Origin of the sequence: Ensifer sp. ENS06 (assembly GCF_014852205.1) — a bacterium.
Classification (GTDB): domain Bacteria; phylum Pseudomonadota; class Alphaproteobacteria; order Rhizobiales; family Rhizobiaceae; genus Ensifer; species Ensifer adhaerens.
In genome coordinates this window covers 561,602-614,649 of record NZ_JACVBC010000001.1, presented here as the reverse complement: position 1 = coordinate 614,649, position 53,048 = coordinate 561,602, and the positions used below count along the sequence as shown (strand labels likewise).

67 protein-coding genes, 2 tRNA genes and 1 pseudogene (2 of these 70 running past the window's edge) are annotated in these 53,048 nt (G+C 61.4%); 14 read left to right on the top strand and 56 right to left on the bottom strand.

Annotated elements, in window-relative coordinates; genetic code table 11:
- The 5 genes from IB279_RS03100 to IB279_RS03080 form a co-directional block, all read right to left on the bottom strand.
- Positions 1-902, bottom strand: the 5' portion of a protein-coding gene (locus tag IB279_RS03100) for an acyltransferase (RefSeq protein ID WP_034796993.1). It extends 145 nt beyond the left edge of the window; 902 of the gene's 1,047 nt are visible here — the first part of the coding sequence; its start codon is at positions 900-902; its stop codon lies off the left edge, out of view.
- Between the two features lie 197 nt (positions 903-1,099).
- Positions 1,100-2,605, bottom strand: coding sequence for a tripartite tricarboxylate transporter permease (locus IB279_RS03095; RefSeq protein ID WP_034796995.1), 1,506 nt, complete (start codon positions 2,603-2,605; stop codon positions 1,100-1,102).
- Between the two features lies 1 nt (position 2,606).
- Positions 2,607-3,128: a tripartite tricarboxylate transporter TctB family protein gene (locus IB279_RS03090; RefSeq protein ID WP_082566601.1), complete on the bottom strand. Its 522-nt coding sequence runs from the start codon at positions 3,126-3,128 to the stop codon at positions 2,607-2,609.
- A 1-nt stretch (position 3,129) separates the two neighbouring features.
- Positions 3,130-4,110 carry a tripartite tricarboxylate transporter substrate binding protein gene (locus IB279_RS03085; protein WP_226020659.1) on the bottom strand — a complete coding sequence of 327 codons (981 nt, stop codon included), beginning with the start codon at positions 4,108-4,110 and terminating at the stop codon, positions 3,130-3,132.
- Between the two features lie 54 nt (positions 4,111-4,164).
- Complete coding sequence (locus IB279_RS03080; protein ID WP_113187622.1) at positions 4,165-5,235, bottom strand: 4-oxalomesaconate tautomerase; 1,071 nt, start codon at positions 5,233-5,235, stop codon at positions 4,165-4,167.
- Between the two features lie 98 nt (positions 5,236-5,333).
- On the opposite strand from IB279_RS03080, the gene IB279_RS03075 reads away from it, so the two are divergent.
- A complete protein-coding gene (locus tag IB279_RS03075) occupies positions 5,334-6,233 on the top strand; it encodes a LysR family transcriptional regulator (RefSeq protein ID WP_060522265.1) in 900 nt (299 codons plus the stop codon).
- A gap of 77 nt (positions 6,234-6,310) precedes the next feature.
- Here the strand turns inward: IB279_RS03075 and IB279_RS03070 are convergent.
- From IB279_RS03070 to IB279_RS03025, 10 genes are all read right to left on the bottom strand, one after another.
- Positions 6,311-6,386, bottom strand: a tRNA-Phe gene (locus IB279_RS03070).
- Between the two features lie 341 nt (positions 6,387-6,727).
- Positions 6,728-6,976, bottom strand: coding sequence for a DNA gyrase inhibitor YacG (gene yacG, locus IB279_RS03065; RefSeq protein ID WP_051659366.1), 249 nt, complete (start codon positions 6,974-6,976; stop codon positions 6,728-6,730).
- On the bottom strand, positions 6,945-7,565 hold the full coding sequence (locus IB279_RS03060) for a Maf-like protein (RefSeq protein ID WP_034797002.1): 621 nt from the start codon (positions 7,563-7,565) through the stop codon (positions 6,945-6,947). The genes yacG and IB279_RS03060 overlap by 32 nt, the downstream gene beginning before the upstream one ends.
- 147 nt (positions 7,566-7,712) lie before the next feature.
- Entirely contained in the window at positions 7,713-7,931 is a 219-nt protein-coding gene (gene infA / locus IB279_RS03055; RefSeq protein WP_004435948.1) for a translation initiation factor IF-1, read from the bottom strand.
- Positions 7,932-8,202: 271 nt separating this feature from the next.
- On the bottom strand, positions 8,203-8,670 hold the full coding sequence (locus tag IB279_RS03050; protein WP_034797006.1) for a low molecular weight phosphatase family protein: 468 nt from the start codon (positions 8,668-8,670) through the stop codon (positions 8,203-8,205).
- A 14-nt stretch (positions 8,671-8,684) separates the two neighbouring features.
- On the bottom strand, positions 8,685-9,161 hold the full coding sequence (locus IB279_RS03045; RefSeq protein ID WP_034797007.1) for a UPF0262 family protein: 477 nt from the start codon (positions 9,159-9,161) through the stop codon (positions 8,685-8,687).
- A complete protein-coding gene (gene hisD, locus IB279_RS03040) occupies positions 9,158-10,462 on the bottom strand; it encodes a histidinol dehydrogenase (protein WP_060522280.1) in 1,305 nt (434 codons plus the stop codon). The genes IB279_RS03045 and hisD overlap by 4 nt, the downstream gene beginning before the upstream one ends.
- A 43-nt stretch (positions 10,463-10,505) precedes the next feature.
- Positions 10,506-10,946 carry a DUF2948 family protein gene (locus tag IB279_RS03035; RefSeq protein ID WP_034797590.1) on the bottom strand — a complete coding sequence of 147 codons (441 nt, stop codon included), beginning with the start codon at positions 10,944-10,946 and terminating at the stop codon, positions 10,506-10,508.
- Positions 10,947-11,052: 106 nt separating this feature from the next.
- Positions 11,053-12,345, bottom strand: coding sequence for a UDP-N-acetylglucosamine 1-carboxyvinyltransferase (murA, locus tag IB279_RS03030; protein ID WP_060522281.1), 1,293 nt, complete (start codon positions 12,343-12,345; stop codon positions 11,053-11,055).
- A 260-nt stretch (positions 12,346-12,605) separates the two neighbouring features.
- Entirely contained in the window at positions 12,606-12,857 is a 252-nt protein-coding gene (locus IB279_RS03025; RefSeq protein WP_113187623.1) for a hypothetical protein, read from the bottom strand.
- A 151-nt stretch (positions 12,858-13,008) separates the two neighbouring features.
- Here IB279_RS03025 and IB279_RS03020 point away from each other — a divergent pair.
- A tRNA-Thr gene (locus IB279_RS03020) sits at positions 13,009-13,083 on the top strand.
- A 139-nt stretch (positions 13,084-13,222) separates the two neighbouring features.
- Here IB279_RS03020 and ligD read toward each other — a convergent pair.
- Entirely contained in the window at positions 13,223-14,206 is a 984-nt protein-coding gene (gene ligD, locus IB279_RS03015) for a non-homologous end-joining DNA ligase (protein WP_192339084.1), read from the bottom strand.
- A 128-nt stretch (positions 14,207-14,334) separates the two neighbouring features.
- Here ligD and IB279_RS03010 point away from each other — a divergent pair, with 128 nt between their 5' ends.
- The 6 genes from IB279_RS03010 (at position 14,335) to IB279_RS02985 (ending at position 16,795) form a co-directional block, all read left to right on the top strand.
- Positions 14,335-14,526, top strand: coding sequence for a hypothetical protein (locus tag IB279_RS03010; RefSeq protein ID WP_192339082.1), 192 nt, complete (start codon positions 14,335-14,337; stop codon positions 14,524-14,526).
- A gap of 133 nt (positions 14,527-14,659) precedes the next feature.
- Positions 14,660-14,884 carry a hypothetical protein gene (locus tag IB279_RS03005; RefSeq protein WP_192339080.1) on the top strand — a complete coding sequence of 75 codons (225 nt, stop codon included), beginning with the start codon at positions 14,660-14,662 and terminating at the stop codon, positions 14,882-14,884.
- Complete coding sequence (locus IB279_RS03000; protein WP_192339078.1) at positions 14,881-15,141, top strand: hypothetical protein; 261 nt, start codon at positions 14,881-14,883, stop codon at positions 15,139-15,141. The genes IB279_RS03005 and IB279_RS03000 overlap by 4 nt, the downstream gene beginning before the upstream one ends.
- 244 nt (positions 15,142-15,385) lie before the next feature.
- Positions 15,386-15,799, top strand: a complete 414-nt coding sequence (locus IB279_RS02995) for a hypothetical protein (protein WP_192339076.1) — start codon at positions 15,386-15,388, stop codon at positions 15,797-15,799.
- Positions 15,800-15,841: 42 nt separating this feature from the next.
- The gene (locus IB279_RS02990) at positions 15,842-16,123 is read left to right on the top strand and encodes a hypothetical protein (protein ID WP_246801847.1); all 282 of its coding nucleotides are present in this window, start codon (positions 15,842-15,844) and stop codon (positions 16,121-16,123) included.
- Between the two features lie 9 nt (positions 16,124-16,132).
- The gene (locus IB279_RS02985) at positions 16,133-16,795 is read left to right on the top strand and encodes an SOS response-associated peptidase (RefSeq protein WP_192339074.1); all 663 of its coding nucleotides are present in this window, start codon (positions 16,133-16,135) and stop codon (positions 16,793-16,795) included.
- Positions 16,796-16,849: 54 nt separating this feature from the next.
- On the opposite strand, the gene IB279_RS02980 is transcribed toward IB279_RS02985, so the two are convergent.
- The 4 genes from IB279_RS02980 to IB279_RS02970 all read right to left on the bottom strand — a co-directional run bounded on the left by IB279_RS02980 (position 16,850) and on the right by IB279_RS02970 (position 19,952).
- On the bottom strand, positions 16,850-18,229 hold the full coding sequence (locus IB279_RS02980; RefSeq protein ID WP_192339072.1) for a hypothetical protein: 1,380 nt from the start codon (positions 18,227-18,229) through the stop codon (positions 16,850-16,852).
- A 142-nt stretch (positions 18,230-18,371) separates the two neighbouring features.
- A complete protein-coding gene (locus tag IB279_RS02975) occupies positions 18,372-18,701 on the bottom strand; it encodes a phage holin family protein (protein ID WP_192339070.1) in 330 nt (109 codons plus the stop codon).
- A 1-nt stretch (position 18,702) separates the two neighbouring features.
- On the bottom strand, positions 18,703-18,936 hold the full coding sequence (locus IB279_RS37065; RefSeq protein WP_246801866.1) for a hypothetical protein: 234 nt from the start codon (positions 18,934-18,936) through the stop codon (positions 18,703-18,705).
- A gap of 128 nt (positions 18,937-19,064) precedes the next feature.
- Complete coding sequence (locus IB279_RS02970; protein WP_192339068.1) at positions 19,065-19,952, bottom strand: chitinase; 888 nt, start codon at positions 19,950-19,952, stop codon at positions 19,065-19,067.
- Positions 19,953-20,215: 263 nt separating this feature from the next.
- Between IB279_RS02970 and IB279_RS02965 the strand changes: the two genes are divergently transcribed.
- Positions 20,216-20,620 carry a hypothetical protein gene (locus IB279_RS02965; RefSeq protein WP_192339066.1) on the top strand — a complete coding sequence of 135 codons (405 nt, stop codon included), beginning with the start codon at positions 20,216-20,218 and terminating at the stop codon, positions 20,618-20,620.
- A 12-nt stretch (positions 20,621-20,632) separates the two neighbouring features.
- Here IB279_RS02965 and IB279_RS02960 read toward each other — a convergent pair.
- The 27 genes and pseudogenes from IB279_RS02960 to IB279_RS02825 form a co-directional block, all read right to left on the bottom strand.
- Positions 20,633-20,941 (bottom strand): annotated as a pseudogene (locus IB279_RS02960) (hypothetical protein); the annotation flags it as partial.
- A gap of 280 nt (positions 20,942-21,221) precedes the next feature.
- Positions 21,222-22,130: a hypothetical protein gene (locus IB279_RS02955; protein WP_192339064.1), complete on the bottom strand. Its 909-nt coding sequence runs from the start codon at positions 22,128-22,130 to the stop codon at positions 21,222-21,224.
- An 8-nt stretch (positions 22,131-22,138) separates the two neighbouring features.
- Positions 22,139-23,677: a hypothetical protein gene (locus IB279_RS02950; protein WP_192339062.1), complete on the bottom strand. Its 1,539-nt coding sequence runs from the start codon at positions 23,675-23,677 to the stop codon at positions 22,139-22,141.
- Positions 23,677-26,199, bottom strand: a complete 2,523-nt coding sequence (locus IB279_RS02945) for a phage tail protein (protein WP_192339060.1) — start codon at positions 26,197-26,199, stop codon at positions 23,677-23,679. Before IB279_RS02945 ends, IB279_RS02950 begins: the two co-directional genes overlap by 1 nt.
- 8 nt (positions 26,200-26,207) lie before the next feature.
- Positions 26,208-26,612, bottom strand: coding sequence for a DUF6950 family protein (locus tag IB279_RS02940; RefSeq protein WP_192339058.1), 405 nt, complete (start codon positions 26,610-26,612; stop codon positions 26,208-26,210).
- Positions 26,613-26,614: 2 nt separating this feature from the next.
- On the bottom strand, positions 26,615-27,208 hold the full coding sequence (locus tag IB279_RS02935) for a DUF2163 domain-containing protein (protein ID WP_192339056.1): 594 nt from the start codon (positions 27,206-27,208) through the stop codon (positions 26,615-26,617).
- A complete protein-coding gene (locus IB279_RS02930; protein ID WP_192339054.1) occupies positions 27,205-27,855 on the bottom strand; it encodes a hypothetical protein in 651 nt (216 codons plus the stop codon). The genes IB279_RS02935 and IB279_RS02930 overlap by 4 nt, the downstream gene beginning before the upstream one ends.
- On the bottom strand, positions 27,855-29,741 hold the full coding sequence (locus tag IB279_RS02925; RefSeq protein ID WP_192339052.1) for a tail tape measure protein: 1,887 nt from the start codon (positions 29,739-29,741) through the stop codon (positions 27,855-27,857). Before IB279_RS02925 ends, IB279_RS02930 begins: the two co-directional genes overlap by 1 nt.
- A 3-nt stretch (positions 29,742-29,744) precedes the next feature.
- The gene (locus tag IB279_RS38105; protein WP_192339156.1) at positions 29,745-29,981 is read right to left on the bottom strand and encodes a phage tail assembly chaperone; all 237 of its coding nucleotides are present in this window, start codon (positions 29,979-29,981) and stop codon (positions 29,745-29,747) included.
- Positions 29,982-29,992: 11 nt separating this feature from the next.
- Positions 29,993-30,394, bottom strand: a complete 402-nt coding sequence (locus IB279_RS02915) for a hypothetical protein (protein WP_192339050.1) — start codon at positions 30,392-30,394, stop codon at positions 29,993-29,995.
- A complete protein-coding gene (locus IB279_RS02910) occupies positions 30,394-30,804 on the bottom strand; it encodes a phage tail tube protein (RefSeq protein WP_192339048.1) in 411 nt (136 codons plus the stop codon). The genes IB279_RS02915 and IB279_RS02910 overlap by 1 nt, the downstream gene beginning before the upstream one ends.
- 34 nt (positions 30,805-30,838) lie before the next feature.
- Positions 30,839-31,303, bottom strand: coding sequence for a hypothetical protein (locus tag IB279_RS02905; RefSeq protein ID WP_192339046.1), 465 nt, complete (start codon positions 31,301-31,303; stop codon positions 30,839-30,841).
- A 1-nt stretch (position 31,304) separates the two neighbouring features.
- On the bottom strand, positions 31,305-31,598 hold the full coding sequence (locus tag IB279_RS02900) for a hypothetical protein (RefSeq protein ID WP_192339044.1): 294 nt from the start codon (positions 31,596-31,598) through the stop codon (positions 31,305-31,307).
- Between the two features lies 1 nt (position 31,599).
- Positions 31,600-31,929, bottom strand: a complete 330-nt coding sequence (locus tag IB279_RS02895; RefSeq protein ID WP_192339043.1) for a hypothetical protein — start codon at positions 31,927-31,929, stop codon at positions 31,600-31,602.
- Positions 31,926-32,372, bottom strand: a complete 447-nt coding sequence (locus IB279_RS02890) for a hypothetical protein (RefSeq protein WP_192339041.1) — start codon at positions 32,370-32,372, stop codon at positions 31,926-31,928. Before IB279_RS02890 ends, IB279_RS02895 begins: the two co-directional genes overlap by 4 nt.
- Positions 32,373-32,451: 79 nt before the next feature.
- Positions 32,452-33,480, bottom strand: coding sequence for a major capsid protein (locus tag IB279_RS02885; protein WP_192339039.1), 1,029 nt, complete (start codon positions 33,478-33,480; stop codon positions 32,452-32,454).
- 28 nt (positions 33,481-33,508) lie between these two features.
- Positions 33,509-33,865, bottom strand: coding sequence for a head decoration protein (locus tag IB279_RS02880; RefSeq protein ID WP_192339037.1), 357 nt, complete (start codon positions 33,863-33,865; stop codon positions 33,509-33,511).
- Between the two features lie 3 nt (positions 33,866-33,868).
- The gene (locus IB279_RS02875) at positions 33,869-34,420 is read right to left on the bottom strand and encodes a hypothetical protein (RefSeq protein ID WP_192339035.1); all 552 of its coding nucleotides are present in this window, start codon (positions 34,418-34,420) and stop codon (positions 33,869-33,871) included.
- A gap of 23 nt (positions 34,421-34,443) precedes the next feature.
- Complete coding sequence (locus IB279_RS02870) at positions 34,444-35,352, bottom strand: S49 family peptidase (RefSeq protein ID WP_192339033.1); 909 nt, start codon at positions 35,350-35,352, stop codon at positions 34,444-34,446.
- The gene (locus IB279_RS02865; RefSeq protein WP_192339031.1) at positions 35,349-37,064 is read right to left on the bottom strand and encodes a phage portal protein; all 1,716 of its coding nucleotides are present in this window, start codon (positions 37,062-37,064) and stop codon (positions 35,349-35,351) included. The genes IB279_RS02870 and IB279_RS02865 overlap by 4 nt, the downstream gene beginning before the upstream one ends.
- On the bottom strand, positions 37,061-37,297 hold the full coding sequence (gene gpW / locus IB279_RS02860) for a gpW family head-tail joining protein (protein WP_192339029.1): 237 nt from the start codon (positions 37,295-37,297) through the stop codon (positions 37,061-37,063). The genes IB279_RS02865 and gpW overlap by 4 nt, the downstream gene beginning before the upstream one ends.
- Positions 37,298-37,306: 9 nt before the next feature.
- A complete protein-coding gene (locus IB279_RS02855; protein ID WP_192339027.1) occupies positions 37,307-39,349 on the bottom strand; it encodes a terminase gpA endonuclease subunit in 2,043 nt (680 codons plus the stop codon).
- Positions 39,346-39,975 (bottom strand): hypothetical protein, encoded by a 630-nt coding sequence (locus IB279_RS02850; protein ID WP_192339025.1) that lies wholly within the window; start codon positions 39,973-39,975, stop codon positions 39,346-39,348. The genes IB279_RS02855 and IB279_RS02850 overlap by 4 nt, the downstream gene beginning before the upstream one ends.
- A 146-nt stretch (positions 39,976-40,121) precedes the next feature.
- Complete coding sequence (locus IB279_RS02845) at positions 40,122-40,868, bottom strand: hypothetical protein (protein WP_192339024.1); 747 nt, start codon at positions 40,866-40,868, stop codon at positions 40,122-40,124.
- Positions 40,869-41,037: 169 nt separating this feature from the next.
- On the bottom strand, positions 41,038-41,832 hold the full coding sequence (locus IB279_RS02840) for a hypothetical protein (RefSeq protein ID WP_192339022.1): 795 nt from the start codon (positions 41,830-41,832) through the stop codon (positions 41,038-41,040).
- 384 nt (positions 41,833-42,216) lie between these two features.
- Positions 42,217-43,941: a phage/plasmid primase, P4 family gene (locus IB279_RS02835; RefSeq protein ID WP_246801865.1), complete on the bottom strand. Its 1,725-nt coding sequence runs from the start codon at positions 43,939-43,941 to the stop codon at positions 42,217-42,219.
- A gap of 49 nt (positions 43,942-43,990) precedes the next feature.
- Positions 43,991-45,220: a primase-helicase zinc-binding domain-containing protein gene (locus IB279_RS02825; protein ID WP_192339016.1), complete on the bottom strand. Its 1,230-nt coding sequence runs from the start codon at positions 45,218-45,220 to the stop codon at positions 43,991-43,993.
- 63 nt (positions 45,221-45,283) lie between these two features.
- Here IB279_RS02825 and IB279_RS02820 point away from each other — a divergent pair, with 63 nt between their 5' ends.
- A complete protein-coding gene (locus tag IB279_RS02820) occupies positions 45,284-45,958 on the top strand; it encodes a hypothetical protein (protein WP_192339014.1) in 675 nt (224 codons plus the stop codon).
- On the opposite strand, the gene IB279_RS02815 is transcribed toward IB279_RS02820, so the two are convergent.
- From IB279_RS02815 to IB279_RS02780, 8 genes are all read right to left on the bottom strand, one after another.
- A complete protein-coding gene (locus tag IB279_RS02815; protein WP_246801846.1) occupies positions 45,952-46,299 on the bottom strand; it encodes a hypothetical protein in 348 nt (115 codons plus the stop codon). The two genes, IB279_RS02820 and IB279_RS02815, sit on opposite strands and share 7 nt — an antisense overlap.
- On the bottom strand, positions 46,299-46,811 hold the full coding sequence (locus IB279_RS02810) for a hypothetical protein (RefSeq protein ID WP_192339012.1): 513 nt from the start codon (positions 46,809-46,811) through the stop codon (positions 46,299-46,301). The genes IB279_RS02815 and IB279_RS02810 overlap by 1 nt, the downstream gene beginning before the upstream one ends.
- Positions 46,812-46,823: 12 nt before the next feature.
- Positions 46,824-47,195 carry a hypothetical protein gene (locus IB279_RS02805; protein WP_192339010.1) on the bottom strand — a complete coding sequence of 124 codons (372 nt, stop codon included), beginning with the start codon at positions 47,193-47,195 and terminating at the stop codon, positions 46,824-46,826.
- Complete coding sequence (locus IB279_RS02800) at positions 47,192-49,714, bottom strand: DNA methyltransferase (RefSeq protein ID WP_192339008.1); 2,523 nt, start codon at positions 49,712-49,714, stop codon at positions 47,192-47,194. Before IB279_RS02800 ends, IB279_RS02805 begins: the two co-directional genes overlap by 4 nt.
- Positions 49,714-49,893: a hypothetical protein gene (locus tag IB279_RS02795; RefSeq protein WP_192339006.1), complete on the bottom strand. Its 180-nt coding sequence runs from the start codon at positions 49,891-49,893 to the stop codon at positions 49,714-49,716. The genes IB279_RS02800 and IB279_RS02795 overlap by 1 nt, the downstream gene beginning before the upstream one ends.
- A complete protein-coding gene (locus tag IB279_RS02790; protein WP_192339169.1) occupies positions 49,890-50,168 on the bottom strand; it encodes a hypothetical protein in 279 nt (92 codons plus the stop codon). The genes IB279_RS02795 and IB279_RS02790 overlap by 4 nt, the downstream gene beginning before the upstream one ends.
- Complete coding sequence (locus tag IB279_RS37060) at positions 50,165-50,641, bottom strand: phage regulatory CII family protein (protein ID WP_246801845.1); 477 nt, start codon at positions 50,639-50,641, stop codon at positions 50,165-50,167. Before IB279_RS37060 ends, IB279_RS02790 begins: the two co-directional genes overlap by 4 nt.
- Before the next feature lie 119 nt (positions 50,642-50,760).
- Complete coding sequence (locus IB279_RS02780; RefSeq protein WP_192339004.1) at positions 50,761-50,976, bottom strand: hypothetical protein; 216 nt, start codon at positions 50,974-50,976, stop codon at positions 50,761-50,763.
- Between the two features lie 108 nt (positions 50,977-51,084).
- Between IB279_RS02780 and IB279_RS02775 the strand changes: the two genes are divergently transcribed.
- Complete coding sequence (locus tag IB279_RS02775; protein WP_246801844.1) at positions 51,085-51,744, top strand: LexA family transcriptional regulator; 660 nt, start codon at positions 51,085-51,087, stop codon at positions 51,742-51,744.
- 5 nt (positions 51,745-51,749) lie between these two features.
- Here IB279_RS02775 and IB279_RS02770 read toward each other — a convergent pair whose 3' ends face one another.
- Entirely contained in the window at positions 51,750-52,358 is a 609-nt protein-coding gene (locus IB279_RS02770) for a type VI secretion system-associated protein TagO (RefSeq protein WP_192339002.1), read from the bottom strand.
- A 229-nt stretch (positions 52,359-52,587) separates the two neighbouring features.
- Here IB279_RS02770 and IB279_RS02765 point away from each other — a divergent pair, with 229 nt between their 5' ends.
- The 3 genes in view from IB279_RS02765 to IB279_RS02755 are tightly spaced (at most 3 nt apart) and all read left to right on the top strand, a layout consistent with a single transcriptional unit that may run on beyond the window.
- Entirely contained in the window at positions 52,588-52,824 is a 237-nt protein-coding gene (locus IB279_RS02765; RefSeq protein ID WP_192339001.1) for a hypothetical protein, read from the top strand.
- A 1-nt stretch (position 52,825) separates the two neighbouring features.
- Positions 52,826-53,017, top strand: coding sequence for a hypothetical protein (locus tag IB279_RS02760; RefSeq protein WP_192338999.1), 192 nt, complete (start codon positions 52,826-52,828; stop codon positions 53,015-53,017).
- Between the two features lie 3 nt (positions 53,018-53,020).
- On the top strand, positions 53,021-53,048 hold the start of the coding sequence (locus IB279_RS02755; protein WP_192338997.1) for a hypothetical protein. 653 nt of this gene lie beyond the right edge of the window; only the first 28 of its 681 coding nucleotides appear in the window; its start codon is at positions 53,021-53,023; the stop codon falls past the right edge of the window.

Sequence of the window (53,048 nt, the reverse complement as noted above, 5' to 3'; positions counted from 1 at the left end):
GCCCTGTAGAGCGCCGGCCATTGTTCGGCGACCAGCCACCAGAGCGCCATGTGGTACACATAGGTCGCGTAACTGACGCGGCTGAGGAAGCGCGTGACGGGGTTTGCCAGGAGATAGGCCGACACGCCCTTGTATCCGATGTAGGAACTCAGAACGATCGAGGCCAGCGCGTAGATGCAAAGCAACTTATAGGTTTCCGAATGGCCGAACTTGAAACCGACGAAGAGAGGCGACGCGATGATCGCGACAGACGCGAGGTTGTTGAGCTTGCTCGTCAGAACCGCCCGCACATCGGCATTGTCCTTGACCAGCGCCAGGATCGCCCCTGCCGCCACCGGGTCAAAGGCAAGAACGATGTTTGACCAGGCGAGAAGACCGAGCTCGTCGCTATAGGTTCGGGCGATCACCGACATCGTGAAGATGAGCACATAAGCCACGAATATGTGCCGCCGGCTCAGGAAGATGATGATCAGCGGAGCGGTAAGGTAGAACTGCTCGACGATGTTGAGGCTCCAGAGATGCGCGGCAACCCAGGGCTCCCAGTCCTGGGTGATGGCGAAATACAGGCTCGACATCTGAAACGTGTGCCACGCCAGGCTGTTGCGTATGCCATCCATGTTGAACAGTGCCGCCACGAACAGCATCAGGAACAGCGCCGGAAGCAGGCGAAGCGAGCGGCGAATGTAGAAATTGGTGACGTTGATCGTTGCCTGGGTGTCTTTTGCCGACAGCAGGATCACCCCGATCAAGAAGCCGCTGATGATGAAGAAGAGTGAAACTCGAACAGATTCAAGTGTGGGATGCTCGTTCCAGTAATGAACGTACAGTACCCCCGTCATGGCGATCACGCGAAGCCCGTCAATTTGCTCCCGCCTGTCGCCGCGCGCTCCCGTCGCAGCCATTCCTTTGTCCCCGCAGGATCTATTACTTAAATTATTTCTACTTAAGAATATCCTTGGAGATTACGCCGCTTCCGCGCACTTGTGAAGAGGAGCGATGTTCTTGACCGATCGGCGACGATACCTCGCCCGCCAGCCCGAAAACAGAAAGGCCACGGGCGCGGCGTGCCCGTGGCCTTTCCAACGTTTAGAAGCAAACCTTAGGCTTCCTTGAAGACCTCGTCGCGGTTTCGCCGCATCGACGGCGAGATGGCGATCACAAGCGCCATGACGGCGATCGCCAGCAGAATTGCCGACAGCGGCGATTGCAGGAAGGTCAGCGGGCTGCCGCCGGAGATAATCAGCGACTGGCGCAGCTTCTCCTCTAGCAAGCGGCCCAGCACGAAGCCGAGCGCCAGCGGCGCAGGCTCGAATTCGAGCTTGTAGAGGGCGTAGCCGATGATCCCGAACAGGGCGGCCATCATTACCTGGGCCGCATCGTTGGCGATCGAGTAGAGGCCGATGCAGCAGAAGCAGACGATGGCCGGAAACAGGAGGCGATAGGGCACGCGCAGCAGCTTCACCCACAGACCGATCAGCGGAAGGTTGATGATGACCAGCATGAGGTTGCCGATCCACATCGAGGCGATGAGCCCCCAGAACAGTTCCGGATTGCGCTCGATCACCTGTGGCCCGGGCACGATGCCCTGGATCATCATCGCGCCCACCATCAGCGCCATCACCGCATTCGGCGGCAGGCCGAGGGTGAGAAGCGGGATGAACGAGGTCTGCGCGCCGGCATTGTTGGCGCTTTCCGGGCCGGCGACGGCCGCCGGTGCGCCATGGCCGAAGTCCTGCGGCCGCTTCGACATACGCTTTTCCACCGCATAGCTGGCAAAGGGGCCGAGGATCGCGCCGTTGCCCGGCAGAACGCCAAGGACAGAGCCGAGGAAGGTGCCGCGCAGGATCGGCGGGAAGTTATCCTTCAGCTCCTTCAGCGTCGGCCACAGGCGGCCGATGCGGCTGCGCACGACATCGCGGGATTCCGGATCGGCAAGGTTCTTGAAGATCTCGCCGAAGCCGAAGATGCCCATGGCCAGCACGACGAATTCGATGCCGTCCTGGAGCATTTCAAGGCCGAAGGTCATGCGCTCGCGACCCGTTTCCATATCGGCGCCGACACAGGAGAGCAGCACGCCGATGAGGATCATCGAAACCGCCTTCAGAAGCGAGCCGTGCGCCAGCACGACGGCAAAAACGAGGCCCATGATCATCAGCGAAAAATACTCGGTCGGGCCGAAGAGAAGGCCCATGCGCGTCATCGGAACGCCGAGAGCGGCAATCACGATGGTGGCAACCGTGCCGGCAAAGAACGAACCGATCGCCGCCAGGCCGAGCGCAAGCCCCGCCTGGCCCTTCTGGGCCATCTTGTGGCCGTCGATGGCGGTGACGACCGCGGTCGCCTCACCGGGAATATTGACGAGGATGGCCGTGGTCGAGCCGCCGTACTGGGCGCCGTAATAGATGCCGGCGAGCATGATCAACGAGCCGGTCGGATCGAGCGAGAGGGTGACCGGCAGCAGGATCGCGATTGTGGCAACCGGGCCGACGCCGGGCAACACGCCCACCAGCGTGCCGATGAGACAGCCGATGAAGCAGAGCGCGATGTTCTGCAGGGTGAACGCCACGGTCATGCCGAGGCCGAGATTGATAAAGACGTCCAGCATCTCAGTATCCTAGAAGCCAGGGCGCAACGGGAACCGAAAGCCCGAGCGCATAGCGAAAGAGGCCGATGCAGAAGGCTGTTAGCACGGCGGCAAAGACAAGAAGTTCGCCAAGGCGCGCATCGCGCGCGGCCAGGCCGGAAGCGACGACCGCCAGCGGACAGGCGATCGAGAGGCCGAGACCGGGAATGGTAACCGGACCGAGATGATAGCCACGCACCGTGACGGCAAAGAGAACGACGCCGAGGATGACGGGGATCGTCTCGCGGATCGCCCAGCGGCCGGTCGAAGGCCCCGGATCCTTTCGGCTCAGCACCAGTTGCAGGAGCCCGAGCCCCAAGATGACGAGGGAAAGCAGCCGCGGCATCAGCCCCGAGCCGACGCCTTCCGAGGTCATGAAGGGCAGATCGGAGCCGGCCCACAGGCCAAGCCCGCCGAGGCCGACCAGCACGATGCCGGCAAGCCTCTCCCGGCCGAGCCCTCCCGCAGAGGGCTCGGTTTCAGTGTTCGTGGACGTGGCTTCCATCTTACTCGACCTTGATGTCGGCCGCTTTCACCACGTCGCCCCAGCGCGCGCGCTCCTTGGCCATGAAATCGGCAAAGGCCTGGGGGCCCATGGAGGACGGCACGGCGCCGTCGTTCTTTAGCTTGTCGAGCACGTCGGCATCGCTGAGCGTCTCGGTCGTCGCCGCCTCGAGCTTAGACTTTACGTCCGCCGGCATGCCCTTCGGACCGACGAGGCCATACCAGGCCGAGGCCGTGTAGCCCGGAACGCCGGCTTCAATGGCGGTCGGCACATCCGGCAGGCTCGCAAAGCGCTTGTCGCCGGTGACGGCAAGCGCCTTCAGCGTGCCGCTCTCGATCAGCCCGATCGCCGAGGGAATGGTGGTGACCATGAAGTCAATGTGGCCGCCGACGAGATCGTTCACCGCCGGGCCTGCGCCCTTGTAAGGAACGTGCCTGACCTTGATGCCGGCGGTCTGGCCGAGCAGCAGCGCGCCGAGATGGCTGGCCGAGGCGTTGCCGGCCGAACCATAGACCAGCTCGCCGGACTTGGCCGCCTCGACCAGTTCGCCGAGCGTGTTGACCTTGAGCGATGGTCCGACAACGACGACGAGGGACGCATCCGCGATCATCGCGATCGGATCGAGGTCCGTGCCCGGATCGGCCTTCAGCTTGAAGATATGCGGGTTGACGACCATCGGGCCCTGATTGCCGATCAGCAGGGTGTAGCCGTCGGGATCAGCCGCAGCGGCGACTTCGGTTCCAAGGTTGGCGGCGGCACCAGGGCGGTTTTCGACGATGACGCGACCGCCGAGCGCCTTTTCAAGCCGTGCGGCAAAGACGCGGGCGATGGCATCCGTACCGCCGCCGGCGGCATAGGAAACCACCAGCGTGATCGGCTTGGACGGATAGGCATCCTGCGCCATCACAGGGGCTGCGACCGACATGGTCATGGCGGCCCCGCACAGGGCCAGGGCGACGCGACGGGTAAATTTCATGGGCATTTTGTTCTCCTCCCAGTTCGTTAATGCATTCGCGACACGTTGCTCTGCAAGACCCTAAGCGTCTTTGCGAACAAGAGCCGCACCTTCAAACAGCCGACGCGTGGTGCGCATCACAGACACTGTCGGGCTATTGTCTCCTATGGCCTTCTCGACCCTCACCCGCAGTTCACCGGTCGGGTGCTCGAAGGCGAGCGTCGCCGGCAGCGAAAGCTCCGGAAAACGCCGACCCACCAGGCCGGTCGGGATCGTTGCCGCCAAACCGAGGCTTACGGCACCGGTCGTTGCAAGCGCGGTGTGGCAATTGGCGGGCGTGAAATAGCGCACGGCCAGATCGCCGCCGTTCGCGGGCGCCCCGATCAGCACCGGCTTCGGCAGAACCGACTGGCTGACATCCCCCATCCCCATCAGCCTTCCGGCCTCCCGCCGGATTTCCTCGAGCCGGGCCATGAAAGCCGCATCGGCGTCGAAAGCTGCAGCGGGCTCCGAGCCGCTGTAGCCCATATCCTCGGCGGTAATGATCACCACCGGCGTTGCGCCGTCCAGCAGCGTCACTTCAAGACCGAGAATGACATCGGTCGCCTTGCCGCTCGGCAGCAGTCGGCCGGTCTTGGCGCCGATCGCATCGCGAAAGGCCAGATAGACAGGGGCGGCCTTGCCCGGCACGCCGTCGATGGCGGCCCCTCCCTGATAGGCGATCGCGCCGCCGGGGGTCTGAATGCGGGCGTCGATGATCTTGCCGGTGTTGACGTTGTGAACCTTGATGACCGTTTCGTCGCCGGTCGGCAGAACTAGGCCGGCCTCGATGGCGAAGGGGCCGACGGCCGAGAGCATGTTGCCGCAGTTCGGCGCCGTATCGACGCTGCGCTCCAGCACCTTCACCTGGGCGAAGAGATAATCGACATCAGCTTCCGGACGGCTCGACGGACCGACGATCGCGACCTTGCTCGTCAGCGAGTTGCCACCGCCGAGACCGTCGATCTGCAGCGGGTGGCCGGAGCCCATGATTTCGATCAGCAGGCGGTCGCGCTCGACGGGATCAGCCGGAAGATCGCGAGACAGAAAAAACGGTCCCTTCGACGTTCCGCCGCGCATCATCACGCAGGGTATCCTGATCAAGTCATCCATTCCGCATGCTCCTTCGGACCGGCCGCAACCGGCTGATCGGAGGGATCTCACGGATCAAATCTGTTGTGAAATGCAAAGAATGACGTAATTATTCCGATATGCGCAATAATTTCGAATTCCTCGACCTCAAGGCTTTTCTCGCCGTACTCGACCTCGGCTCGTTCAACGAAGCTGCCCGCCAGCTCAATCTTTCACAACCTGCGCTTTCACGGCGGATCAAGGGCTTTGAAGCCTCCGTCGGCGCGCAGTTGATCGAACGCACGACCCGGCACGTGGCGCCGACGCAGGTCGGGCGGGAGCTTCTGCCGCTGGTCCGGCGTCTGGTCGACGAATTCGAGGAATCGATCCTCTCGATCAGCGACCTGGGCGGGCGACACCGCGCCCAGGTCACCATCGCTTCGGTCCCGACCGCGGCCTTCTACTTTCTTCCCAGGGTTGTGCACTCCTTCAACGAGAAATTCCCGGGCATCCGCTTCCGCATCCTCGATCTCTCGGCCAATGAGGGGCTTGATGCGGTCGCAAACGGCGAGGTCGAATTCGGCATCAACATCACTGGGGCGGCGCGCCCTGATCTCAGCTTCACGCCGCTCGTCGACGACCCGTTCGTGCTCGCCTGCCGCCGCGATCATCCGCTGGCGACCTCGAAGCAACTGACCTGGGCGGATCTGACCGGCCACCCGCTGATCGGGGTCAGCAAGACCAGCGGCAACCGTGCCGTGCTCGACCGGGCGCTGACAACGGCCCAGGTGCAGCTCAACTGGTTCTACGAGGTCAACCACCTCTCGACCTCGCTCGGCCTCGTCGAGGCGGGCCTCGGCATCTCCGTGATGCCGCGGCTGGCCACACCCCAGGTCGAACACCCTGTTATCGCCACCGTGCCGCTGACCGCCCCCACCGTCAGCCGCACCATCGGCCTTGTCGAACGCCGCGGCGGCAGACTATCACCGGCCGCAATCCGCTTTCGCGAGATGCTGGTGCAGGAGTGGACGACGTATTGAGGGAGCGCAGCCGCATAGCGGACGCAAGGAAACGACACGGCAGCGCTTGAAGGAACCAAGATCTTCGAGAAGAAAGATGGTGCCCGGAGGCGGATTTGAACCACCGACACGCGGATTTTCAATCCGCTGCTCTACCAACTGAGCTATCCGGGCATCCTGCCGTTTCGGGCATCGGCTCCTCTCGGAACCATCGGGGCGCTTGTGTTTGCCCCGGGAACGAGCGGGGTTATAGCATCTTGTTCGGCGGTGTCCAGCGCCAAATGAAAGTTTTTTGACCGAAATCCTGTGGACAATCGAGAAGCCGAAAAAGCGAGAAGTTTCAGAGAGATCGCATTCTCTTCCTGGTCCATTTTTCGTGGAAAGTGGCTGTTGGAAGCCGAAAAAGATGATCACACGCATCCGGTGACGCGCGAGGATCTTCGAGGCGTCGTTCGCGGCAAAGAGGATGTGGGGAAGGAAAAGCCGGACCGGCGGGTCCGGCCGCAGCGGTACGCCTAGCGGTCGTCGCCGTCGTCGGCCTTCGCCTCGTCGTCGGCGACCGGAATAGCGTAGGAGCCGGAGAGCCAGCGATTGAGGTCGACGTTACGGCAGCGGTCGGAGCAGAAAGGATAGTGTTCCCGATGCGACGGCCGGCCACATTCCGGACATGGGCGCGGTGCGCGCAGGGGCGCAACGTTCGAAGCGCTTTTCTTCGTTTCGTCGGTCACTCGTTCAGCCTTCCAGCCAACGATTGTGCACGTCATAGCCTTCGCCGACAAGCAGGCTGACGGTTTCGTAGAGCGGCAGGCCAACGACGTTGCTGTAGGAGCCGACGAGCTTGACCACGAAGCTGCCGGCGATGCCCTGGATGCCGTAGCCGCCCGCCTTGCCGCGCCATTGGCCCGAGGCGAGATAGCTCTCGATATCGAAACCGGACAGGCGCTTGAAGCGCACCTTGGTGTCGACGACCTTCTGGCGCACGGTCTTGTCCGGGGTGATCAGGCAGACGCCGGTGTAGACGCGATGACTGCGGCCGGAAAGAAGATGCAGCGCGCTCGAGGCTTCGCTGACGAGTTCCGGTTTCGGCAGGATGCGGCGGCCAACGCAAACGACCGTATCGGCTGCCAGAATGTAGCTTCCGTCCCAGCCGGCCTCGCCCTTGACTGCAGCAAGCGCCGCTCGCGCCTTTTCGGCCGACAGGCGCCTTGCGAGCGAACGCGGATGTTCGGCACGCTTCGGCGTCTCATCGAGATCCATCGGCATCAGGCGCGCGGGCTCGATGCCGGCTTGCGCCAGAAGCTCGACGCGACGCGGCGAACCGGACGCAAGTATCAGTTTCTTGGCCACTGTCATCGGAACGAGCCGTCACTCCAGAGCAATTCCAGCAAAATGCGATAGGCGGTTTACGTCTGGAATTGCAATCCAACCAAAGGTTAGAGCGTTTTCGCGATTCGAAGTAGAAGCGGAAATGCTCCAGGAATTGCTAAGAGCCGGAGCGGCTTACTTGAAGCGGTAGGTGATACGGCCCTTGGTAAGGTCGTACGGGGTCATTTCAACGAGAACCTTGTCGCCGGCAAGCACGCGAATGCGGTTCTTGCGCATACGACCGGCAGTGTGAGCGATGATCTCATGCTCGTTTTCGAGCTTCACGCGGAAGGTCGCATTCGGAAGCAATTCGGTGACCACGCCCGGAAATTCAAGGACTTCTTCTTTCGCCATGTAGGACTGTTCTTTCTATCTTTGTTTAGGGAACCGTCAGGTATCCCGAAAAATTCGCCGGAAACTACACAATCGACGAGGATTTGTGAACCATCTAAGACCGGCTTTTGCGCTTTTGTGACGGGCTACTGTGCCGCGCGTCGGATCAGAAGCGCGAAGCCGCTATAGCACTTCGCACCGCTCCATGTCTCTAGTCTTAAATCGATCGAGATTTACGCCGGCATGGAAGCGACGGAGACTGCGGACCGCGCGGGGATTTTTCGCAACACTCTCAAGCGTCTTCCGACTTCCTGGAGCCGATCAACCGATGATTGATCAGCGTCGACAGGTGATCGCGCACGGCGCGGTAGGCATCGACGATCTGCTCGCGCGTGCCGGCAGCCACCGTCGGATCCGGCGTCGGCCAGTAGACCACGTCGACGGCCATGGAGCGCGTCAATTCGAGCGCCTTGTGATGCGCCTCCGGCGCCAGCGTGACGATAAGGTCGAAATAGTCATCCTCGAGTTCATCGAGCGTATGCGGCTGGTGGCGACCGAGGCTCAGGCCCACTTCGGCCATGACCACGTCGACGAAGGGGTCGCGTTCGCCATGCCGCACGCCGGCAGAGGCGACATAGGTTCCGGCCGGCAGCGCCGCCTTGGCGAGCGCTTCGGCCATCGGCGAGCGAATAGCGTTCATGCCGCACATGAAGAGGACCGAGCGGGGCATTTTCAAGCGCTGAGCCTCGGTTCCCGCCATGCCGGTCGCCGCCCTCACCCGCGCCAGTAGAGCACGCAGACGAGCGTGAACAGGCGGCGGGCGGTATCGAAGTCCAGCCGGATCTTGCCGGAGAGGCGATCCATCAGCGTCTGCGAACCCTCGTTGTGAATGCCGCGGCGCCCCATGTCGATCGCCTCGATCTGGCTCGGCGTCGCCGAGCGGATCGCTTCGTAGTAACTCTCGCAGATCATGAAGTAGTCCTTCACGATCCGGCGGAACGGCGTCAGCGACAGAATATGGGTGGCGACGTCGCTGCCCTTGTCGGTCGAGATCGCAAAGACGAGCTTGGCGTCGACGAGCGAGAGATTGAGCTTATAGGGGCCGCCTGGATGGCCGACCGGCTCGAACAGGTTTTCTTCGAGCAGGTCGAAGATCGCAACCGCGCGCTCATGCTCCACGTCAGGGGTCGAGCGGCCGATGGTCTCGTCCAGAACGACATCGCAGAGACGCTGGTTGCGGTCCGCCTTCATCCAGCGTCCCCGAGATTGAGGCGAATGGCGACGGAGCGCGCATGAGCCTCAAGGCCTTCGGATTTTGCCAGCACGATGGCCGCCGGTCCGAGGATCCGCAACTGTTCGGCATCAAGCCGCAGGATCGACGTGCGCTTCATGTAATCCAGCACGCCAAGGCCGGAGGAGAAGCGCGCGGAGCGGGCGGTCGGCAGCACGTGGTTGGAGCCGCCGACATAGTCGCCGATGACCTCGGGCGTGTGGCGACCGACGAAGATCGCGCCGGCATTGCGGATCTTGGCCACCATCGGTTCGGGGTCGGCAAGCGCCAGCTCCAAGTGTTCGGCAGCGATGCGGTTCGCGAGCGGCACGGCCTTCTCAAGATCGGGCACGAGGATGACGGCGCCGAAATCGCGCCAGCTTGCCGACGCCGTTTCGGCGCGTGGCAGCGTTTTCAGCTGCCGCTCGACCGCGCTCTCGACCGCCTGGCCGAAATCCGCATCGTCGGTGATCAGGATCGACTGGGCGCCGACATCGTGCTCGGCCTGGGCGAGAAGATCGGCAGCGATCCAGTCCGGATCGTTGTGCTTGTCGGCAATAACAAGCACTTCGGAGGGGCCGGCGATCATGTCGATGCCGACCGTGCCGAAGACCTGGCGCTTGGCCGCAGCCACATAGGCATTGCCCGGGCCGACGATCTTGGCAACCGGTGCAATCGTCTCGGTGCCATAGGCAAGGGCGGCCACAGCCTGCGCGCCGCCGATGCGGTAGATTTCCTCGACGCCGGCAAGGCGTGCAGCAGCCAGCACCGCCGGGTTGATCTTGCCGCCGGTTGCCGGCACCACCATGACGATGCGGGACACGCCGGCAACCTTTGCCGGCAGCGCGTTCATCAGCACCGAGCTCGGATAGCTCGCGGTGCCGCCGGGCACATAGAGGCCGACGGCATCGACCGCAGTCCAGCGCGAGCCGAGGCCGACGCCCATGGCGTCCTGGTAGATATCGTCCTTCGGGCGCTGGCGGGCATGGTGCGCCTCGATGCGGGTGGCGGCGACCTTTAGCGCGCCGAGAACTTCCGGCTCGACCGCCTGGATCGCCGCATCGATCTCGGCGGCGCTGACCGCCATCGGCGTCGTCTGGAAATCGACGCCATCAAAACGCTTGGAGTATTCGGCGAGCGCCGCGTCACCGTGTGCCCGCACGTCGTCGATGATCGCCTTGACCACCGCATTGACGTCCTCGGACACCTCTCGCTTGGTCGTCAGGAATGCCGCGAACTTTTGTTCGAAGTCACCGTCGAGAAAATTGAGCCTGATTGCCAAAGGGGACGTCCTTGTATGCCAGTGTCGGTCGGGTCGATCAGCGTCAAGCGCCTTCGGGATGCTTGGGCTTGAAAGCGGTTTCCCACGCCCCGCCGGTATCCGCAAGCTGCGTTTCGATGCATTCGACGTCAAGCGCGATCGAGGCGTCGCCAGCCAGAACCAACTCGAGCGTGCCTTCCGGCCCCTCGCCCTGCAGCGCGAACTTCAGCGTCAGCAGATCGAGCACCGCCTCGCCGTCACGCCGGTCGAAGCCGACGGAGCGCACCGCATTCACACGCTTGAAGAGGAGAGCCGCACGCCGGCGCTCAAAGGAGCGGCGCTTGCCATCGGCCGTCTCCCAGACGAAGCGGTTGACGATGAGCGAAAACTGCTTGCGACGCGCGTCGTATTCCAGGCCCGAAACCTTGAACACGGCATCCTGGACGTGGGCGGAGACGACAGCGAGATCCTCCTCGTCGAGCGCCAGCAGCTTCAATCCGGTCATGCCATCCATTCCTTTCGTTTCGCCGCACATCTTGCCGTGCCACAATTGAAATGGACATAGGATGTTGCGCCTGAAACCGCAACGGTATCAGGCGCAACCGTTCAAATCAGTCGCTGACGCGCTCGACGTGCGCGCCGCACCGGGTAAGCTTCTCTTCGAGCCGCTCGAAGCCGCGGTCGAGATGATAGACGCGCGAGACCATGGTCTCGCCTTCGGCGGCAAGGCCGGCGATGACGAGCGAGACCGAGGCGCGAAGGTCGGTCGCCATGACAGGCGCGCCCTTCAGGCGGCTGACGCCCTCGATTTTCGCCGTCTGGCCGGAAAGCGAGATCTTGGCGCCGAGACGGGCGAGTTCCTGCACGTGCATGAAGCGGTTCTCGAAGATCGTCTCGGTGATGTGCGAGGTGCCCTTCGCCATGGTCATCAGACCCATGAACTGCGCCTGCAGGTCGGTCGGGAAGCCCGGGAAGGGATCAGTGACGATATCGACCGGCTTAATGCCGGCGCCGTTGCGCACGACGCGGATGCCGCTGTTGGTCTCGGTGATCTCGGCGCCAGCGCGGCGGATCGCTTCCAGCGCCGTGTCGAGCAGCGCCATGTCGGTGTCTTCGAGGATGACGTCGCCACCGGTCATGGCAACGGCCATGGCGTAGGTGCCGGTCTCGATGCGATCGGGAAGAACGCGGTGACGGGCGCCGGAGAGCGAGCGAACGCCCTCGATGGTGATCGTCGAGGTTCCCTGGCCGGTAATCTTGGCGCCCATGGCGTTCAGGCAGTTGGCGAGGTCGACGACTTCAGGCTCGCGCGCGGCGTTGCCGAGCACCGTGGTGCCGTTGGCAAGCGTCGCTGCCATCATCAGCACATGGGTGGCGCCGACCGACACCTTCGGGAAGGTGTAGCGCGCGCCGATCAGGCCGCCAGCCGGCGCCGTCGCGTTGACGTAACCGCTGTCGATCTCGATGTTGGCGGAAAGCGCCTGCAGGCCTTCGATGAAGAGATCTACCGGACGCGTGCCGATGGCGCAACCGCCCGGCAGCGATACCCGCGCCTTGCCTTCACGGGCAAGCAACGGGCCGATAACCCAGAAGCTCGCGCGCATCTTCGAGACCAACTCGTAAGGGGCGGTCGTGTCGACGATGTTGCGGCAGGTGAAATGGATGGTGCGGGCGTAGCTCTCGCCCTGGCGCTCGCGGCGACCGTTGACGGAGATATCCGCGCCATGGTTGCCGAGGATACGGATCAGCTGCTCGACGTCGGCCAGATGCGGCACGTTTTCGAGCGTCAGCGTGTCGTCGGTCAGAAGCGACGCAATCATCAGCGGCAGGGCCGCATTCTTGGCGCCCGAAATCGGGATGACGCCGTTGAGCTTGTTGCCGCCTACAATCCTGATGCGATCCATGAGGCCTCTCGAACGGGCTTGGCCCGCCTTTCCAAAATAATCCGATGTTGTCTGAAGGCGCCTCTTTAGTGGAGACGCCGCGAAATTAGAAGTGCCTTGAACGCCGCGCATCCCTTCGGACGCCTGGCGCTGTAACATTTAGGTCGCTGCACGGCTTTCCCCCGCGATCGGTCCCGATTTACGGACCTGTGCAATCGAACGCCGATGGAGATGCCACCGGCAAATTGAGAACGAAGCGGCGATGCCGCTTCCTGTCCGTACTAATCTTGGGATTCGTCCGTTTTTGCGGCAGGAAGACCGCTGACGTCATCGGCAGCGCCAGATCGGCGCGCCCGCATCTGCTGCTTGCGGCGCGTGAGGTTGTCGCGCAAGTTCCTGGCAAGACGCGCCTTTTTCAGGTCCGCCTCGGTCGTATCCTTTATCTTTTTCTGGCGCACCTTGCCATCCGCCTGCCGTTCGTCAGGCGGAGGCACGGCTTTGCCGCCTTCTTCGTCGTCTGTTTGCATGCCCATGCCATAGCGCAAAACCAGGGTCTTCGGAAGCAGCGGTGACTTTTCTCACAGCTCTTCGCGAAAAACTTCGAATTGCGGCTTGCACTCGCCGCTGAGCTATGGCAATAGCCCCCTCGCTTGATGCGGCTGAGACACGAACCGGCCGCCAGATGCTGCTATAGCTCAGGGGTAGAGCACTCCCTTGGTAAGGGAGAGGCCGAGAGTTCAAATCTCTCTAGCAGCACCAGTTTTCCCAAACAAAAACAGATCGTTATGCTCAGATATCCCTTCGGGCGACTTGCACGAAACGACGCGAATGCACGGAACAAAACCCGAATTGCACAGGCGAACCGTGCAAAATCCGTGCAGCCTGTTCCGGTTTGTTCTCAAGGTTCGGATGTAATCTCGTAGACATCCGATGGTCCTTCCATCTCCCGCACGCCCTTGAACGAGGGGTGACGAAGCTTCCCGTCCTGCGTCCAAGCTCGATACTCGACATCAGCGACCAAGATCGGCCGCGCGAAAACCGCGCCCTTCCGCCTCAGCGACACCGCCGGCCGGTCGCTCGGTATCGCGTTGAGCAGCTCACGAAGCTTTACAGATTCCTGATGGCTCCAACCCGTGCCGCACCCTCCGACATAGACGAGATCGTCGCCCCGTCTCGCCGCGAGCAATAGGCGACCAATCGCGCCAGGCACCGTCGAAGGTTCGTAGCCGATGATGGCGAACGTATCGCGGCGCACGCATTTGATCTTCAACCACTCGGGTCGCCGTCCAGATCGATAAGGCTTATCACGCCGCTTGGCGATGATGCCCTCGAGCCCGAGCTCGCATGCGACCCGGAAGAACTCTTCCCCATCGGCCGGCACCTCCTCGGAGAAGCGTATCGTTCTCTCACGCCCGGCGACGATCGGCTCAAGCAATCGACGGCGCTCAGATAGCGGCAGATTTCGCAGGTCGCGCCCGTCGAGATAGAGAAGATCGAATGCGTAGAAGATAATCTCGTTCGCGTCGTGCGCACTCGGTCGTTTGCCCACGGCGCGCTGCAGTAGCCCAAAATCTGATCGCCCCTGATCATCGAGAACGACGGCCTCGCCGTCGATAACCATTGACACATGACCAAGCTCGCGCGCCTCGTCGACGATCGACCGGAATTTCTTGGTCCAGTCATAGCCGCCCCGCGTGATCGCCCTCGCCTCGCTAGCATCCACATGGACCGCGAGCCGATAACCATCCCACTTCACCTCGAAGGCCCAATCCACCCCCTTCGGCGGCACATCGACGAGCGTTGCGACGCACGGCTCGACACGGCGAGGTATCGGATCTGCCGGGGGCGCAGGAGACGGTTTCTTCCGTAGTGATTTAGCCATTCCGCATTAACGCACGAAACAGCAAAAACGTCTAAGCTGCCGCCAGGAGGACCGTCATGTCAAAGCAACCGATCTTCGCAGCCCCGAAGCGGGAAGGCTCCTATCCTGATCGTGACCTAGATTGTCAGATGGCGATCGAAAACGCATTCAGGACGGTGGCTGAAAGCGCCGGCGCAGCTGGCTGGACCGAACAAGAGATCGCGGACGCTCTAATCGAACTGGCCCATAACCATTGGTTCGCGCTCGACGCCAAGGGCCGGATGTTTGACGAGGCGGCCGGCGTCATCATACGGAAGCCCAAGGCACCGCCCCTTCACTGACCGCCTCCCTATTTCTCGGCGTTGACTCTCGCTCGCCATGAGAACAATATAGGAACATTCGAAGGCGATTATCGCCGGCAACCAGACATCTGAAGAATGAAGCACTCCGGCGACGTTCGGAGAAGGAGAAGCCATGTCCGCCGTCCAGAAGCAAGACGAGACCGGGGATCATTCGGTCGACGAGCTTGCCGCCGCTCTTGCCTGGCACCAAGGCGACAAGGATGCCACCATCCGCACGCTGCTCGAGGACTGCAGGCATCTTCGCGAACAACTGGCGCTGGCCGGAGCGACAATGAGCGTCGGCTTTGCCCGCGGCTGGCGTCCGGCCCTTGAGCGCTCAGTGGAAGTCGATGCATGAGCAATGTTGCACTCAGATATCGCTGGCGGCCGGAAAGTGGCGGCAATGTACTCCGGGGCGTCGACCACGGCACAAACATCGGCCGCGTGGAGCGTTCGCATACCGGCAACTTCTGGCTATGGTTCATGTCGCTCGATTCGACGGAGCTTGCCCTCACCACGCTCTGCAGCCTCAATGGTGCTGCGTCGACGGCAGCGCAAGCCGCCGCCGCTTGTGAGGCGACCTACGCCGCGAGAACGCTCCGGAGCCTGCCATGAGTGACGAGCAGCCTGGCGCCAAGAAGTCGACCGAAGGACCATGGGTGCATCTTTGCGAGCATCCAGCCTGCGCGAAATGGGGCGGATGGGGTTTCTCGATCGGCAGGGGGCCGTCTAACTGGTTTTGCTTCGAGCACCGGCCAGAAACCTGGCCGCCGTCACGGCAGCAGTAAACACGTCACCGGCGCCGCGGCGGCCGCCATCCCTTAACAAGCGGGCAAATTCGAAAGGTCAGGTGCCTGCGATGGCGCGCGTCCTCTATGCACACCACTCCTACCCCTCGCATCTGAAACTCGTCTGCCTCAAAGGCGATTGGCAGATCTGCTTTCAGGCCAACGGAACTCTCGACGGGCGCCGCATCCGCGCATGGCTGCGCAATGTTGACGGAAACTTCGTCTGCGAGGTCGGCAGAGAGAACCAGATCGAAGACATGCCGGAGTTCGAGAGGCTGAATTTCTTCGGCGACAAGTTCCACCTCTCGATCGATGAGACCGACGAAGCCGGCAAACGCACAAGTACGCTTGCAGGTGCCAACAACATTCACGCTGCCCGCGCCGCCTTCGACGCTCTGGTTCCCCAGTATGCCAGCCGCCGCCTCATTCTTCGCGAAGGTGCCCGGATCCTGCTCGTCGCGAAAGGCGGCAAGATCGAGGGCTGATCCATTGAAGCCGTGCCGCGCCGCGATACCTGAGAAGGTCGAATGAAACATCACCGAGGCATCGAGTTGGTTCGCGACCACCGCCAGATCGACCCCGAAGAAGGCATCGGCCATATCCGGTTCCGGGACTTGGCCGAATGGGAGATTATCGGCGCCAGATGCGGCAAGTGCGGATACAGCAACTGGCTTGACCGCTGGAAGCTGGCAAACAAGTATGGCGCCGACGCCCCGATCGCCGATCTCCGTCCGCATCTGCGCTGCGGCAAATGCGGCAATCGAGACGGCAACGGTTTGAGACTTGGTGCGATCAATCGCAACGCCTGAGAGGTCCGCATGTGCAATAAGTACACGATCGAAGTGCTCTTTGACGAACTCTGGCGCCGCTCGAAGGCGACCCGGGATATCACCAACCGGGCGAGCCCTTCACAGGAGGCGTATCCGGACAAGGTCGCGCCGGTGGTTCGCAACACCCCTGACCGCGAGCGCGAGATTGCAAACCTCACCTGGGGCATGCCATCTCCGTCCTTCGTCACCAAGGGAAAGCCTGACCGCGGCGTCACCAACATCCGCAAGACAGATTCTCCTCATTGGCGGCGCTGGCTCGGCGTGCAGAACCGCTGCCTGGTTCCCTGGACGACCTTCATCGAATGGGAAGACACTGGATCGAAGAAGACCGAGCGTCATTTCGTAATCGATCACAACAAGCCTCTCGCCTTCTTCGCCGGCGTGTGGACACCCTGGAAGGGCGAACGCGGCTCGCAGAAGAACCCGCGCGCCGGCGAACATGAACTGTTCGGCTTCCTGACCTGCGATGCGAACGCGGTGGTCAAGCCGATCCATGACAAGGCAATGCCGGTGCTGCTGACCAGCGAGGCTGACATCGATCTGTGGATGACAGCCGAATGGGATCGAGCGAAGGTATTGCAACGCCCCTATCCGAATGACGCTATGACAGTGCTGCCGGTAGAGAATGCTCCAGAGCCACTGCTGCTTTGACGCGCACTTTTCAAGCGCGACACGAGCAAGGTGCTGCCGCCACGAACACCGGCCTTACTCGCTTGCCGTTTCGTCCGCAGTCTCAGGCTCTTTCGCTTTCGGGAGCCGACTTAGCTTTTCCATGAAGACCTTGCCGGGAGCATAGATGTAGTCTTCTCCCACGCTTAACTTCAAGTGCTCCTTCAGGAGCTCCATTTTTGTCTGAGTTCTTAAGTCGTAGCGCTGCTCATCCGAAAGTTCCATCCCGTCCTGCGAAGCGTAGGAGACATCAGTCGCGATGATGCTGACCTTGAATAGCTCCTGTCGTCTCCGATTGATGGCCACGATCTCTGACACCAAAGATCTTAGGAGCGAATAGCACACACCAAGAACTGCAGCCGAGACCGCTACGTACGGAATTCTCGATATCAAGAACTCAAAAATGCTCAGGTTGCCCAAGTTGTGAATGGCATCAAGGAGGTTTTCAGCGTTGGAAAACAGACGGAAGGTCACCGCCGCAATGATTGCCAACGGCACGACGCAAAGAGCCGCATACAACCGAATGTTCCGCGTGCCTTGGCTGACGTAGCCAGACAACTCTGTCGGGAAAAGGTTTATGTTGGCTTTAAGCTCCTGCAATTGAGCCTGAAGCTTTGAAAGCTGTGCATTAGCCTCTCTTCTTTCTTCAACAGTTCTCTCGATCGACTGGCGGAGGTCATCCAATCGACTGGACTGCTCTTTATACACAGAGGAAGCGATTTCTGTATCCTTTTGGATCTTCTGATGGCGCTGAGTAGCCTCCTCAATTTGCCCGTTGAGTTCGGTTACCAGTTCCTCTTTCTGATCAACGACCCCGTCTAATTCCTCTATCTTTGCTTCATTCACCTCAATTTCGACGTAAGATTCTTTGGCACGAGAAAGGTACAGAGAGAGACCATCTTCGATTTTCGTCTTTTCTCTCTCTACATTGTCAACGTATCGGGCGATATCAGCGATGTATCCCTTTTCAACACCTGAAACTAATATTCTTGTAATTTTTGCATTCTTCCACAAAGGATCTGACGGCCTCAAACCGAACCCCTTCATGAAATCCTTGGGTTCGAACAAGAAATGATCGGATGCAAATCTTGATGTAAATTTCAAATCTTCGTCAGCAAGGTATGGCCTAAAGCTGAATTCCATTTCATGGTAGTTTTCATATCCAGATGCGTACACCCTGATGGATGTTACATACACAATATCTTTGAAATCGAAATCCAACCAATCTCGCCGCGCTTTGACGTAATTTTCTTCTGATTGATTTCCTACTAGGCTCGTAGACTTTCTCGTTCTGTGCGAGAAGAAGCTGATATCTATGTTTTGAGGTTTCTTTAATTCTTTGGCAAAGGCCGCCGCTAGAGGGGCGGTGTCGGGCTCCGATGGAGGATTAAGCTTTACGGTCTCGACAATCGACATAGAATCAGCCCCTAGTTGTTTCGCACAGTCCACATGACGAATGAAAACCATTCAAGGGGCTGAACGGTAACTTTGAGTGGCGGTCCCCATATCATTCACGCGTCGATAGCGTTCGTAAGTGCACCAAACGCTGCGGCCAACGTTAGCTCCCCTTCTCTAAACTCGCACCAAACCACCGCATGAACAGCACCTCTGATCCACGCGGCCCGAGATAGGCAAGCGCGGCGATCATGCCGGTTGCCATTGGTTGTCCGAGAGCGAGCCAAGTCGCCAGCCCCTCCCCGATGAAGGCCATGCCGACCGCAATCGGCATTTCCCAAAGCAGTTCCTTGCCGAAGAATTTCCGTCGCATCTTCCGCACCTCGTTCGTGTGCCACATGAGGCGACCGGCGAAGACTGCGATAAGGGTGGTCGCCGCGCCGCCAAACCAGGCATTCAGCAGCTCGATAAGTGACGTGTACTTTTCCTGCATCTCAGCGCTTTTCCCCGTGTCGCTCGCATTCCGCCTTTGTCCAGATCGCCGCGGCGCAGATGCCCACGGCAGTCCGGTCTATCTTCCGTTGATCCTCCGGCGTCGCCCCTCGCGCGCCGATCAGATCAGTGCCGACCACCCGCCTGAGACCGTTGACACTTGCCGGCGCCGTAGTCCCACACGCCGCCCCGATCGAGGCATAGGTCAAAATCGCTGCGAGCATTGCTCGCTGCATCACCGCTCGCATTATTCTGCCTTTCAATCTTGGTGGTGACAGACCGGGCGCCATCCTCGCGGATCTCGGCGACCAGCCAGAGGAGACCGGCGAACACGAGCCCGCCGATGATGATACGCGGCCACATCTCAGCGGGCCGGCGAGCGGTTCACCGACCAGCGGCCGGTGAAGAACATAAAGGCTGCGATCGAGCCAATGACGATCAGCAGCGTGGCGATGCCAGCGGCGTAGGGATTATTGACGCCGAGAACTGCCGAAAGACCCGCACCGCCGAACAGCCCGCCGACGGTGGTTATGGCCGTTCCACTCTGCCCCGCCGGCACGTCGTCGGCCTTGGCCGCTTCCGGCTTCACGTCCGGCAGTTCGGCCGGCGCGCGCGACGCTTCGAGCGCGTCGAGGAAGTTCTGGTAATAGCCGGCGATCAGCTTCGCCTTGTTGGTGCCGTTAATGATCACTCGAGCGCCAACCGGATCGTTGTCGACCTGGTTGAAATAGTCCGCGAGCTTCTTGCCGGTGAAGAGACCGTCGATCATGCCGTCAAAGAGGATGCGGACGGCCGTCGCCATCTCCCCAGCTTTCTCCGGCGTGTCGACCAGCCCGAACTTCGAATAGTTCGACTTGCCGGTGATCTGCGGCAGACCGCGGCCGCGATACCGCCAGCCATCGTCGGGCGCCGAGTTGCCCATCCGGCCGCCATACACCTTGTTCGCCAGCTTACGCGGATTGCGGGCGAAGGGCTTGGCGCTGGCGAGATCCGGGAAACGCGTCGGCCAAACCTGCGTGAGGCGCTCGGCCGAATAGTTGAGGTTCTCGGTCACCGGCTGCATTTCGCCACCGGTTTCGAGGAACGTGGTCGCGAGCATGTAGGCAAGGAAACGATTGTCGATCACCTTGCCGATTGTCTGGCGCCGGTCCCACTCGTCGAGGATGGCGTTGAGGCCGTCGATCTGGGTCTGTTTCAGGCGGCCGCCAAAAGGCGCGCGCCTCGCATAGGCGAGGAACGTCATTCTGTTCATCGGGATATACCTCTTCGTTAGGAAAACAGGCCACCATCCAGGCACGGCATGATGCCGACTGGGGGAACATGATGGGCTATGATTGGAATGGCGCTCGCGGGCGCCGGATGAAGATTGCGCGATTTGGAACGGCCGTCGCGCTGGCGGCCTTGCTGGCATCGGTCGTGACCCAGGTGGTGACGCGAGCAATCTGAGGCTTGAGCTATTCAACTTAGACGAGAGCGGCTATTAAGGCTTCGGCACTGGAACAGGAGGAAACCAAATTGGCCGAGCCTGCAAACATCGTCGCATTTCAAGAGATGGTTATCCGTATTCTTGGCGAGATTTACACAGTGCATCCCAAGGACATCGCATGGGATCCGAGCAGCGTATTTCACGACCAAGAGCCCGATGACGCGACCGCCGAGCTTTTCGACGAAACGGTGATCTATCTGGTGCGCAACGGGTATCTGGATGCCCGCGATCGCAACGGCTTTCTTGCCCTGAACGCAAAGTCATGGGCCGTGCTCAGCAAGCCAGACCCCCTTGATCCCACCCAAAGTATCGGCAGCAAATTGGCAACCTGGCTCAAAACCACAACGTCGGATGGGGCTTCTCAGGGCGCAGTTGCGCTTGGCCAAACGGCCTTGAAAGCAATTGGCGGCGCGATGGGCCTACCCGAATGGTAAAATACGCGTCGTTCAAACGGCCAACTGCCCTCCGAGCATCGCCGCCCGTTCCATCGGCCAGACGAACGGGCAGGCCGCTTCCAGCTCGATGACGAACTCGGCGACGGTCGGCTGCGGCCGCTCGCCGGCCATGACCTTCGCCAGCTCGGCCGAGGAGAACGTCCATACTGCCGATCGCCAATTGAAGAGCGCTAACGCTTCGGCCGCAAAGGCCTCGTTTGGGTCGTCGCGGTAGCCGATTGCGGTGTGTATGCCATCGTACTGCCTTTCTCGCGCCTTGGCGTCGAGGTGGGCTTGGATGGCAGCCGAGTAGTCCGCCTGAGTGACGGGCGGCGCCGGCGGTTCGTAGGGAACGACAACGCCGCCGTCCCACTTGCGCCGACCGGGATTGGCGACGAACTCGATCCATTGCTGATCGGCAATTTCGACCGCTTCGATCGGGATCAGGCAATCCGGGTTCGGCTCCTCGCCCACAATCTCGACTTCGTGGGTATCGGCATCTGGCTCGCCGTAGACTGGCCGCATCTTGGTGCCGTGCACATCCTCGCTATAGAACGCTACCGGAAAACCGGCCTCAAAAACTGCAAACTTCGTCATCGTTTTAGTACCCCACTGCCAGCCAAAGTGCGCCCTGGCCGGCGCCGCCGACCGATCCGCCGTTGTTCACTGCTCTTGCCCGGATGTCGAAGCCGAACTTGTCGACGTTGCTCGTTGATACCGTCACGGCCGTTGTTGACGGCAAATCGGAGGAGGCCATGGTTGCCACGGCGGTGAAGCAGGTGACCGGAAAGGCGACAGGGAAGATCTTTCGGAAGTCGCCTGATCCGGTGGGATCGTATCCCCATTGAAGCATGAAACCATTCGGGAGCTTGTAGTAACCGGAGGTAGCCGCACTCCAAAGGACAGCGCTGTCGGTCCAGACCTTGCCGAGATCGAAGCTGTCGACCGTCGCCTTCAAGGCGCTGTTGTTCCAGCCAAGGAAGAGCTTGTTGCTTCCCTGGCCGACGCCTCCGCCTTGCTGCACTGGCGTGAAGCCGAGCGCGGCCTGCGCACCCAAAGTCGCGCGCGCCATTGCAGCATCGGTATCGTTCAAGAGGAATTTTATCCAGTCGCTCACCACGATCCACTCCATGGTGTTCGCGCTGAGCCCGCGCGGCACCATGCCGGCGGAGAGCTGCGATGCGATCGCGGCAAGGGCTCCGATTGACGGCGTGTCCAGGTCGGTGACGACGTCAAGCAGCTTGGTGTGAATGGCATCGACCGTTTTGAGATAGGCCGTGTCCTTGACGAGGGCATAGGGATAAGTGCCGCTCGCACCTTTCCATTTCACGGCAGCGGTCGCGGCGACTTCGCTGGTCACGGACAGCAACGGCAGCGGATTTCCGCCCGATACTTCGGGGTAGATGATGCCGCCCTCGATGCCGGCCGTTTGCCAGCCGGTCAACGTGCCGACGATCGCGGCCGAGTTCTGCGTGAGGGTTATAGTGCCGCTGGTGTGTGGGATGGTCATGGCTGCTCCTAAGCAGGGATGCCGAAGATAAAGTAACGGATGCCGATGGGCGGATAGGCGCCCTCAGTGCGCCAGTTTCCGGGGCTGTCGCCTCGGTTGTAATAGTCGCCGACGTTGCCCCTGAAGGTATGGAACCGGGCATTGTTCGCGGTCAGCTCGCAATAGGTGCTTTCGCCGGCATGCGCTTGGCCGCTGTAGATGTATTTAAGCCGCTTCACGAACGGCAACCGATAGATTGCCTGCCAATCTCCGAACACAGTGAAACCCAGCGACTGGTTGCCGCCCGGACCATGCGTGGTGATGTACTTGACCATCGGGAACATACCGGTTCCGTCGAACGGAACGTCCACGATCACGTCGTTGCCAGCCGCCACATTGAAATAGCCTTCGGCCAGGATCTGCACCTGAGGCCACCGGCTGTCGATGATGATGTCAGGCCAGGAGGGAGGGTTGGCCGCACCGGGACGCAGGAATTGCGTGACCTTCACTCCGTTTTCTTCGAACAGCCGGAACACCTTGAACGATCCGCCCGTCGGCGCGCTGTTGTCCTCAAGGTAGAGCATGAAACGAGCGCGCATCGCTTGGGTGGCATCGAAATAGATCTTGCTGCCGTCGAACCAGTATTCCGCGCCAAAGTCGAGATCGACGGGCGACGACGGATAGTGGATCACCGCGCCGGAATAGAAGTGGACATCGAGCGCGATCATGTCGGGAAGCTGGATGCCCGTCTCGAAGAAGCTGACGCCGGCCGGAAGCGCGATGTCGGCCGCCTTGATCACCTTCACCGGCAATCGGCTGTTGTCGAATGCGAGCTGGCGAATTGTTGCCGTGTCGACATTGTAGCCAGGCTTCGCCGCCTTCATAAGATCGGGGGCGATCTTGATCACCTTGCTGCCGTTCGGAGCCAGTAGCGGCGCTTCGTCGACCGGGTCGCTGTTGCCAGGCAGGTTCCAGACGACGATCCGCTTGTCCCGTGATCGGAACTTGTTGAAGGCGTCGATGCCGTCAAACCGGGTGATTTTCACCACGGTACCAAAGGCCATCGAGCCGTACTGGCTGACCGCACCGGTGAAACCCTGCACCCAGCCGATTTGCTGGTAATTTCCGACAGCGTAGAAACCGCCCTGGCCGCGATAGTACGAACCACTGTCCGTCCAGGCGACCATTTGCTGATTGTAGCGGTTGCTGCCACCCCCCTTTTTCACCTTCACATCAAACAGCGGCACGTTGTAGCGCAGCGTCGGAAACGCCGAGTTGCGATAGTGCCAGTCGCTGCTGCCGCCACCGGAGCCCTCGCACTTCTCATAGTTGCCCGCATTGGCGCCGGCCGGATGGTAGTAATAGGCCGCGCTGTCGTTCAAACCAGGGCGGGAGATGACGTTGCAAAGCTCCATATCGGCAAGGTTCGCCTGGATCGAAAACTTGCTGTTGTAGAGGAATTTCCAGCGCTGGTTGTCGGGCGTGGTGCGTGGATCGTCCGCATCACTCTTTGTGATCTTGATGCAGGCATAGCCGGTGGCGTCGATGCCGGAGAAAGTTCTAGCCATCAGTGCCAGACCTCAAAGCCGTTAGCGTTCACAATCACCTTGCCACCACCGAGGCTCATGGTGCCGGCATAGACCGTGCCAATATCGGCGATGTTGAGTTTGAGCACGCCGCCCTCGTAGACCATCGGGTAGTTCCGCGTCGTGCCATCCGAGACCACCCACTGATCGGTGATCGTCGCGGAGCGCGACTTGAGAACGCCGTTGACCGTATAAATTTCGAGATACTGGCCGACCTCCTTGTAGGCGTCGCCAATGTTGGCTCGGGCCACCATTGCGTAGCGGACATTGACGCCCGACTGATCCGCCGCCGCGCTGAACTTGACCATACCGCCCGCGAAACGGTCTTTGAGTTCGGCGCTGATTGTGAGCGTGCTCTGAGTGAGCGCGCTCGTCTCGGTCGCGCGGGTAGTCTCTTCCTGAGACAGGCGAGCATTTGTGGTGTTGAGGCTCGCTTGCATGACCAGAATGGACTGCGCCAGCGCTTCGTCGCCCGAGACCCTCACGCGGCGCTCCTCGACGATCTGAGCGAGCGCGTTCCCAAGCTCGGCCCGCAGCGTCAGCCGCTGGCGCTGGCCGATCGCGTTCGCCAAGGAAAACTCAAGCAACCGCTCGTCCATCCGCTCGATCGAATCTGAGAGTTCTTTCTGGATATCTTTGAACCGATCGAGAACATCATCGCGCACCTGTCCGAGACCGACCTGGACATTGAGCATGCCGGTCCTGCCCGCCGTGGTGCGCCACGGGGTGAAGGTGCGCAGCCGGTCAGGGTTCGTCTTGATCGTCGCCCGGCCGGCGTAGATCTTGTCGGATAGCACGTTCTTTGTTGTACGGTGCCGCCCGCTCTCGGGCTCGGCGCACTGGTCGGTGAAGTCTTCGAGAGTGCCGTCGACGCGATAGACGAAGAGAACATCCGTGATCGTCGGATCGTCCGGAGGGGTCCAAACGAATTCAAGCGCCGGCACGTCGAAACCGTTCCCGCCTTGGATCATGCCGGCAAACACGTCGAAGTTCTGCACCGTGAACAGCAGCGATGGATTGATCGGCGGAATGGGCGGGATGACGATCGGGCCTGGCACGATATCCGCATCGTCATAGATGTCGGCGCCCGCCTCGGAAAGCACGAAGGTGAAGCGCAGATCCTCATCGCAGCGCCATTCGGAGATCATCCAGACCTTGCCGAGATAGCTAACCCACTCCCCCTCCATCGCCTTCAGGCCGACGCGACGGCTCACGGGTACCGTCGCCGTGCCGCCTCTGCGGTTCTGGCGATAGCGCACGTTCAACAGGTACTGCGCGATATCGGCGTCCGACACCTGCAGGAAGTCGATCGACGTCTGGCGCGCGCGCTTGTCGGCCGCGACGTCGGCATTGACGACGATCGGCTTCAGGCTTTCGGGGTTCCACATCGCCGCCGGCGAAGTGAACTGGCCGGAGAGGTGATTGATCAGATCGAAGGCCGATTTGCGCGGCTGGCGCGGCTTCGGCCGATCTGCCGGGATATCCTTCTCGGTGATTTCAAGCACCGGGATCTGGGGGGCACCGACGACAACGCCCGAGAGGCCACGACGGTTCAGACCGTAGCCGGCCATGGCATCGTCAAAGGCCGAGAGCGCCTCGGTGTGATCGGTCTCGGAATTGACCCAGAGCGAGCACTGGTAGATCGGCTTGCCCTTGCGCAACGTGCGGCAATAGTTGATCGCGACGAAGTAGGACGACAAGTCCAGCTGGCCGAGCGACTTGCCTTCACCGATCAGCGTGCGGCCCGAGCGCAAGCCCCTGAGGCCGAGCTGATAGTTGAGCCGGTGGATGGCCGGGTTCAGCGTATGCGTCCAAGTCGAGGGATCGTTGAGCCGCTGCGGGCCGTTGCCGCCGGCGACCGTCGAGTCCTTCGTCGGATCGTACTCGCGAAGGCCGCGCAGCACCCACTCGAATTCCGGGCGACCCTTGTCGAATTTCGAGCTGTCATAGCGGCGCTCGACAACGACATAGGCGAGACCACTCAGCCGGCTGGTCGCCTTCCAGACCTTGCCGAGGCCTGCCGTATCGTTGACCAGCTTCTGGTCGACGGGCTGGCCAGGGCGGCCGTCATAGAAGCGGATCGAGACGAGGTCGCCAAAACCGTCAACGCCGAAATGCGCGACCTCGCCACCGATGATCGGCCGCGCGACCAGGTTTTTTTTCTCGCCATAGAAGTAGCAGTAGTTTTCGAGGCCGTCGCACCAGCCGTTCGCCAGGATGAAGACGTCGGCGTTGACTTTGTTGCCCTTGCCCCACTTGGCGTAATAGGCGCGCTGCCCGCGCGTCTTGCCGGTACCGAGCAGCGCGTCGACAGGCACGTCTCCGCCCATCTGCACTTCGCCCTGGACGGCCGTGAACTTCTGCTTCTTCTGCTTGTTGGTGAGCTTGCCCAGCCCGATCTGTGCGCCGAATGCCAGCGCACCCCCGATGAGCTTGGCGGCAAGCAACGAGCCGCCGAAGAGCGCGCCGGAGATCAGCGCGCCCAGACCGGAAAAGATAGCCATGGAGAGAGTTATCCGAGATGGAAGGTCGCAATGACGTCGGAAAGGCCGTGATCGCTACGGCCCCTCTCGGTTTTGGTAATGAAGCGGTTGCCGAGGCAGACGCCGACATGTTCGGCGCCATCGGCGAGCCGGAGAATGACCAGGTCGAAATAGCGCGCCGAGGCGGCGCCATCCGGCTCCTGTCCCAGCTCGGCCGACCAGAAATCGACGAGGCTCGAAAACCCGCGCCGGCGCAGCGCAATGTGCGCGCCTTTCAAGGTGCGATAGGCGCCGCGATATTTGTCGACCAGCGAGGTGCCGTGCAGCGCGTCCGCCATGGCGCAACCGAGATGAAAGCAATCGGCTGGGCCATAGGCATAGGGGGTCGACAGCTCACGCTCGAGCGTGGCTGATCCGATACGAAAACGCTCCATGGCTATCTCGAAACCTGTCCCCATTCCTCGGGAACCGTGCCGATCGTCGCGACATATTCGAGGCCGGTATCGGTCTCGTCATTGTCGAACTGCTGCTCCGCGGTGCTGCGCTTGATCAGCGTTTGCCCCCGGGCCGAGCGGCCGGGCGGCTGCAACTCGATCGTCAGCGTCAGCATGCCAGAGCCATTGGCATCGAGCGCGTCATCATTGAAGCTGACGCGGTCGATCTCATAGATGTTCGACACGAGGATGCCGACCACCTCGTTGGTGTCTGGCACGCCGGCGAGATGGGTGATGATGACCGGCGCGTTCGGGTAGTCGTACTGCTCGATCTTGGCGACCGCGTCATCGGGATCGTCGACCGGGATGTTCGAAAACACGATCGTCCGCGTCGTCACCGCTACGCCGACGCCACTGTTGATGTCGCCGCCCTGCAGGAATCTGTTCGGCAAGTACTTCAGGCCGTTATAGGTGAACGGTCGCCCGCCACGGTGATAGCCGACGGTCTTGCCAGGCAGATCGAAACGGATCAGGTCAAGGCCAACAAATTCGCCGCTCTCGACAATCGCTTCGACCTCAGGAGAAAGCACGCTCATGAGAAAAACAGCTCCGTGGCCGTGAACTGGACATTGGAAACCGGCCAGGACTTCGGAAGGCTGAAGCTGCCTTCGTCCATCTCCATAATGCAGGCCGACTTCTCGAAATGGACCGTATTGCCCGCGGCAAAGGTCTGGGTGTCGAGCGCGAAGCGGATCGACAAGGTGACGACGCCGACGCCATTCGCGGTCGCCGGCGCCGTGATGCGATGCAGCGAACGAACCAGGGGCGATTTGCGGACCTCGACATAGTCGCCGACCGAGAGCGTAAAGCCGGCCGGCAGACCGTTGACGACGATCGTCTTCGGGTTCGTGATCGCTTGCAGCACAGCGTCGCCATTGAAGGCACCGCCGCCTGCCTTCACGCCAGCGAGCGGTGCGCCGGCGTAGGCGATCGGCCGAGGCCTGTGCGGATCATAGCCCGCAAACACCCCGCCATCGCTGGCAAGCATATTGAAGGCGTCGAACAGCGAGACCTCGTCCGTCGTCAGCTTGGATGCTGCATAGGTCGCCACCCAATAGGGCGTTCCGCGCAACATCGTCTCAGTCCGCCGGCCGAGCATGCGCGAAGTGCTACGGGTGCGGATCGGGTCGAACGAGATCGACGGGCCATAGATGACACCCGGAAGCGCGATCAGATCCGGCATCAGTACTCCCCGCCGTTTTGGCGGACGTTTGCCCGCGCCGCCTCGTTCCGCCTGATGAGCTGCACCGTCTGGCCGCTGGCCTGGTCGAGGATCTTGGCGACCAGGTCCTGGCTGAGTTCAATCTGAACGACCGACGGGCCGCCATTGCCCGTTTCGCCCGAGGCGGAACCCGGAAGCTTGCTCGGCGCGATAATGCGGCCGTGGTTCGTCGGAACCATGAATTCGTCCTCATATTCGTTGACGCGATAAATCCGACCGGGCGAGACATCGCCGCCGCCGGCGCGTGCGCCACCGGTCAGGAAAGCGCCAAGTGTCGTGTTCGGCACGAAACTCGGAGAGAAAAGCCCCTTGTTGCCGCCGCCAAATCCGCCTGAGAACGCCTCGAACAGCGAGCCGAAGAGCCCCTTGCCGTTGGTCTGCACGTTGATCAGCTCTGTGAGTAATGCCGCAATTGCGTCCTTCGCATCGAAGGTCCCGTCGATGATCCTCATCAGCTGATCGTCGAGCGTGTCACCCATGCGCTGCGCTGCATCGCGCATCCGCTCCTGGCTGCTGATCAGTTCTTCCTCGGCCGCCATCTGCTGATACTTCTTGTCGATCAGCTTGGAGATTTCCTGCCCCTCTTTCGAGGCGAAGGTAACGCCGGCTTCGCGCAGCGCGATCGTCCGCTCGCGCTCGATATCCGTCAGCCCCATCACGGCAAGCTCGTCACGCAAGGACTGAATGACGTCGTCGATCGCTTTCTTTTCCTTCTCGGCTTCGCTGGCCGCTTTGGAGCGACCGCCGCCCTTGGCTTTTGCGCCTCCCGAACCCGCCTTGGAAAACGCGTCTTCGATGCGTTGCTGAGCAAACTCGCCTCGCAAGATGTCCTGCGCGGACTGGATGCGACCGCCCTTAGGAGCGGCCTGCTTTTCAACGCTGTCGTTGATCCCAGCCCGCTTGTCCAGAAGGCTCTGGATCTCGTTCATCTCCTTGTCGATCCGGGAGATTTCCGAGGCTGTGTCTCGGCCAAAGAACGCGCGGAAGCCTTCAGCCTCCCCCTTGGTGCTTAACGCCTTCTCGCGCGCCTGTTTCAGCATGGACTGGCGATAAAGCAGACTGCCGGTTTGCTGCTGCTCGTACGCTCGGAAGGAATCTGTGAAGCTCATGAAGGCGCCAGCCGCGTCAACGATCGCAGCCTTCAGGTTCGTACCCACGGTAGTCGCAATCAGATTGAATTGCCGATCAATCTCCTCGGCCCGCGCGACCAGCTCTTTATCCATCACCAGGCCGAGGTCATGAGCTGCCTTGATCTGGTCGCGAATGCCTTCCTCGCCCAGCCGGATCAACTGAAGAAATTGCTCGCCGCCGGCGCCGCCGAACACTTCATCTAAGATGCGGATCTGCGCCGCCTTGTCGAAGTCCTGCAGCTTCCCGATGATCTCGGTAAACAGAGCCGATGGGTCCTTCAGCTTGTCCTTCAGCTTTTCCGCATTATAGCCGAGGCGCCGGAAGGCCTCAGACGCTGAGCCGCCTCCCGTCTCGATAAACTCATCGGCGCGCAGGTTAAGTTCCTTGAGACCATCCGTCAGACCATCGACGGCGACACGGTTCTGCTCTGCCACGAACTTGAGTTCCTGAAAGGCCTCGATCCCTACGCCAGCACGGCGGGCTTCTTCGCCTACTGCCGCTATCGCACTAGCAGCATCCTTAACCACAGCAACCGTAGATGCCGAGATGATGCTTGTGGCCAGTCCCGCAGCGCCGCCAATCATTCCCTTGATGCGATTGAACGAGGCGACCACATCGGTCGCTGACGACTTCGACAAAGCCCGAATGCGGGCAAGCGCAGATTCAAACCCCTTGGCGTCACCAGATATCGTGACAGGAATATCAGGACGCGACATGGCTTATCCCTTCGGTGCCCCTATGACTTGATGATTGGGATTGGCCTTCAAAGAAGGCCGAACCCCGTAAGCAGCCGCGGCACGGCGAACCTCCTCGCGCGTGATAAACGGCGCACCGCTCAGTTTTCCGGACAGCCCCTCCAGCGCCATCTCAAATTCGGCGGCCGTCGCCTTCCAGAAGATCTCCGGCGACCAGCCGAGAAGCTTCGAGGAGGTGGCAACGCGATACGCCGTCTTGATCTGGTCTGAGATCAGGAGGGGCTGACGGGCTTTCCCAGGACGGCATCCACCGCGATATCGTTCGCCGTCCGCTCATCGCGGCGGATGCGGCCCGCTTCGATGTGGCCGGCAAGCGCGGCCTCCACCGCGTCGCGCCAGCTTGCCTGGTCGGCGATCGAGATGTTGCTGTCGTCGAGGATCTTGGCGACCAGCGCGTCGAGCTGGTCCGCGTCGTCGACAACAATCAGGCAGCGCACAGCACAGGCAACAGCCTTCGGCTCGAAGCCGAGGAGCCGGGCATAGATCTCGTCAATGGTTTTGGCGCCAAGCGCCTGAGACAACCGGGCAAGGCCGGAGAAGGTGACGGCGATGCGGAAGTCGATGGCGCCGATCTTGACCGGCGCCTCTCCGCGAATGGGATTGATATCCTGCATCAGACCGCCGCCACGAAAGTGATGACGCCGGTCATCGAGCACCGGATGTCCATCTGCAGCTCGTTCGTCTTGTCACCGGAGAAGGTGATCGACACCAGGAGATCGCCCTCGAAGGTTCCGACGCCAGGCACGGTGACCTGATACTCGGTGATGACCTGGTTGATGGCATCAGCGGCAACGGCCTTCATCACGGCGCCGCTGACAAAGGCGCCCTGCCCGCTGAAACGGACGGACTGGATGCCGTGCATCAGCGCAAGCACCAGCTTGCTGCCGGGATCCATGCAATTGGGCTTGGTGATGTCGATCTCTTCGTTGTTGATTTCGAGAGACCGCTGTTCGGTGATGCAGGCGAGAGTGAACGCGCCGGCACCATCGGAGCGGCCAAGGGTGAGCGTACGGCCGAGAGCCATGGCAAAATCCTCTGTTTGTCGGGAGGGAGAAGCGCTAAAGCGCCGACTGCTGCGGATCGGCCGCAAGCGTCTTGTAGGCGATCCGGTAGTTGAGCGTGCCGGCACAGAGAGAGGTGCCGGTCTGCGGGTTCACATAGTGGCGAGACGTCTCAAGCAAGGCTTCGATCACCAGGCCATCAAGCTCGATGGCGACGCCCATGGCCGCCTCGACCTCGACGCAGATCTCGTCGAACTCAAGCTCCGGATCGTTGTCGCGAAGGTGAACGACGATCGACAGCGGCAAACTGCGATCATAGCCATCCTCGCCGTTCGGCCCGGAGCTCGGGCGCACGCTGGCAATCTCGGCGCTGTCAGACCATGTCAGCGTCAGCGCCGGCAACGCCTCCTGCTTGATCGCGCCCTTGCGGCCACGAACGACCTTGTCGGCATCGGAGAAGCGCTGGATGGCAACGAGCCGCGTCTTCACCGCGTCGAAGATCTGGGTGCGAAGGTGCGCCATGTCAGGCGATCGTCTTGCCCAGGTCGCGAAGCGCCTGGCCGAGGATCTCGACCGAATAGCCGAGGTCCACAATCTGCTCGCGCGTCTTCTTCTGGTCGGCAAGCCGCCCGACGTCGGAGCGGATCGCCGAGCGCAGGCGCGACGGCAACTGCTGCCACGGCCGTTGCGTCATGCCGCCGACGGCCTTGCGAGCCGCATCTTTCTTTCCGCCTTCGTCGGTGGCGAAGAGCGCCTGGCAGATCTCCTCGGCCGGGTCGACCTTCGCCTCGGCCGCCGGTGCTACCTGTTCCTTCATGTCAGATGTCTCCTTGAAGGGAGAGCTTCAGCATCGCGCGAGCGTCGTCTCCCACATTGATGATTGGATAGGTCAGGCCATCGATCGTGACTGTGTCGCGCTTGCTTTCGAGGCCAGGCACGTCAGTCGCGGCAACGGCGAGCAGATGCGTTGTTCCTTCGACCGCCTGATCGACCTCCTCCATAAGCTCGACCTCGCGCCAGACGCGCAGGATGCCCCGAACCGCCTTCGGGCTGACGACGCCGGCGATGGTGAACACCGCGTCGACATTGCCGAATGCTCTCGCGAACTTCGGCCCCATTCGGGCAAAGACGTCGGGGCGCCTGCTCATTTCGCGGTCAGCTTCGCGAGATCGGCCTCGAGGGTCTTAACCTGACCCTGCAGAGCCGTGACCTGATCGGCGAGAAGCGCGTTGTCCTTGCCCAACTGATCGTTGTCGGTTTCAAGGGTTTCGTTCTGCTTTTGCAGCGCCTTGCTGTTTTCGATCGACGTGTCGCGCTCGGCGGTCAGTCGATCGACATCACCGAGCAGATCGTCACGCTCGGCGGTGAGCTTGGCAAACTCATCCCGGATCTTCGCGAGGTCCGCATTCGACGGTAGGGGAGCGCCCGAGACGTCAGGCCCGCCGGTGTAGTCGCCAAAATTGGCGCGCAGGTTCTTCACCTCGTCCTCGGACAGGCCACCGCTGGTGCCGACCGGGACAGCTTCACCGGGCTTGTAGACCTTCTTGCCGAGGGTCACGGTGACGTTGAACTGCTCTGTTTTCTTGCTCATCTGAGCCTCCAAATTCCGTCACGCTCCGCCATCACTAGGACGGCGGAGATGAAGCGGATGTGCGGTTTTTAGGGATGGATCAGCGGACCAGCGCGAAGAGGCTGGCGTCCGGCTCCGGCATGATCGGCAGCGGGGCAGACTGCGTCTGCACGATCGTGCGCGACGGGTTGCGCTCCGGCCACATGTCCGGGAAACGCTCGACGGAACGCAAGACGTTATTGTCGAGGATGGCGCCGTAGGCGAAGTGACCCATGAAGCCGAACGGATCGAACACGCCGACGCCGTAGGACGGCCAGAAGTTCTGCTTCACCCCGCCGACCGTGTAAGGCTGGGAGTACTGGATGAAGGTCAGCTCTCCGATGGTGCCGAGCACCGAGTAGTACTTGTTCTCGGCGCCGACCGAGACCGGGCCGAGCTGCATGATGCCACCATCCTGCCGGCGATTGTCGAGCATCTCGATGAACCGCGGCGACTTCTTGAGCAGGCCGGCCGCGCCGCCGCCGAGAAGCACTTCGCGGGCAGTGAAGCCGTTGGTGTTGACCAGCAAATCCACCCAGGCATCAATGCTGTCCATCGGATCGACACCGGCTTCGCCCCAGCGAGCCGCGCCGGCAAGTGCGATGGTGAGGGCTGCGTCACGACCGTAGGCGATCGTCTGCGTCGGGTAATCCTCGCCCTGCACAACGACCTGGCCGGTGCGCAGGGCCTGCGAGCACATGAACTCTTCGCGTCGGGTGATACGCTGATCCTGGTCGTCGATGATCGTCGCGAGGTTGTAGGCGTAGCGCGCGGCCGGCGTGTCGCGCCCGCCGATCGGCTCGCCCGGAATACGGATCATGTTGCCACGCGGGCGCAGCGTGTTCTGGGGCTTCACATAGGCGGGCGCGAAGCTGGTCGCCTTGAAGCCACGGTTTGCAGAGTCCTTGCCCGGAACGTCCGGATGAACGAACGGAGCGAGTTCGCGATCCGGCAGGATGCGATCGAAGACGATTTCTTCCATGTCGGACAGAACGGTCGTCGAGAAGTACCGGTCGCGAAGGAAGCCCTCCGGACGGTCGCGGGGCGGCAGAACCGCGGTCAGTTCTGCGGTATTCAGAAGAATATCCATGTGTCAGGAACCTTTCAGGACTTTGCCGTCACTTCAGCGTGCGGACGTAGAGCGGCGCGCCTGCCTTGCGGAAAGCGGCTTCCACGGTCGCGGCGGTGTGACCGGCGCCAAGGATGAGTTTCGAGGCGTCGAGGCCGGCGCCGGCATAGGCAGCGGCAACAACGTCGCCGGCCGACGCATCGCAGTCGATCGCGAGCACGAGGCCCGGTGTCTGCGAACCGTCGGCGGCGGCCGAGGCGGACAGGATGTATTTGTCCGAGGCAGTGATGTTGCCGATCACGGCGCCGCGCTTCAGGTTCTGGCCGCTGGCGATCGTGACATTGCGGGTGACGACCGGCACGTCGGAGACGATCAGATCGTTCGGGGCGAAGGTTGCTTCGGCCATGGGTCAGGCTCCCTTACGGTTACGGCCGTGAATGGCCTTGATGGTGTTGCCGATGCCGGCAATCACGGCCTGGCGTTCCGCGCTCTTGCCGCTACCGGGCGTGCCGGCTCCGAGTTTCGGGGTCTTGCCGGCCATGCGGGCGCCGAGGCTGGTCCCGCCGGCGCTGGCCGATGCCAGAAGCGCGCCAGCGTCCTTGGCCGAGTAGAATTTCGAGCCGAAGGCCAGTTCGCTGGCGAGGCCGGGATTGCTCTCGGCTTTGGGGTGGGTGAGGATCGAGCGGATGCGACCCTGCTCGGCGCGGCGGATCGCGTTTGCCGAGGTCTTGCCCTCGTCCGTCTGCTCTTCGTCGGTTTCCGCCGAAGTGTCCTCTTCCTCGGCTTCCGCCTCGGGGTCGGTCACATTGTCTTCGGCAGAGGTGTCATCCTCGGTGCCTTCGGCGTTTTCTTCTTCTTCGAGGTCTTCCGGCCGTTCTTCTTCCAGCCGGGAGCCCTTTTTGCCGCTAATGGCGGCGAGCACGCTCCGCGTGAGCGCGCTGGTGCGCGTCAAGTTCGACATCGTCGTCTCCGTATGATGATGGGTTAGCCGGCCGTCCGGCTCAGTTCCGCTTCGAAGGCCTCGAGGACCTGCGAAGGACGTGCAACCGCGTCGGCGAGGCCGGCATCAACCGCCTTTTGTCCGCGATAGACCCGCGCTTCAGTAGCGAGCGCAGATTCCTGTGTCAGGCGCCCGGCACGGAAACGTGCCACGGCCGCCGCAAACTCGACGCGAAGCTCTTCGAGCTCCGCGAGTTCCTGTTTCAGCACATCCTCGGGGATGGCCTGATAGGGGTTGAAGTCGGCCTTGTGCGCACCGGCCGAAAGGATGGTCACTTTCAGACCTTCCTTTGCCAGCCAGGCACTCATATCGACGTGCATTGAGATGACGCCGATGGAACCGCAGATGCCCGTCTGCGGGATGAAGATTTGCCGGCACGGCGCCGCCTGAAGGTAGCCGGCCGAGCAGGCGTGATCGGTCAGCACCGCGATCGTCGGCTTGAGCTGCGAAAGCTCGAAGATCTGCTCGGCGCAATCGAAGGCGCCTGTCACTTCCCCGCCGTAGCTGTCGATCTCAAACACGACGGCCTTGATGTCATCGCGCTCCTTGCAGTCCCGCACCTGAGCCCCGATGGCTTCATAGCTGGTCATCCCGCAGGATTTGCCAATCCACTTGCCCTTGTTGACAAGCGATCCTTCGATCTCGATCAACGCAATGCCAGGAGTAACGACATCCGGCCCTTCGTAGACACGGTCGCCCCATCCGTCCTTGGCGCCCCGGATCTTGTCGCCGACAAGCCCCATCGCCTCGCCACCAACGACCTGCAGATCTTCACCGTCGGTCGAGCCGAGAACACGCGGCCCGAAAGCACGGGCGATGATATCGCCCTTCGACGGATGCAGCATCAACGGCGTGCCGAACATGCGACTGGCAATTTCTGGATAGTTCCTCATGCCGGTTTCCTTCTGGCAATGGCTGGAATGCCGACGGGATGACGGCGTGCGGATTGGCGGCCGTTGACCTCCTCTTCGGTATCCTCGCCGGGCTCGCGATCGTCGGCGACACGAGGCCGAGGGCCGGTGTTCGCAGTGGCACTGGAAAGACCGAGTTTGTCGTAGAAGGCGCGTTCCCGGGCCCGCTGAAGAGCATCCATCTTCCAGTCGCGACCCTGCTCGGCGGCTTCCTGCTGCAGCGTGGTCAGGTTGTTGTTGATCCGCTCGCCGGCGGCCTGCGCTTCGCGAAGCGGGTCGATCCAGCCACGGCCGGGACCGATCCAGTCCGCATGGCACCAGGCGGCGGGGTTTTGTCCAAAAGGAACCGCGCCCTCCGGAAGCTCGATTAGACCCTTGTCGAAGACTTCCTCGACGAACGCCCGATAGATCGGCCCCATGAACTGCGCGGCGAAACCGCCCTTCTTGGCGGTCAGGCCACGCCAGATTTCGAGCAGGGCGGCGCGCGCCGACGAGTAATTGACGTTGCTCCAATCCATCGTCAGCTGTTCGTACGTAATGCCGATCGCGCTCGCGACCTTGCGAAGGGCAGCGTTGACGAAGGCCTCGAAGTTCGCGTTCGGATGCTCCGGCTTCGTTAGGTTCGCCTTCTCGCCCGGCTGCAACACGTTGACGCGAACGCCGGGAAGGTCGATCGGGGCGGCGCTGTAATAGGCCTTCTGCGCCGCCGACAATTCGCCCATCAGGCCCGAGACCTTTGAGGCCGAGACGTCCTCACCCATCGCGTCGAGCAGTTCTTCGGGATCGAATGGCGTTTCGATAAAGGCCGCCATGACCGCGTTCAACGCAGCTGCCTGGCTCTCGAAATCCTCATAGTCCGTCGATTGCTTGATCGACCGGATGATCGGCGCCCAGTCCGAAACACCGCGCGTCATCCCCGCGCGCTTCTGCTCGAAGGCGTGAACAACGATCGGGCGGCCCCAATCGGTTTCGCGCTCGACATACTCCCAGTCCCAAAGGCCGGTGTTGCCGGCGAAGATCTCGCCCGGGTGCGACTTGCGGAAATGGTAGCCCTGCGGTGCGCTGTATCCGTCGATGGCAACACCGTCGCGCAGGAACTCCTCATCCATGCGGCCATCCGGGTTCGAGCAGCGCGCCGGATCGATGACATGGACCGCCGTCTGAAACTGCGGAGCCTCGTCGCGCCAGATGATGATGCCGAAAGCCTCGCCTTCCGGACCGAACCGATGGCGGGCAGCAAGGCCGAGAACGCCGGCCATTGTCTTGGTGCGCTCGGCGTCGCACCACTTGTCAACGTCCTGCGTGTAGTCGCGCCACAGAGCCTCCAGCTTGTCGGAGATCTCGTCCGCCTGCTCGAAGGTCATGTTCAACGACACATGGTTCGGTCGCGCCGCAAGCGTCCAGCCCGAGCCGATGATGTTGTCGACGAGGCGCGACGTGCCGGCAGCACCCCAACCGTCATTGCGCGCGACGTCGTTGAGGCGGTCGACCAGGTCGACACGGCTCCATGACAAGGCCGACTGGCCCGACCATGTGCCCGGACGCCACTTCGCCAACGACGGGTGATCGTTGCCGGCGCCCTGGTAGGCGGCCGACGCCATCATCCGGTTCTTTGCCATCTGCATCCGGGCGGCCTTGCGGGTCGCTTCCGGCAATGGCTTGGCGTCCGGGCCGAGGATCGCAACGTCACTCATCCGAAGATCACTCCCCGGCCACGGGCGCGAGCGGAACGGCGCTGACCGAGCTGCGCTTCGAGATCGCGAATGTATTGGCGCAGCGAGCCGCGATCGGCAGCGGCAAAGGACATCGCTTCCCCGTTGTAGGTCAGGCTCACTTCGGATCGCCCGATCTCCAACTGGTGGAGCGCTTCGCGCGCATCAGCGAGCCGCGCCAGAAGCACGGCGCGTTCCTGTTCGGTCAGAGCCATTGGATGATCCTAGCGGTTACGTTGACGAGCCCGCTCGGCGCGAGCAAGTGCTGCCGCGACGAGGGCTGAATTGTCGGGTGCCGGCGTTTCGGGCGCCGGTTCGGTTTTCACCTCGACCCGGTTGAGGTGGTCTTCAAGGTCGCCCTGCACGGGGGTTTCGATCTTGCCGAGGCGGTCCGCGATGGCGTCCCATTCCTCGTCAGTCCAGTACGGCACGCCCCAACGATAGGCACCGGCCAGGCTCTGGTTGAGCATGTCGATGATTTCGTTGCGCCGACCGTCGAGCAGCTTCCAGATGTAGCGAACGTGTCCACTACGGGTCTTCTTTTTCTCCGGAACGCGGGCTTCGGATGTCGCCTGCTGGAAGAAATCGTCACCGAAACCGCGCGCGAAACGAATGTATCCGGCGCGCTCAGGATCTGTCTTTTTGTAGTCCCGGTACAGGCGAAGCTTGAATGCCGACGAATTGAACGTGAAGAAGCGCGACGACCACTTCTGCTTTTTCGGCTTGCCCCGCTTGTCGTACTCCTTCGTCTGCATGATCGGCGGAGCCGCTTCGGTATTGCCGCCGCGAACCATGATGACGCGGGACTTTGGGTGCTTGCGAACCCAGTTCCAGACATCGTCGGTATAGGCATTGCCGTCGATCGCGAGACGATCGGCGGTTCGCTTACGGCCCAGATCGTCGGTCCATTCGCGCTGCAACAGCTTGTCCAGCGCTGCCCGAACCTCCGGCTCCGAGATGTGACCGGAGTGTTCTTTGTAGCCAGGCAGGTGACTGCCCGCCCGGTTGTCGATCACGCCGTGATCGATGACGGCGCGATATCGGTTTCGACCATAGCCGACAAGCAGCCATTCGACGCGATCGCCCTGAACGTCGAGACCGAGCACCAGCGCGAGCGCTTCAGCCGGAATGATGCCACGGTGAAAGCCGTCTTCGTCTGCACGGTCGCGAAGGACCTCCCAATCGACGGCCTTGTTGTCGGCCTCGTAGGCGAGACCAAGCCAGTCGTTGAAAAACGTCTGCTCGGCGCCGGAACCGTTGTCGCGCCTCTCCGGCCCCCCCACTTGAAGCGAGATCCATTCGCGCGCCAGGTTCTCCCAGCGCTCGAATGGCGAGTAAGCCATCCAAATTCGGAACGACCGATGGCGACGCGCCCGCTCCGGGTACTTCGCGACCCATTTCGCGCCGTTCTCGGGCCGCACCATCCACTCGCGATGATGCTCGTGGATCTCGCTGCCGCAACCGATGCAGACGAAATGCGCGTTTTCCGGATGCTCGGGATCGATGTGATCCCGCATGTTTTCCCAGCGCAGCTCCTGCAGCTCACCGCAATGTGGGCAAGGAACATGATAGCTCTCTTGCGTCCCCTCGCGATAGTTCGCCGTGATCTTGCATCCCGGCTCGACCATCGGCGTCGAGATCTTGAAGACCTTCGCGTTGAAGAAGGCCTTGCTGCGGCTGTCCGCCTGGGCTTCCGGGTCGCCGGCCTCGTTCATTTGCCACTTGGCAAGGTCGTCCTGGACCTGCTTTCGCGGCGAGATCATCGACAGGCCTGCCGGCGAATTGGCGCCAGCCGCCTGGATGGCGCCGCGCCCGTCGATGCGCTCTTTGTAGAGCACCGAGTTGCTGGCATCACGGCTGTTCTGCGAGAACAGCTTGGCGACGGCCGGCATTTCGCGGACCAGCGGCATCAGCTTCGTCTTCGACCAGCGGGCGGCGTTCTCTTCCGTCGGGTGGACGTAGAGGAAATCGCCGGGAGCCATGTCGAGCGAACCGAGCGTAAAGATGTTGGCGCAGATGGTGCCGCCGATCTGCGCCGACTTTGCCAGGCTGACGATGTTGCACGGATCCTCGGGCGACAGCGCCTCGAGGATTTCCGAGAAGAACGGGACGAGGTCCTCGTTATACGGGCCCGGGTGGTCCGTGATGCGCTCCGAGAACACGATGTTCCGCTTTGCCCAGTCGAGATAATTGACTGATGGCGGCGGTTCGCAGATCTCGGCCAGCACGTCCAGCGCAAGCCGCGCCGGATTGTACATCACCGTCACGGCTGATCGTCCTCGACGTGCTCATCGAGATCAGCAGAAGCGGCGGCGAAATCCTTCGCCTTCTTCGCCCGGTGATCCCGGAACGCCTTTAGCAGCACGTGCGTGGCATCGTGTGTCGAGACGGCGAACTGTGCAGCAAGCGCCTTCGCCATTTCTGGGATACCTTGCTCCATGACCTTGAAGGCCTCGGCCACCGCCTTGACCATCTCGCGACGGGAATCGTCCGTCAGCATGTAACGACCGAGCTCGAGCGCTTCCTCGCGCTCCATGCGGGCGGTCGTGATCTTCTGCTGCTTCAGCTTCTCGGCCGCGACCTCGTCGACGAAAGGCTCAAGTGGTCTTTCGCGAGCCGGCTGGCGTGCGGGAACATCGGCCCGATCGTCGGCAACGGTGCTCGGCGCCGTGCGCGTCGCGGTCCCGTTCGCGCCGAAGCGCTGGCTGGGGTCCAGCGTGCGCTGAAGCTGTTCGATCGCAACCGCCGTGCGGATCTTCGCGCTACGGCCTTCGCCTTCGAGCGCCTCGCCGTGGATTTTCCGTTCGGCGATGTATTGCGAGATGCGTCCGGCGCTGACGCCGACATGAGCGGCAAACGCGCTCTTCGTCATGACTTCAGCGGCAAGGCTCATCTTTAGGGCTCGTCTTTAGCCGGGCTCTTTAGTTTAGGCTTCCGACTTTAGGCTTCAAAAAATCGCTCAGACTAGGCAACCACCGCGGTGCCAAATACCCGTAGGCCGGCCGAGCCCAGGAAGGACCCGTGAAACGGGTCGACCGGTCATCGGGCCGTCCGAACCGCCCTTTCGAAGGCAGCGGCGAAGTTGTCGTGAATATTCGCGTCCACATGGCGCTCGACGACCTTCCGAAGGTGGAGGCGGACGCGATATGCGCTCTGCGACACGAACAAGATGACCGGAACGATCGCTTGCGTGGTCGGGTCTCGCTGGTAGACACCCGGAAACAGGTGGCTCGGGCGCTTGGCGGCGAAGAACCGCGCGTTCTTGTAGTTCTTGTTCCGCTTCACCGACTTGTCGGAGCGGACGCGGGTAGCGCCGGCACCCCGATAATCGATCTGAAGGTCGGCCATGACACGGTTCAGAAACCCTTGCGTCATGTTGCTGTATCGATCGAGTGGCGCACGCTTGGCAGGAACAGCGACCTCGTTGCGCTTCATGACGCCACGGTCGATCAGCTGCCGCTCGAAAGCCTTATGCGTGCGCATCCCGCCTTCTATCTGCGGGCCGAGGAACGCGGTTGCTGGCAACCCGCCTTTGGTTCGGTCACCCGTCACGACGACAGCCGCTTGTAGGTTCTGCCGGGTGGCCCGGTCAAAGACGACACCACGCTTGGCATAGGGTGTCGGCCGATCAAACACGCGATCCATCTCGCGCTGCACTTCGAGCCGGCCACCCTTTGCCGTCTCGTTCAGCGTCAGCATGATCGCGTAAGGCAACTGCTTGCGCTCGATATCACGCAAGGATCGCTCGAAACCCGACAGATCGAACCTGATGTGCGCGTCGATCATCGGGCACCTGCTATTGCCGCCATTACAGCGGCGGGGTTCATGGCTGCCTCCATCGTCTGGAAAGCAAAACCCGCCGGGTTTGCGTCCAGCGGGTCGAACCTGATCTTTTTCAGTGTGGCTAAGCTATGTCAACTTTCTGCCGCGCGCAACAACGTGCAGAATTTTCTATTTATGAAGCCTTTTCAGTATCTTGCGGAATTCCGACAAGCGACTTCCATGGTGCACGGATCGGGCGGAATGGCCACAGTTCATGAGAGGTAAGGCACGTCGGAGCCGAAAGGCGGAGGTGCAGCAGCTCAAGCGCAGATTGCCACAGCTGCCAATCGAGGCGGGAAAGAACGTCACCACGGATCGAGCGATCAAGGCACCATTTGCGATAAGCGCCCTTGAATGGCCGCTGGCGACGCTGGTCAAAGCCATTGTCCTCGTACTCGTAGGTCTTGCCGGTGCGATCTTTCGCCTTCCGCATGACGAACCACGCCGGCTTGCCGCGATGTTCTACCATGACAGTCTTCGGCGCCTCGGCCTGCCAGGTCGGGCCACGGCCGAGCACTGCCGAGGTTATGACGAGGGAAAGGATGTGGCGGCCACTCAAGCGATCGGCGCGCTTGCGCTGCTCGACAGCCAGTTTCTCGACTGCTCCAGCGATTAGCCCAAGTTCATCTGCCCAATCCGGGACGGGGTTCCATCCGTCCGCGATCTCGAAGCCTTCATGGGTAAGAGCACGCACCGCGTCGCCTACCACAACAGCATCGGGGTTCGGCTCACCCTCATAGATGAAGCCCGGGATCGCGCCATAAACGTTCGGGCTGCGGTCAACCATCGTTCCCAACGCCGCCATCTCCAACATGCCGCTCCAGGCGACGCTGTATCCCGGTCCAGCGTAGGTGCCACCAGAGCCGACCTTGCCGAGTTCCTTCGTAAAAGCCCAAGTCAGGAGCGCTTCGATGGTCGTCTTCTTCATTTCAAATCCTCTTTGGACAGCAAGGACAGCAACAATTTCTAAAATGGACAGATAGAGAGGTATCTGGACAGATATTCCTCAATAAAAACAATGAATGGACAGATAGGGCAGCAACACTCCGCATATCGTCATGAGACTACCTTCCTCACTTCTGATGGTGTTTGCCGCGCGCCATATCTTATGCGCGCGCATGACGCCGCACGAAAATTGCTGTCCTTGCTGTCCAACTATTGATTTCATTGGCCTTTTCCTGTCCGCTCGGTTTTCTATGTGTCCGCCCATCATGGCCTTGCTGTCCTTGCTGTCCGCCCCGCACCCTTAGAATTGGGCAGAAGCGCATTCCAGGACTGCTGTCCTACCCGCCCATCAGGGGGTCCGGGTGCGTCAGTCCATGGGGAAAGGATCGTCGTCGTCGGGTCGCCTGCCGCCCATGCTGGCTCGATACTCGGACCTGATCCTGATGCCGCGATAGACCGTGCCATTCGACCTCGCTCGCCAGAACTGCCGCTTTGTGCCGTCTGGCGCCGTCCAGTCCTTCTTAGCCTGGTCGGGCAGCCGACGCGTGATGGTCGCTTGGTTAAACTCTGGAAGGCCGTTCTTCTTCGCGTAGAGCCTGAAGGCATCGACGAGTGCGCCAGGCACTTCCTCGTCATGTTCCTCGCCGGTCACCTCGCAGCCGTTACGCAGGAAATCGCCTATCGGGTCGCTGTCCTGCCGATACTCCTCGGTCGCTTCGACGACCTGCTTCGGCGGTCGCAATCCGTTCTCCAGATAGTCGATCGCACCGCGCACCATCCACGCGAAAACCCCGTCACGCTCGGCCCGAAGCTTGGCCGGCAAATCGCGGTCTATCTGCTCGCGCGGGATCTGCACATCGAAGGGGATCATGTGGACGCGTGCCCACATGCCGTCCGAGTCATCGACGATGATCGGCTTGTGGTTGCCGGAGATCACGAGCTTGAAGTGCGGCATGAGTTCGAAGAACTCCTGATTTAGCCGCCGCACATCCATCTTCGTCCCGCCCGTCATCTTCTTGATCAATGCGCCCTTGAGCTTCACGCCCTGTTCCGGCTCCTCGGCCGTCACCAGGCGCACGCCGGGCAGTCGCGCGAGATCGGGTGTTGCATCCGATCCCTTACGCTGGTGGTCGCCGGCGAAGCTGTCGATAGACATGGACACAGCGTAGTCTCCGAGTAAATCCAACATCAGCTCCGCGAGCGTGGATTTCCCGTTTCGGCCGGCGCCATAGAAGAACAGCAGGCAGTGCTCGCTCGTCGTGCCCAGCAGGCAGTAGCCAAAGAACCGCTGGATAAAGCGGCGCAACTCCTCGATCGGCTGCACTGTTTCAAGGAACCGTTCGAACACCGGCGAATAGGCGTCAGCATCGAATTTCACCGGCGCAAGCTTGGTGATGAAGTCCCTCTGTCGATGCGGATCGAGCCTGACGGTCCACTTACCGTCAGCGCGGACAAAGCGCAGCGTGCCGCTTTCCATGTTGAGGGCGTAGAGATCCGTATTCAGATCCTTGACCATGCGGGCACAGTGAGGTGCAGCCTCGGTCAGCATGTTGTTGATCTTGGAGGTTCCGGCTGAGCTTTTGGCGTGATTGTGCCGAGACGATTGCCGCCCCTTCCGTTCCTTGTCGGCCGCGACCAACCGAGAAACGCGCGACTGCAGCGCGTCGTGCTTGTCGATCTGCTCGACGGTCCAATCCTTCTGCGGTTTGCCGATCGCCTTCAATTCCTCGATGGCAAGCCGACCATCCTCGATCGCCGTCTGCTCGGCCTCAGTGGCATCGAGCAGAATCGCCTCGTCGTCGATGAATTCGGCGGTCCGCTGAGCCAGCGGGCGCACGCCCGAACCATCTTCATCTTCCCGAAACCGTCGACCGTCCCAAACGTGCCAGCCGACGCGCGCAACGTTGACGATGTCGTCGCCATAGCGCTCGATAAAGCGCCGACCATTGCCAATGTCGGTTTCAGGCTCAAGCGCGCAACGCTCGAGGATCTCGTGCGGCGACAGTTCGATGGACAGCTCTTCCGGCTGCGGCTTCGATATCGGCAAGGGGTCCGGGTTCACAGCAGCCCGTTGACGTGCAATTTCCGCCATCTTCCGGGCGACTTCGGGCGGTAGCGCCGGCCTCACGTGCTCGTTCACGTCAATACCTCGTCATCAATGCTGAAAAATCCATGCCGACCGGCGGCCACCAGGTCTCGACCGTCCTGCCGTCCCGCGTCAGACGCTTTTCCGCGCGCGCCATCGCGGCCGCGGTGAAGATCACTTCGCTGTCGCCGTCGGCGAGCAGCACGAGCTCGGTCACGTGATCGGCCGCCTGCATCGCCTCGTCTGGCGCCTGGTCGACTTTCGGTTCCGGCCCCGCGATCATCATGCGCCTCTGCCGGCCGTTCTTGTCGGCCTTCGTCAGGTCCGGATGCACAAAGCGCGACTTCGGATCGGCCGGGCCGCAAAGGTTGCCGAGATCACCGGCTGCAAAATAGAAGGTGTCCGCCCGGAACTTCTCGGCGCCGGCGATCGACAGGCCGTTCTCGATCCCTTCGCCGCCGACCCATCGCGTCGACGACATGAGGCCGAAGAGCGGGATCAGCGATCCGCGTTTCGTGCCGCGCATCTTCTTCGTCGGCAGCGGGTCGCCTCTGGCATCCGTGCCGAGATCCGGCCGGAACTTCGGCTCGCACCGCATATCGATCCACGTCTGGTGGCAACCGGTCACCTGGCCGGCAGGGTCGACGAAGGGAGCAATCATCGCGACGCCGGTATAGTGCGCAATCTCATGCCCACGCTCGTCACGGCCGTGCCAGTAGGTGCAACGGGCATTGCTGCGCAAATAGGCAAAGACTTCTGCCGGCATGTCATAACTGGTGCGCGCCTTGAGATAGGCCGCGACATCCGCATGCGGATCGGCCGAGGCGCCAAAGAACAGGCCGCGAGACTGTTTAACCTCGCGATCGCGATAGGCATTGTCCTGTTTTTCGCGATCGGCGGCTGCCGCCTCGTTCTTCGCCTTCTGCGCCTCGATCCTCTTGCGCCGCTCAGCTCTCTGCTCCTCGGTCTCGCGCTCGGCCTCATCCGGCAACGGCTTACCGATGACCTCGGCGCAGGCGGCTAGGAAGCCGGCGCGCGATCGCACATCGATATGACCTGCATGTGCGACGAGGCTAATACCATCCTTGCCGCCGATGCCGCAGTTGCGGCAATTCCAAGCGCCCTTGATGCTGCTGATCGCGAAACGGTCCTTGCCCTGGCAAACAGGGCACGGTCCTGCATGATTGCCTTTGAAGGATGGTCCGACAATGCCAAGCGAGACCGCGGCATCGACGACGCTCACGGCTCGGGCTTCCTCGATAAACAGATCGATCGCGGCCGTCATGCACGCCCCCGTTGAAAGACAAGCGCAGCGGCTGCTAGGAAGCTTGCAATCGGGGAGATATCGATGAAGCTACGTGAACTATGGGACAAACACTTTTGGATAGTGGCGCTGATCTTACTTGAGGCCGTCCTTCTGCTAACCATTTTTGGCCTGCCGACGTTCTGCCTTCAGGGTGAGGCATGCGGGCGAGAAATATTCGGCATGTTCAGCGGCATGTTCAGCGGTGTGGTTACGGCCGTCTCGGTAGTCTATCTTGCCCGACAGGTGGCTGAGGCACGAAAGCAGAACTCCATTGCGCAGAGTGTGCAACAGAGGCGGGTAGTCAGTGTCGCCAAGCGAGCACTGGGCGGGGCTAGTGCCTTGAAAGGAACTTTTGTCTTTTTCGAGAATTTCGCGAGTGCGCAGCCCACCGCGACCTCGGACCTGGCCACGTGCATCTTTAGGACGAAGAGCGCTCTCGAAACCATATGTAAGCGCTTTGATGAGCGTGCCTTTGACGAGTTCGAGGATTACCACGTCTGCCAAGCATCTATCTCGACGATACGACGAACCATTGGAACCAGCTTGGAGACTTTGGAGAGCATCTACGAAGCAGCAGAGGCGGGAAGCCCGCTTGTAGGACCGGCGTATCAGAAGTTTCTCGCTCAGTTGAACCGGCAAGTGTTCCTGACTTTCCTGGACGAAGTGGCCTATGTCGCGAAAGAGCTTTTGGACGAAAGCGGAGTTGTAATTCAATAGTAAGCCCCCGCAGCTGTGTTGATGAGCATCCGAGCGTTGTCGGTCCCCGGGAGCGGCGCACGCAAAGGCGCCAGATCGCGATCTTCGGCGGCCCGGAAGTGGCCGCAGCGCTCAAGCGAGGTCAGCGCGAGATAGAGCGGGTGTCGGCCGGGCAATGGCCAGAACAGGCGGCCAAGGCTGATGAACGGCGTGCCTTCATTCCAGCCCAAAAGCCCACGCAAGGTGCAAATCAGCCGGACCTGGTTGAGATGTGCTTCGACGTCAATCTCGAAGGCCTGGGCCGTGCGGATGCATTCCGGCCGCGACGGCGCTACGACGAGCAGGATGCGCGGCCGCTCCATCAGGCGGCCTCGCGCCAGCGGGTCAGCGCAGCTTCACCCTTCAGCGTCAGACGCAACATGGCGGGGACATTCGTGCGACCTTCGCGCAGCTGCTCGACATAGCCGCCATCGCGCATCTTCTGCAGGATCGACAGCATCGCCTTCTGACGCATCTCGATGGCACGAGATAGGTTGGCATAGGTCACGGTGACCGTCTTACTGTCGCCGGCTTCGATATAGCCAAGCAACGCGATCCGATACTTGCGCGCCATCGTGCTGCGGTTTTCGATCGTCACCTCATCCTCAGCCTGGGCGGCGCCCTTGAAGGGGTTGTGGCTGAACGTCAACACGATGGCGGTGCGGACCGCGGCGGCCGGAATGCGCATCATGTCCGCAACATCAGGAACCGCGATCCCGGCCTCGGCCGCGAGCAGGCAGAATTCGGTGCGCTGGTAGGGCTCAAAGCGCGCGAAGCTCGCGGCGGTCACAAGACCCGGCTCGAAAAATCCTACCTTGGTAACTTGCTTTCCCATGTTCGGCTCCTTTCAGGTGAATTGCTGGACGAGGTTTGGGCGGGTGGCAGCGGCCGGCGGCGGCATCGCTGAGGGTTCGGGTGCGGTGAACTCTGCGCCGCCCTTGCGCTTGGCAATCCATGCGGAAAGCCCCTGCCAGTCCTCGTCCGTGAGAAAGACGATGCCGCCGACGAGGCGACGCTCGCGCCAGGCCGATTCCTGAGCGGAGCCGTCCCGGCCAAACCATGCGCCGATGCACTTCGATCCCGAGGGCAGGCGCAGGATCTCGACCGGATCGCTGACAACCCGGCACCATTCCGGCGCGTTCGTCGTCGCGCAGCCGAGCGTCTCGCCCAGCGCGCGCTCCGGATCGTTGGTCACGATGAAGAGGCGGATCTTGCTCATTCGGCCGCCTCGAGCAGATCGAAGAGGCTCGGCATCGCCATTTCGCGCGCGGCCGCTTCGACATATTTGCAGCCATCGAGGAAGTAGCCCGGGTTCAGTTCGACCGCGGCGCCTTGCCGGCCGAGCTTGATCGCCCGATAGGGAACCGTCATCAGGCCGCCAAAGGGATCGAACACCCGCTCGCCGCGCTCGGTGTATTGCAAGATCGCGCGGTCGACGATGTCGAATTGCAGCGGGCAGAGGTGCATTTCGCGGCCAGCCTGCGCCTGCAGAGTGTTCATGGAGAGCATGCGCGCGACGTCCGTCCAGACGTCGTCATGCTTGGAATGCGGCGGCAGCAACATGAAGGTCGAAGGCAGCATGCCGCGCTCTTCGAGGCCTTCGGCCACCTTCACGTGATGCTCGAAGTCATAGACCGTATCGAGCTGGTAGCGTTTCCAGAGCTTGTAGATCTGGTGCGCTTCGAGGCCGCCGAGATCCTCCGGGGTCAACTGACGGTCGCCGGACGATGGCTCGTAGCCGTGAGCGTCAAGCTGCCAGCGTGCGCGGGAATAGCCGTCGCCGCTCCATTCGCCCTGCCGCCACTCGCGCTTGTCCTTACCAACCGGCCGGTCGGCATAGCCATTGGAGCGATCGGTCGGCGGCTTGCGGAAGATCAGCAGATATTCCGGCAGACCGTTGCCCATGCGGCTGCCATCCTTGCATTGCTCGCTCCAGCCGAGGCGATAGGTCTGGTTGTTTTCGCGAACGACGTCTGTCGTGATGGTCTTGCGCGAGAGGAAGGCGAAGCCGTGCTTACGGAAGTGCGCCGTGCAATCGTCGGCGAAAGGATAGACCGTCTGGAAGCCGAGGCCGGTCATCCCGCCGGGCACGATGCGGTCTTTGACATGAATGGCAGCGATGCGGCCCGGCGCAAGGATGCGATAGAGCTGCGGGATCAGGTAATCCATTTGCTGCCAGAAGTGGGCATTGTCGTCGGTATGGCCGAAGTCGGCGTAGTTCGGGGAATATTCGTACTGGGTGGAGAACGGGATCGAGGTGACGATGAGGTCAACGCTGTCGGCCTCCATCCGCTCGCACTCGACGACGCAATCACTGTTGACGACGCGATATCCCTCGCCCGAAACCTCGATACGCTCGACACCCATCGCGCGCTTCAGAGTGCTCGCCATGGCAGCGGCCGAGAGGCCGTATTCCTTGATGATTGCGGTCATGATCGCCCTCTGCTCTTCATGACGCCGCCACTTCGCCTCGAGGCTGTCCCGGACGGGGCGTTCGGCCTCGGTGTAGATGAGGTCGAGGCGCACGGTGCGCGTCTGCAGAAATCGCTGGATGCGGTGAACGGCCTGGATGAAGTCGTTGAACTTGAAGCCGATGCCGAGGAAGATCGCCCAGGCGCAGTGGCGCTGGAAGTTGCAGCCAGACCCCATGATCGAGGCCTTGCCGGCCAGTTCGCGGATCTTGCCCTCGGAAAAGTCGATGATCGCCCGCTCGCGCAGGTCGAGGTCCTGTGACCCGTAGACGGTGACGACATCGGCAATCGCCGCCTCGATCGCGCGACGCTCGTCTTCGAGGTCGTGCCAAATGAGACGGTGCGCTTCGGGATCTTCCGCGCGCAGCTCCATCATCTTGGCGATCCGGGCTTGCAGGCTGTCCCGCTTCTCGCGCGCGGCGTCGGAGAGGCTGGCGGCGGCATTGCGCAGCAGACGCTGCTGGCCACTCTTCTCGGCACCCGCCGTCGCGTGATCGGCCGGCAGCTCGTGCCAGTTGACCTCCATCTCCGGCAGTTCATAGCCCTCGTCGGAGAAGCCGAGATCGGAGGGCCGCTGCACGAACAACCCCCAACTTGCCACCCAAAGCCAGAACTCGCGTTCCTTGTGCGGGTGGATGGTGAGCGTGTCGGCCTTTTCGGAGTTGCGCTTGAAAAAGCGCGTCTTCGCCTGGCCGATATCCATCACCTCGAGGAATGCGGAATAGGCCAGCAGCTCGATGAATTCGTTCGGGCTCGGCGTCGCGGTCGCAACGAACTTGAAGCGCACTCCGTCGAAGAGCCGCATGAACTCGCGGAAGGTCTTGCTGCCGCCGAAGCCGCGAAGGCACGACGCCTCGTCGAGGCTGGCAGCGTCGAAGTCCCGCGGATCGAGTTTGCCGTCGCGGACCGTCTCGTAGTTCGTCATGTAGATGCCATCGGCCTGCGCCTGCAGAATCGACCGCACGAATGTGATCTCGATGCCGAGCATCGCAGCGTCGCGCTTGAATTCCTGCCGCACGCCGAGCGGCACGACCAGCAGCGCGCGGCCGCCGAAACGCTTCAGGATCAGCCGCAGGATTTCGAGCTGGATGACGGATTTGCCGAGACCGAAGGCGGCGAAGATCGCGCGCCGGCCACCGGCGCATGCCCATTTGACGATGGCGCGCTGGTGGCCCTTGAGGATCGGATTGATCTCGGCATCATCGACCTTGAACCCGCCAGCCGGCGCCATCTGGATCTTGTCGGCGAGAAAGGCAGCGTAATCCATCACTGCGCCTTTCCGTCCATCAGGTCGGCGACACGCTGCATGCTCGCCTCGACACCGGCGCCATCGCGCCAGGCCTTCACGGTCTTGCGGATCTCGCGCAGCAGTTCTTTGCGTTGAAGGCCTCGTTCGGAGCGAAGCCGGTCGCGGTCACGCTTGGATTGGATGGGCGTCCGGTTCATCGCTCGCCCTCCGCCTGCCATGGCGGCGTGATGCCGGCGATTGCGTAGATCGATGTGGCCTCATTGCGCAGGCGAGTACGCGTCGCCAGACCGTAATCGCCGGAAGAAAATCCGCCGTTCGCGAGCGCATAGCGCTCGTCGGCCAAGGCAAGAGCTTTGGTCACCGGCACCTTGCCGACGCCTTCACAGCGAGGGCATGGCCCAGTGAGCCAGCCGAGCTGTCCGGAACCACGGCAGCCGAGACAGACAATGCGGGTGACGCGAACCTTCGTCATACCGCACCGCCAATCCGCTGAAGCGCCGACCGGAGGGCCTTGATCGCCTCGTCGATCTCGCGCGTGATTTCCTTCTTTTCGCGGCCGTCGACATGACCGTCATCGACCGCGTCACCGTAGGCCCTGACCACGTCCATCAGTTCGCGGTTCAGGTGCGTCACGTCTTTGTGTGTCGGCGGCTCGATGGGAAGCGAAAGGTCGGCGCCCTCGACGATCGGGATGACGCGATAGCCGAGGATTTCAGCCATGGCGGAGAGGATGATCGGCGAACCCGCCTCCATGTCAGCTTCAGTAGCGACGTCGATTGGCAAGTATTTGTCGGCATTGTCCTCGCCGGCCGAGCCGCATTTAGAGATGTACGACGCCCGCACGCGTGTCACGTGCTGCAAGGCGTCGCCGCCACCCGCCATGTCGACTGAGCGGCGCGTTGCCGCCTTCAGTGTCAGGCCCTGTTTGTCGGAAATAGTGCGCAAGTCATCCTCCCTGAAAATCAAGGAAATCGTTTCCAGAAGTCTTTCCGTGAAAGGCGCCGCTCGCGCCCGTAAGGTCAGCCCATCAGATCAAGGGGGACCACATGCAAACCAACGCACCGTCATTCCGCAGCTTCGATCAATTCACCGACAGCGTCGGACTTGTTCATCTTCAGCCACTCCAATCGAAGCCTATGCATTGCATCGAGCGTTACCTCGCCAGATGTGGCCAAGCGGATCCGCTCCATGATCGGAGCGTCCGGTCGGTTCTCGCCGGTCTCGTAACGTTGATAGGTGCGCGCGCTATCGATCGAGAGCAGGAACGCTGCCTCCGCCATCGTCAGTTCTGATTTGGTGCGCCAAGTTCTTAGGTCCATGAAAGGTATATAGCGCAAATCGCTACATTCTTGTCAATAGGTGTTTAGCGATAAGCGCGATATCGCAATATGGCGAATATCGCTAAAATAGGTAACATGATGAGATTAAAAGAAATTCGCAAATCACAGAACATGACGCAGCAACAGGTTGCGGACGCTTTGGGCTTGCATTTGACCAACTACAACAAACTCGAAAATGGAAAAACGAAGCTGAGTGCCCAACAAATGGAGCAGCTCGCGAAGATCCTTCACTGCTCGCCATCGGATTTCATCTCCAGGCGAAGCGATGTTCGTATCGTCCCGGTGCGCCAATACGTGGCCGCAGGGATTTGGCAGGAATCATCACTTTGGGATGAAGAAGATTGGTACGACGTCGCCGTCCCTGACGAGCCAGAATTTCGTCACTTCACTCTATACGGCGCGGAGAGCAAGGGACCGTCAATGAACCGCCGCTATCCCGAGGGATCAGCGCTGATCTACACGAGCTTGATGGAAACCGGAGAATCCCCCAAACCTGGTCGTCGATACATCATCGAAACAGAGCGCTCTGACGGACTTCGCGAAGCGACCGTGAAGAAACTCTGGCAGGATGAAAACGGAAAGCATTGGCTCCTACCCGAATCTAATGACCCACTTCATCAGCAACCAATTGATTTGTCGGCTGGCGATGGTGAGATCGTCAGAATTGTCGGCCGAGTGATTTACTCGGTCCAACGTGAAGTCGATTAGGGCCGTCACCATTTGCAGGCAACCTTAATCTTTTCAATTACTTCAGAGACGTTCGCCAGATCGAACTCCGCGTCGACGCGGTCCTTGTCTTGAAGACGGACAAATAATCGCTCGTTGTCCTTCAGCGACTTTATGAAGGGGATTGCCTCCTTGCCGCTCCAGAGACCAACGGCCTTGTAGTTGGTAGACCGTGACCATTTCCCAGTAACAGCTGGCGCAACTCCGATCCGCGTGGTGACTGTCGGCTCTTCTCCAGACATGAACATTTCCGTCGAAATGATAAAGCTGGTCGTTTGTTCACGGCACGACATCAAGAGATATGCCGAAGCGTTGTTAAACCCGGTGCTCGTAGATTTGGCAGGCATCAAAGCAGCCCGCACAACCTTGCTATCATCAACTGGTGAGACTTCTTCCTGGATTTCCCACAAGGCGGCCGCTGAAGCTGGCGCGACTGCCTTGGGCGCTTCGCCAGCAGCGACCTTCGGAAACATTTTGTCGAAACACGTCAGACGCTGAAGAGAGTCCTCTATGCGAGCGCACTCCTGTGGATCCTGTGCTATCGCAGAGCCGGCTGAAAGCATGATCGCAGAAACCAACAAAGCTGCCGCCTGCATGTTCTTAACTCTCCGCACGTTAACCGAGAAATCACATTCGCAGCGGCCTTTCCGCTGTCAAGAACCCCGCGGGCAGTGGCTTCCTATTTGCAGATGGCGGGAACTTAGCGATTACCGATCAATTCATTTTTGAGCCATCTGAAGATTAGCGATTATCGCTACATTTTGACTTGACAAAGATTTAGCGATTAGCGCTATATTTGCGGCAACCTGCTACAAGGAGCCGCACATGATCCGCATTCAACGCTATTCCGAGACTTCCGCGGCCAAGATCGCCGCGGCGCCTCGCTGCATCCGAACGCTCGAGGAGCGCCTCGCGGATGATCTGCGCGAACTCGCCTTCGCTGACCAGTCCGCCAACATCGAAGCTCTGAAACGTCGCGGCTGGTCAGAACTGACACTCCGCCGGCTGCTGCCCGAGGCGACCAAGATCGCCCGCCGCGCATCAATCCGTCAGGTCGCCTGAAATGGACAATCACTTCACCCCCTTTGGCGGCCGCGTCGATCCTCCCAAGCCGATCACCCTTCGCGCGCCGCCCCTCCGGACCCGCCGCATTGTCGCGACCCTGTTCGCCCTCTGCTGCGCGTCCGGAGGCTGGCTTCTCAACGATGCGGTCGACGTTGTGGTGCGTGTCGTCGCCTCGATCGAGCGGAGGTGACGGATGGCGATCGATACGCGCCTCGCACCGC

Excerpts from the sequence above, each read along its gene's own strand:
- IB279_RS03095 (WP_034796995.1), bottom strand. The coding sequence starts at position 2,605 with ATGCTGGACGTCTTTATCAATCTCGGCCTCGGCATGACCGTGGCGTTC.
- IB279_RS03090 (WP_082566601.1), bottom strand. The coding sequence starts at position 3,128 with ATGGAAGCCACGTCCACGAACACTGAAACCGAGCCCTCTGCGGGAGGG.
- IB279_RS03085 (WP_226020659.1), bottom strand. The coding sequence starts at position 4,110 with ATGCCCATGAAATTTACCCGTCGCGTCGCCCTGGCCCTGTGCGGGGCC.
- IB279_RS03080 (WP_113187622.1), bottom strand. The coding sequence starts at position 5,235 with ATGGATGACTTGATCAGGATACCCTGCGTGATGATGCGCGGCGGAACG.
- IB279_RS03075 (WP_060522265.1), top strand. The coding sequence starts at position 5,334 with ATGCGCAATAATTTCGAATTCCTCGACCTCAAGGCTTTTCTCGCCGTA.
- yacG (WP_051659366.1), bottom strand. The coding sequence starts at position 6,976 with ATGACGTGCACAATCGTTGGCTGGAAGGCTGAACGAGTGACCGACGAA.
- IB279_RS03060 (WP_034797002.1), bottom strand. The coding sequence starts at position 7,565 with ATGACAGTGGCCAAGAAACTGATACTTGCGTCCGGTTCGCCGCGTCGC.
- infA (WP_004435948.1), bottom strand. The coding sequence starts at position 7,931 with ATGGCGAAAGAAGAAGTCCTTGAATTTCCGGGCGTGGTCACCGAATTG.
- IB279_RS03050 (WP_034797006.1), bottom strand. The coding sequence starts at position 8,670 with ATGGCGGGAACCGAGGCTCAGCGCTTGAAAATGCCCCGCTCGGTCCTC.
- IB279_RS03045 (WP_034797007.1), bottom strand. The coding sequence starts at position 9,161 with ATGAAGGCGGACCGCAACCAGCGTCTCTGCGATGTCGTTCTGGACGAG.
- IB279_RS03035 (WP_034797590.1), bottom strand. The coding sequence starts at position 10,946 with ATGACCGGATTGAAGCTGCTGGCGCTCGACGAGGAGGATCTCGCTGTC.
- murA (WP_060522281.1), bottom strand. The coding sequence starts at position 12,345 with ATGGATCGCATCAGGATTGTAGGCGGCAACAAGCTCAACGGCGTCATC.
- IB279_RS03025 (WP_113187623.1), bottom strand. The coding sequence starts at position 12,857 with ATGGGCATGCAAACAGACGACGAAGAAGGCGGCAAAGCCGTGCCTCCG.
- ligD (WP_192339084.1), bottom strand. The coding sequence starts at position 14,206 with ATGGCTAAATCACTACGGAAGAAACCGTCTCCTGCGCCCCCGGCAGAT.
- IB279_RS03010 (WP_192339082.1), top strand. The coding sequence starts at position 14,335 with ATGGCGATCGAAAACGCATTCAGGACGGTGGCTGAAAGCGCCGGCGCA.
- IB279_RS03005 (WP_192339080.1), top strand. The coding sequence starts at position 14,660 with ATGTCCGCCGTCCAGAAGCAAGACGAGACCGGGGATCATTCGGTCGAC.
- IB279_RS03000 (WP_192339078.1), top strand. The coding sequence starts at position 14,881 with ATGAGCAATGTTGCACTCAGATATCGCTGGCGGCCGGAAAGTGGCGGC.
- IB279_RS02995 (WP_192339076.1), top strand. The coding sequence starts at position 15,386 with ATGGCGCGCGTCCTCTATGCACACCACTCCTACCCCTCGCATCTGAAA.
- IB279_RS02990 (WP_246801847.1), top strand. The coding sequence starts at position 15,842 with ATGAAACATCACCGAGGCATCGAGTTGGTTCGCGACCACCGCCAGATC.
- IB279_RS02985 (WP_192339074.1), top strand. The coding sequence starts at position 16,133 with ATGTGCAATAAGTACACGATCGAAGTGCTCTTTGACGAACTCTGGCGC.
- IB279_RS02980 (WP_192339072.1), bottom strand. The coding sequence starts at position 18,229 with ATGTCGATTGTCGAGACCGTAAAGCTTAATCCTCCATCGGAGCCCGAC.
- IB279_RS02975 (WP_192339070.1), bottom strand. The coding sequence starts at position 18,701 with ATGCAGGAAAAGTACACGTCACTTATCGAGCTGCTGAATGCCTGGTTT.
- IB279_RS37065 (WP_246801866.1), bottom strand. The coding sequence starts at position 18,936 with ATGCAGCGAGCAATGCTCGCAGCGATTTTGACCTATGCCTCGATCGGG.
- IB279_RS02970 (WP_192339068.1), bottom strand. The coding sequence starts at position 19,952 with ATGAACAGAATGACGTTCCTCGCCTATGCGAGGCGCGCGCCTTTTGGC.
- IB279_RS02955 (WP_192339064.1), bottom strand. The coding sequence starts at position 22,130 with ATGACCATCCCACACACCAGCGGCACTATAACCCTCACGCAGAACTCG.
- IB279_RS02950 (WP_192339062.1), bottom strand. The coding sequence starts at position 23,677 with ATGGCTAGAACTTTCTCCGGCATCGACGCCACCGGCTATGCCTGCATC.
- IB279_RS02945 (WP_192339060.1), bottom strand. The coding sequence starts at position 26,199 with ATGGCTATCTTTTCCGGTCTGGGCGCGCTGATCTCCGGCGCGCTCTTC.
- IB279_RS02940 (WP_192339058.1), bottom strand. The coding sequence starts at position 26,612 with ATGGAGCGTTTTCGTATCGGATCAGCCACGCTCGAGCGTGAGCTGTCG.
- IB279_RS02935 (WP_192339056.1), bottom strand. The coding sequence starts at position 27,208 with ATGAGCGTGCTTTCTCCTGAGGTCGAAGCGATTGTCGAGAGCGGCGAA.
- IB279_RS02930 (WP_192339054.1), bottom strand. The coding sequence starts at position 27,855 with ATGCCGGATCTGATCGCGCTTCCGGGTGTCATCTATGGCCCGTCGATC.
- IB279_RS02925 (WP_192339052.1), bottom strand. The coding sequence starts at position 29,741 with ATGTCGCGTCCTGATATTCCTGTCACGATATCTGGTGACGCCAAGGGG.
- IB279_RS02915 (WP_192339050.1), bottom strand. The coding sequence starts at position 30,394 with ATGCAGGATATCAATCCCATTCGCGGAGAGGCGCCGGTCAAGATCGGC.
- IB279_RS02910 (WP_192339048.1), bottom strand. The coding sequence starts at position 30,804 with ATGGCTCTCGGCCGTACGCTCACCCTTGGCCGCTCCGATGGTGCCGGC.
- IB279_RS02905 (WP_192339046.1), bottom strand. The coding sequence starts at position 31,303 with ATGGCGCACCTTCGCACCCAGATCTTCGACGCGGTGAAGACGCGGCTC.
- IB279_RS02900 (WP_192339044.1), bottom strand. The coding sequence starts at position 31,598 with ATGAAGGAACAGGTAGCACCGGCGGCCGAGGCGAAGGTCGACCCGGCC.
- IB279_RS02895 (WP_192339043.1), bottom strand. The coding sequence starts at position 31,929 with ATGAGCAGGCGCCCCGACGTCTTTGCCCGAATGGGGCCGAAGTTCGCG.
- IB279_RS02890 (WP_192339041.1), bottom strand. The coding sequence starts at position 32,372 with ATGAGCAAGAAAACAGAGCAGTTCAACGTCACCGTGACCCTCGGCAAG.
- IB279_RS02885 (WP_192339039.1), bottom strand. The coding sequence starts at position 33,480 with ATGGATATTCTTCTGAATACCGCAGAACTGACCGCGGTTCTGCCGCCC.
- IB279_RS02880 (WP_192339037.1), bottom strand. The coding sequence starts at position 33,865 with ATGGCCGAAGCAACCTTCGCCCCGAACGATCTGATCGTCTCCGACGTG.
- IB279_RS02875 (WP_192339035.1), bottom strand. The coding sequence starts at position 34,420 with ATGTCGAACTTGACGCGCACCAGCGCGCTCACGCGGAGCGTGCTCGCC.
- IB279_RS02870 (WP_192339033.1), bottom strand. The coding sequence starts at position 35,352 with ATGAGGAACTATCCAGAAATTGCCAGTCGCATGTTCGGCACGCCGTTG.
- IB279_RS02865 (WP_192339031.1), bottom strand. The coding sequence starts at position 37,064 with ATGAGTGACGTTGCGATCCTCGGCCCGGACGCCAAGCCATTGCCGGAA.
- gpW (WP_192339029.1), bottom strand. The coding sequence starts at position 37,297 with ATGGCTCTGACCGAACAGGAACGCGCCGTGCTTCTGGCGCGGCTCGCT.
- IB279_RS02850 (WP_192339025.1), bottom strand. The coding sequence starts at position 39,975 with ATGAGCCTTGCCGCTGAAGTCATGACGAAGAGCGCGTTTGCCGCTCAT.
- IB279_RS02845 (WP_192339024.1), bottom strand. The coding sequence starts at position 40,868 with ATGATCGACGCGCACATCAGGTTCGATCTGTCGGGTTTCGAGCGATCC.
- IB279_RS02840 (WP_192339022.1), bottom strand. The coding sequence starts at position 41,832 with ATGAAGAAGACGACCATCGAAGCGCTCCTGACTTGGGCTTTTACGAAG.
- IB279_RS02835 (WP_246801865.1), bottom strand. The coding sequence starts at position 43,941 with ATGGCGGAAATTGCACGTCAACGGGCTGCTGTGAACCCGGACCCCTTG.
- IB279_RS02825 (WP_192339016.1), bottom strand. The coding sequence starts at position 45,220 with ATGACGGCCGCGATCGATCTGTTTATCGAGGAAGCCCGAGCCGTGAGC.
- IB279_RS02820 (WP_192339014.1), top strand. The coding sequence starts at position 45,284 with ATGAAGCTACGTGAACTATGGGACAAACACTTTTGGATAGTGGCGCTG.
- IB279_RS02815 (WP_246801846.1), bottom strand. The coding sequence starts at position 46,299 with ATGGAGCGGCCGCGCATCCTGCTCGTCGTAGCGCCGTCGCGGCCGGAA.
- IB279_RS02810 (WP_192339012.1), bottom strand. The coding sequence starts at position 46,811 with ATGGGAAAGCAAGTTACCAAGGTAGGATTTTTCGAGCCGGGTCTTGTG.
- IB279_RS02805 (WP_192339010.1), bottom strand. The coding sequence starts at position 47,195 with ATGAGCAAGATCCGCCTCTTCATCGTGACCAACGATCCGGAGCGCGCG.
- IB279_RS02800 (WP_192339008.1), bottom strand. The coding sequence starts at position 49,714 with ATGGATTACGCTGCCTTTCTCGCCGACAAGATCCAGATGGCGCCGGCT.
- IB279_RS02795 (WP_192339006.1), bottom strand. The coding sequence starts at position 49,893 with ATGAACCGGACGCCCATCCAATCCAAGCGTGACCGCGACCGGCTTCGC.
- IB279_RS02790 (WP_192339169.1), bottom strand. The coding sequence starts at position 50,168 with ATGACGAAGGTTCGCGTCACCCGCATTGTCTGTCTCGGCTGCCGTGGT.
- IB279_RS02780 (WP_192339004.1), bottom strand. The coding sequence starts at position 50,976 with ATGGCGGAGGCAGCGTTCCTGCTCTCGATCGATAGCGCGCGCACCTAT.
- IB279_RS02775 (WP_246801844.1), top strand. The coding sequence starts at position 51,085 with ATGGCGAATATCGCTAAAATAGGTAACATGATGAGATTAAAAGAAATT.
- IB279_RS02770 (WP_192339002.1), bottom strand. The coding sequence starts at position 52,358 with ATGCAGGCGGCAGCTTTGTTGGTTTCTGCGATCATGCTTTCAGCCGGC.
- IB279_RS02765 (WP_192339001.1), top strand. The coding sequence starts at position 52,588 with ATGATCCGCATTCAACGCTATTCCGAGACTTCCGCGGCCAAGATCGCC.
- IB279_RS02760 (WP_192338999.1), top strand. The coding sequence starts at position 52,826 with ATGGACAATCACTTCACCCCCTTTGGCGGCCGCGTCGATCCTCCCAAG.